At 66.9% G+C, this 57671-nt stretch carries 47 protein-coding genes (2 of these 47 running past the window's edge); 32 read left to right on the plus strand and 15 right to left on the minus strand.

The window, feature by feature from the left end:
• A protein-coding gene (locus ACNQPB_RS14245; RefSeq protein ID WP_498752724.1) for a PrsW family intramembrane metalloprotease crosses the window boundary here: on the minus strand, positions 1 to 381 show its beginning. The gene continues 873 nt to the left of window position 1, outside the view; 381 of the gene's 1254 nt are visible here — the first part of the coding sequence; it begins with the start codon at positions 379 to 381; its stop codon lies off the left edge, out of view.
• A gap of 190 nt (positions 382 to 571) precedes the next feature.
• Here ACNQPB_RS14245 and pyrR point away from each other — a divergent pair, with 190 nt between their 5' ends.
• From pyrR to ACNQPB_RS14310, 13 genes are all read left to right on the plus strand, one after another.
• The gene (gene pyrR, locus ACNQPB_RS14250) at positions 572 to 1153 is read left to right on the plus strand and encodes a bifunctional pyr operon transcriptional regulator/uracil phosphoribosyltransferase PyrR (RefSeq protein ID WP_498752726.1); all 582 of its coding nucleotides are present in this window, start codon (positions 572 to 574) and stop codon (positions 1151 to 1153) included.
• Positions 1150 to 2157, plus strand: a complete 1008-nt coding sequence (locus tag ACNQPB_RS14255; protein ID WP_498752728.1) for an aspartate carbamoyltransferase catalytic subunit — start codon at positions 1150 to 1152, stop codon at positions 2155 to 2157. The genes pyrR and ACNQPB_RS14255 overlap by 4 nt, the downstream gene beginning before the upstream one ends.
• Complete coding sequence (locus ACNQPB_RS14260; protein WP_498752729.1) at positions 2157 to 3494, plus strand: dihydroorotase; 1338 nt, start codon at positions 2157 to 2159, stop codon at positions 3492 to 3494. Before ACNQPB_RS14255 ends, ACNQPB_RS14260 begins: the two co-directional genes overlap by 1 nt.
• The gene (locus ACNQPB_RS14265) at positions 3494 to 4012 is read left to right on the plus strand and encodes a PH-like domain-containing protein (protein ID WP_498752731.1); all 519 of its coding nucleotides are present in this window, start codon (positions 3494 to 3496) and stop codon (positions 4010 to 4012) included. Before ACNQPB_RS14260 ends, ACNQPB_RS14265 begins: the two co-directional genes overlap by 1 nt.
• Before the next feature lie 4 nt (positions 4013 to 4016).
• Positions 4017 to 5273: a glutamine-hydrolyzing carbamoyl-phosphate synthase small subunit gene (gene carA, locus ACNQPB_RS14270; RefSeq protein ID WP_498752733.1), complete on the plus strand. Its 1257-nt coding sequence runs from the start codon at positions 4017 to 4019 to the stop codon at positions 5271 to 5273.
• Positions 5273 to 8581 (plus strand): carbamoyl-phosphate synthase large subunit, encoded by a 3309-nt coding sequence (carB, locus tag ACNQPB_RS14275; protein ID WP_498752735.1) that lies wholly within the window; start codon positions 5273 to 5275, stop codon positions 8579 to 8581. Before carA ends, carB begins: the two co-directional genes overlap by 1 nt.
• Entirely contained in the window at positions 8574 to 9455 is an 882-nt protein-coding gene (gene pyrF / locus ACNQPB_RS14280) for an orotidine-5'-phosphate decarboxylase (protein WP_498752737.1), read from the plus strand. Before carB ends, pyrF begins: the two co-directional genes overlap by 8 nt.
• A gap of 165 nt (positions 9456 to 9620) precedes the next feature.
• Positions 9621 to 9947 carry an integration host factor, actinobacterial type gene (gene mihF / locus ACNQPB_RS14285; RefSeq protein ID WP_498752739.1) on the plus strand — a complete coding sequence of 109 codons (327 nt, stop codon included), beginning with the start codon at positions 9621 to 9623 and terminating at the stop codon, positions 9945 to 9947.
• A gap of 21 nt (positions 9948 to 9968) precedes the next feature.
• Positions 9969 to 10541: a guanylate kinase gene (gene gmk / locus ACNQPB_RS14290; protein WP_498752741.1), complete on the plus strand. Its 573-nt coding sequence runs from the start codon at positions 9969 to 9971 to the stop codon at positions 10539 to 10541.
• 39 nt (positions 10542 to 10580) lie between these two features.
• Positions 10581 to 10841 carry a DNA-directed RNA polymerase subunit omega gene (gene rpoZ, locus ACNQPB_RS14295; RefSeq protein ID WP_395796554.1) on the plus strand — a complete coding sequence of 87 codons (261 nt, stop codon included), beginning with the start codon at positions 10581 to 10583 and terminating at the stop codon, positions 10839 to 10841.
• Between the two features lie 27 nt (positions 10842 to 10868).
• Complete coding sequence (gene coaBC / locus ACNQPB_RS14300; RefSeq protein ID WP_498752744.1) at positions 10869 to 12131, plus strand: bifunctional phosphopantothenoylcysteine decarboxylase/phosphopantothenate--cysteine ligase CoaBC; 1263 nt, start codon at positions 10869 to 10871, stop codon at positions 12129 to 12131.
• Positions 12132 to 12197: 66 nt separating this feature from the next.
• The gene (metK, locus tag ACNQPB_RS14305) at positions 12198 to 13424 is read left to right on the plus strand and encodes a methionine adenosyltransferase (protein ID WP_498752745.1); all 1227 of its coding nucleotides are present in this window, start codon (positions 12198 to 12200) and stop codon (positions 13422 to 13424) included.
• 96 nt (positions 13425 to 13520) lie between these two features.
• Entirely contained in the window at positions 13521 to 15680 is a 2160-nt protein-coding gene (locus ACNQPB_RS14310; RefSeq protein ID WP_498752747.1) for a primosomal protein N', read from the plus strand.
• A gap of 23 nt (positions 15681 to 15703) precedes the next feature.
• Here the strand turns inward: ACNQPB_RS14310 and ACNQPB_RS14315 are convergent, their stop codons facing one another.
• Genes ACNQPB_RS14315 through ACNQPB_RS14330 form a run of 4 tightly spaced genes read right to left on the minus strand, consistent with a single transcriptional unit; the run spans position 15704 to position 19654 of the window.
• Positions 15704 to 16789 carry a glycosyltransferase family 4 protein gene (locus ACNQPB_RS14315; RefSeq protein WP_498752749.1) on the minus strand — a complete coding sequence of 362 codons (1086 nt, stop codon included), beginning with the start codon at positions 16787 to 16789 and terminating at the stop codon, positions 15704 to 15706.
• A complete protein-coding gene (locus tag ACNQPB_RS14320; RefSeq protein WP_498752751.1) occupies positions 16786 to 17730 on the minus strand; it encodes an alpha/beta fold hydrolase in 945 nt (314 codons plus the stop codon). The genes ACNQPB_RS14315 and ACNQPB_RS14320 overlap by 4 nt, the downstream gene beginning before the upstream one ends.
• A 58-nt stretch (positions 17731 to 17788) precedes the next feature.
• On the minus strand, positions 17789 to 18664 hold the full coding sequence (locus ACNQPB_RS14325) for an aldo/keto reductase (RefSeq protein ID WP_498752753.1): 876 nt from the start codon (positions 18662 to 18664) through the stop codon (positions 17789 to 17791).
• A gap of 27 nt (positions 18665 to 18691) precedes the next feature.
• Positions 18692 to 19654, minus strand: coding sequence for a sugar-binding transcriptional regulator (locus ACNQPB_RS14330; RefSeq protein WP_498752755.1), 963 nt, complete (start codon positions 19652 to 19654; stop codon positions 18692 to 18694).
• A 123-nt stretch (positions 19655 to 19777) separates the two neighbouring features.
• Between ACNQPB_RS14330 and ACNQPB_RS14335 the strand changes: the two genes are divergently transcribed.
• Together ACNQPB_RS14335 and glpK are read left to right on the plus strand one after the other, a co-directional pair.
• Complete coding sequence (locus ACNQPB_RS14335) at positions 19778 to 21532, plus strand: glycerol-3-phosphate dehydrogenase/oxidase (protein ID WP_498752757.1); 1755 nt, start codon at positions 19778 to 19780, stop codon at positions 21530 to 21532.
• Positions 21533 to 21674: 142 nt separating this feature from the next.
• The gene (glpK, locus tag ACNQPB_RS14340; RefSeq protein ID WP_498752759.1) at positions 21675 to 23189 is read left to right on the plus strand and encodes a glycerol kinase GlpK; all 1515 of its coding nucleotides are present in this window, start codon (positions 21675 to 21677) and stop codon (positions 23187 to 23189) included.
• Between the two features lie 104 nt (positions 23190 to 23293).
• Here the strand turns inward: glpK and ACNQPB_RS14345 are convergent, their stop codons facing one another.
• Genes ACNQPB_RS14345 through ACNQPB_RS14360 form a run of 4 tightly spaced genes read right to left on the minus strand, consistent with a single transcriptional unit; the run spans position 23294 to position 30987 of the window.
• Positions 23294 to 24193, minus strand: a complete 900-nt coding sequence (locus ACNQPB_RS14345; RefSeq protein WP_498752760.1) for a hypothetical protein — start codon at positions 24191 to 24193, stop codon at positions 23294 to 23296.
• Between the two features lie 28 nt (positions 24194 to 24221).
• On the minus strand, positions 24222 to 27362 hold the full coding sequence (locus ACNQPB_RS14350) for an efflux RND transporter permease subunit (protein WP_498752762.1): 3141 nt from the start codon (positions 27360 to 27362) through the stop codon (positions 24222 to 24224).
• Position 27363: 1 nt separating this feature from the next.
• The gene (locus ACNQPB_RS14355) at positions 27364 to 27822 is read right to left on the minus strand and encodes a hypothetical protein (protein WP_498752764.1); all 459 of its coding nucleotides are present in this window, start codon (positions 27820 to 27822) and stop codon (positions 27364 to 27366) included.
• 15 nt (positions 27823 to 27837) lie between these two features.
• On the minus strand, positions 27838 to 30987 hold the full coding sequence (locus ACNQPB_RS14360; RefSeq protein WP_498752766.1) for an efflux RND transporter permease subunit: 3150 nt from the start codon (positions 30985 to 30987) through the stop codon (positions 27838 to 27840).
• Positions 30988 to 31456: 469 nt separating this feature from the next.
• Here ACNQPB_RS14360 and leuS point away from each other — a divergent pair, with 469 nt between their 5' ends.
• From leuS to holA, 5 genes are all read left to right on the plus strand, one after another.
• Positions 31457 to 33982: a leucine--tRNA ligase gene (gene leuS, locus ACNQPB_RS14365; protein WP_498752768.1), complete on the plus strand. Its 2526-nt coding sequence runs from the start codon at positions 31457 to 31459 to the stop codon at positions 33980 to 33982.
• A gap of 106 nt (positions 33983 to 34088) precedes the next feature.
• Complete coding sequence (locus ACNQPB_RS14370) at positions 34089 to 35084, plus strand: DegV family protein (RefSeq protein WP_498752770.1); 996 nt, start codon at positions 34089 to 34091, stop codon at positions 35082 to 35084.
• Positions 35085 to 35178: 94 nt separating this feature from the next.
• On the plus strand, positions 35179 to 36066 hold the full coding sequence (locus tag ACNQPB_RS14375; RefSeq protein WP_498752772.1) for a ComEA family DNA-binding protein: 888 nt from the start codon (positions 35179 to 35181) through the stop codon (positions 36064 to 36066).
• Complete coding sequence (locus tag ACNQPB_RS14380; RefSeq protein ID WP_498752774.1) at positions 36066 to 37961, plus strand: ComEC/Rec2 family competence protein; 1896 nt, start codon at positions 36066 to 36068, stop codon at positions 37959 to 37961. Before ACNQPB_RS14375 ends, ACNQPB_RS14380 begins: the two co-directional genes overlap by 1 nt.
• A complete protein-coding gene (gene holA, locus ACNQPB_RS14385; RefSeq protein WP_498752776.1) occupies positions 37880 to 38896 on the plus strand; it encodes a DNA polymerase III subunit delta in 1017 nt (338 codons plus the stop codon). Before ACNQPB_RS14380 ends, holA begins: the two co-directional genes overlap by 82 nt.
• A gap of 120 nt (positions 38897 to 39016) precedes the next feature.
• Here the strand turns inward: holA and rpsT are convergent, their stop codons facing one another.
• Entirely contained in the window at positions 39017 to 39277 is a 261-nt protein-coding gene (rpsT, locus tag ACNQPB_RS14390; protein WP_426297738.1) for a 30S ribosomal protein S20, read from the minus strand.
• 167 nt (positions 39278 to 39444) lie between these two features.
• Positions 39445 to 40023, minus strand: a complete 579-nt coding sequence (locus ACNQPB_RS14395; protein WP_498752778.1) for a type II toxin-antitoxin system PemK/MazF family toxin — start codon at positions 40021 to 40023, stop codon at positions 39445 to 39447.
• Positions 40024 to 40183: 160 nt separating this feature from the next.
• On the opposite strand from ACNQPB_RS14395, the gene lepA reads away from it, so the two are divergent.
• The 3 genes from lepA (at position 40184) to ACNQPB_RS14410 (ending at position 43904) form a co-directional block, all read left to right on the plus strand.
• Entirely contained in the window at positions 40184 to 42037 is a 1854-nt protein-coding gene (gene lepA, locus ACNQPB_RS14400; RefSeq protein ID WP_498752780.1) for a translation elongation factor 4, read from the plus strand.
• Positions 42037 to 43266: a radical SAM family heme chaperone HemW gene (hemW, locus tag ACNQPB_RS14405; protein ID WP_498752782.1), complete on the plus strand. Its 1230-nt coding sequence runs from the start codon at positions 42037 to 42039 to the stop codon at positions 43264 to 43266. The genes lepA and hemW overlap by 1 nt, the downstream gene beginning before the upstream one ends.
• A 119-nt stretch (positions 43267 to 43385) precedes the next feature.
• Positions 43386 to 43904: a hypothetical protein gene (locus ACNQPB_RS14410; RefSeq protein ID WP_498752784.1), complete on the plus strand. Its 519-nt coding sequence runs from the start codon at positions 43386 to 43388 to the stop codon at positions 43902 to 43904.
• A gap of 9 nt (positions 43905 to 43913) precedes the next feature.
• Here ACNQPB_RS14410 and ACNQPB_RS14415 read toward each other — a convergent pair whose 3' ends face one another.
• Positions 43914 to 44327, minus strand: coding sequence for a DUF4870 domain-containing protein (locus ACNQPB_RS14415; protein ID WP_498752785.1), 414 nt, complete (start codon positions 44325 to 44327; stop codon positions 43914 to 43916).
• 121 nt (positions 44328 to 44448) lie between these two features.
• Complete coding sequence (locus ACNQPB_RS14420) at positions 44449 to 45300, minus strand: DUF3097 domain-containing protein (protein WP_498752787.1); 852 nt, start codon at positions 45298 to 45300, stop codon at positions 44449 to 44451.
• Positions 45301 to 45529: 229 nt separating this feature from the next.
• Between ACNQPB_RS14420 and hrcA the strand changes: the two genes are divergently transcribed.
• Genes hrcA through ACNQPB_RS14435 form a run of 3 tightly spaced genes read left to right on the plus strand, consistent with a single transcriptional unit; the run spans position 45530 to position 48526 of the window.
• Positions 45530 to 46543, plus strand: a complete 1014-nt coding sequence (hrcA, locus tag ACNQPB_RS14425) for a heat-inducible transcriptional repressor HrcA (RefSeq protein WP_498752789.1) — start codon at positions 45530 to 45532, stop codon at positions 46541 to 46543.
• A gap of 57 nt (positions 46544 to 46600) precedes the next feature.
• The gene (gene dnaJ / locus ACNQPB_RS14430; RefSeq protein WP_498752791.1) at positions 46601 to 47728 is read left to right on the plus strand and encodes a molecular chaperone DnaJ; all 1128 of its coding nucleotides are present in this window, start codon (positions 46601 to 46603) and stop codon (positions 47726 to 47728) included.
• 18 nt (positions 47729 to 47746) lie between these two features.
• The gene (locus ACNQPB_RS14435; protein ID WP_498752793.1) at positions 47747 to 48526 is read left to right on the plus strand and encodes a 16S rRNA (uracil(1498)-N(3))-methyltransferase; all 780 of its coding nucleotides are present in this window, start codon (positions 47747 to 47749) and stop codon (positions 48524 to 48526) included.
• Between the two features lie 6 nt (positions 48527 to 48532).
• Here ACNQPB_RS14435 and ACNQPB_RS14440 read toward each other — a convergent pair whose 3' ends face one another.
• Positions 48533 to 49423, minus strand: coding sequence for a GerMN domain-containing protein (locus tag ACNQPB_RS14440; protein WP_498752794.1), 891 nt, complete (start codon positions 49421 to 49423; stop codon positions 48533 to 48535).
• A 402-nt stretch (positions 49424 to 49825) separates the two neighbouring features.
• Here ACNQPB_RS14440 and ACNQPB_RS14445 point away from each other — a divergent pair, with 402 nt between their 5' ends.
• From ACNQPB_RS14445 to ACNQPB_RS14465, 5 genes are read left to right on the plus strand one after another with little or no spacing between them, the layout of a single operon-like run.
• On the plus strand, positions 49826 to 50911 hold the full coding sequence (locus tag ACNQPB_RS14445; RefSeq protein WP_498752796.1) for a PhoH family protein: 1086 nt from the start codon (positions 49826 to 49828) through the stop codon (positions 50909 to 50911).
• Entirely contained in the window at positions 50908 to 51381 is a 474-nt protein-coding gene (ybeY, locus tag ACNQPB_RS14450; protein WP_498752798.1) for an rRNA maturation RNase YbeY, read from the plus strand. The genes ACNQPB_RS14445 and ybeY overlap by 4 nt, the downstream gene beginning before the upstream one ends.
• Positions 51378 to 52709 (plus strand): hemolysin family protein, encoded by a 1332-nt coding sequence (locus ACNQPB_RS14455; RefSeq protein ID WP_498752800.1) that lies wholly within the window; start codon positions 51378 to 51380, stop codon positions 52707 to 52709. The genes ybeY and ACNQPB_RS14455 overlap by 4 nt, the downstream gene beginning before the upstream one ends.
• Positions 52693 to 53655 carry a GTPase Era gene (era, locus tag ACNQPB_RS14460; protein ID WP_498752802.1) on the plus strand — a complete coding sequence of 321 codons (963 nt, stop codon included), beginning with the start codon at positions 52693 to 52695 and terminating at the stop codon, positions 53653 to 53655. Before ACNQPB_RS14455 ends, era begins: the two co-directional genes overlap by 17 nt.
• Positions 53656 to 53701: 46 nt before the next feature.
• The gene (locus tag ACNQPB_RS14465; protein WP_498752803.1) at positions 53702 to 55318 is read left to right on the plus strand and encodes an LCP family protein; all 1617 of its coding nucleotides are present in this window, start codon (positions 53702 to 53704) and stop codon (positions 55316 to 55318) included.
• Between the two features lie 104 nt (positions 55319 to 55422).
• Here the strand turns inward: ACNQPB_RS14465 and ACNQPB_RS14470 are convergent, their stop codons facing one another.
• The gene (locus tag ACNQPB_RS14470) at positions 55423 to 57375 is read right to left on the minus strand and encodes a M13 family metallopeptidase (RefSeq protein WP_498752804.1); all 1953 of its coding nucleotides are present in this window, start codon (positions 57373 to 57375) and stop codon (positions 55423 to 55425) included.
• Between the two features lie 246 nt (positions 57376 to 57621).
• Here ACNQPB_RS14470 and leuA point away from each other — a divergent pair, with 246 nt between their 5' ends.
• Positions 57622 to 57671 carry the 5' portion of a 2-isopropylmalate synthase gene (gene leuA / locus ACNQPB_RS14475; protein ID WP_498752806.1) on the plus strand. Its footprint extends 1690 nt past the window's final position, so 50 of the gene's 1740 nt are visible here — the first part of the coding sequence; it begins with the start codon at positions 57622 to 57624; its stop codon lies off the right edge, out of view.

A 57671-nucleotide genomic window follows, 5' to 3' on the forward strand; every position in this document is an offset into this window, starting at 1 on the left:
CCGCTTGGGCTCCGGTTCCCAGCGGTCGATGAAGGAGACCGTCAGCAGCACGGCCGAAAGCGGCAGCAGGGACGCGATGAAACCGATCCCGAAGCCGGCGATGCCGGTGTTTCCGAGCAGGAACGGCACGATCAGCAGGAGACTCGCGAACGCCAGGATTCCGCCGGCGATGAGCAGGGGGAGCGTACCCGCCGTCCGGCGTCGCGGGGCATACAGCGGCGGGAGCCAGGGCTGGCCGGGTACGCCGCCGGGAGTGCCCGGGGCCGGCTGGTAGTTGCGCGGGTCGACGCGGCCGAACCACGTCGGATTAACGCCTGCCTCCATGAGCACCCGGGGATCCGGCTGCGGGCGCCCGTGCTGCCCGGGGTGGTTCATCGTCATGGGAATGAGCCTATTTGCCGCGGCCGCCCGGCCAAAAGCGGGCCTCGCAGCCGCGGCCCGGCCCTGTGAGCGAAAACTCACGACGGCGGCCTTCACACCGGCGGCCGGGAGGCACTGCTGTGATACTTTTGGAAGGCAATTGTTCCTTTTTTAATTCCGTCCTGTGAGGCGGGGAAAGGGGAGACGAGCGATGACTGACGTCGCAGCACCGGTACCGTCCAGGGTTGTACTGAACCAGGCCGATATTGACCGTGCACTCACTCGTATCGCCCACGAGATCCTCGAGGCCAACAAGGGATCCCAGGACCTGGTCCTGCTGGGCATCCCACGCCGCGGTTACCCGCTGGCGGTCCGCCTCGCCAGCAAGATCGCCGCCGCGGATCCCTCCGTCGACGCCGCCGCGATCGTCGGCCAGCTTGATGTCACGATGTTCCGTGACGACCTCTCCCGCCAGCCGGCCCGCCCCCCGTACCCCACGAGGCTGCCGAAGTCGGGCATCGACAACAAGGTCGTGGTGCTGATCGACGATGTCCTGTATTCCGGACGCACCATCCGCGCCGCCCTCGACGCTATCGTGGACCTCGGCCGTCCGCGCATCGTCCGCCTCGCCGTCCTGGTGGACCGCGGCCACCGCGAACTTCCCATCCGGGCCGACCACGTGGGGAAGAACCTGCCCACCGCATCCTCCGAAAAGGTGCGCGTGCACCTTGAGGAACTGGACGCCGTCGACGGTGCCCCGGTCAACGAGGTAGTGATCGAGGCCGGCGCATGAAGCACCTCCTGTCCACCCAGGACCTCAGCGCCGCTGACGCAATCCGCATCCTGGACACCGCCGAGGAAATGGCCGCCGTCGGCGAACGCGAAGTCAAGAAGCTCCCGGCCCTGCGCGGCCGCACGGTGGTAAACCTCTTCTTCGAAGACTCCACCCGCACGCGCATCTCCTTCGAGGCCGCCGCGAAGCGGCTGTCCGCGGACGTCATTAACTTCGCCGCCAAGGGCTCCTCGGTGTCCAAGGGCGAATCCCTCAAAGACACGGCGCAGACCCTTGCCGCCATCGGCGCGGACGCCGTCGTCATCCGGCACTGGGCCTCCGGTGCACCGCACCGCCTGGCCGCCACCGACTGGATCGACGCCGCCGTCATCAACGCCGGTGACGGCACGCACGAACACCCCACCCAGGCACTGCTGGACGCGTTTACCATGCGCCGCCACTGGGCACGGCTGCACGGTACGGAATCCCAGGGCACGGACCTGAACGGCATGCGCGTGGCCATCGCCGGCGACGTGCTGCACTCCCGTGTGGCCCGCTCCAACGTCTGGCTGCTGCGCACCCTCGGCGCGGATGTCACCCTGGTGGCACCGCCCACGCTGCTGCCGATCGGCGTCGAGGAATGGCCCTGCAAGGTCAGCTACAACCTCGACGACACGCTGCAGGCCGGCGTGGACTCGATGATGATGCTCCGGGTCCAGGGCGAACGCATGAACGCCTCGTTCTTCCCGTCCACCCGGGAATACTCCCGGCGCTGGGGCTTCGACGACACCCGCCTGCGCGCCCTGGACGAACTCGGCCTCAAGGACACGATCATCATGCACCCGGGTCCGATGAACCGCGGCCTGGAAATCTCCTCGGCTGCCGCCGATTCCCCGCGCTCCACGGTCCTGGACCAGGTGCGCAACGGCGTCTCGGTCCGCATGGCCGCCCTGTACCTGCTGCTTTCCGGGGACACCCGCGAAACAGTCCCCGCATCCACCCAGTCGACCAAGGAGAGCCACTGATGGCAGAGAACACTTACCTGATCCGTGGCGCTGCCATCCTCGGGGGGGACGCTGAGGACCTGCTCATCCGCGACGGCGTCATCGCCGCACGGGGCAAGGATCTGGACGCCGGGGACGCCACCGTCATCGAGGCCGCCGGCCTCGTCGCCCTGCCCGGCATGGTGGACATCCATACCCACCTGCGCGAACCGGGCCGTGAAGACGCCGAAACCGTTGAGACCGGCACCCGCGCGGCCGCGCTGGGCGGCTACACCGCCGTCCACGCCATGGCCAACAGCAACCCGGTGGCGGACACCGCCGGCGTCGTCGAACAGGTGCATAGCCTCGGCCGCGCCTCCGGCTGGGTGGACGTCCGCCCGGTCGGCGCCGTCACGGTGGGCCTGGCCGGCGAGCGGCTCGCCGAACTCGGCGCCATGGCCGATTCGCGGGCACAGGTACGGGTCTTCTCCGATGACGGCATCTGCGTCCACGATCCGGTCCTGATGCGCCGCGCCCTGGAATACGTGAAAGCCTTCGACGGCGTCGTGGCCCAGCATGCGCAGGAACCGCGCCTCACGGACGGGGCCCAGATGAACGAAGGCGCCGTCTCCGCGGTGCTCGGACTGGGCGGCTGGCCGGCCGTGGCCGAAGAGAGCATCATCGCCCGCGACGTCCTGCTCGCCCACCACGTCGGCTCCCGGCTGCACGTCTGCCACGTCTCCACCGCCGGTTCCGTGGAGATCATCCGCTGGGCCAAGTCCCGCGGCATCGACGTCACCGCCGAGGTCACCCCGCACCACCTGCTCCTCACGGACGAACTGGTCCGCAGCTACGACCCCGTCTACAAGGTCAACCCGCCGCTGCGCACCGAAACCGACGTCCTGGCCCTGCGCGCCGCCCTCGCCGACGGCACCATCGACGTCATCGGCACCGACCACGCCCCGCACCCCAGCGAGCACAAGGAATGCGAATGGGCGCAGGCGGCCATGGGCATGACCGGGCTGGAAACGGCGCTGTCCGTGGTGCAGGAAACCATGATCGAAACCGGCCTGATGGGCTGGGCCGACTTCGCCCGCGTCACCTCCACGGTTCCGGCCCGCATCGGCCGGCTGGAAGACCAGGGCCGCCCGCTTGAAGCCGGCGAACCGGCCAACATCATCCTCGTGGACCCCGCTGCCCGCTGGACGGTGGATCCCTACAAGATGGCCACCATGGGCCGGAACTCGCCGTTCAAGGGCAGGGAACTGCCCGGCGCGGTGATCGCCACCTTCTTCAAGGGCCACCCCACGGTGCTCGAAGGCAAGCTGAACGTACCTTACCGCCACCCGGAGACCGCCGGCGCGGTCAGCGGGAACTGATGAACGAGCTCGCTTCCCTGCTGCTCGTCGTGGGCCTGTGCGCCGTGGCCTTCGTGCTCATCGCGCTCGGCTGGCGTTCCCGGCTCCGGCGGCAGGCCGACGTCGAACAGCCCCCGGCAGTTCCGGCGGAACTGGGCGCGGCCGCCGTCGTCGTCGAGGGCCAGTACGTGGCCAGCACGACGGCGGGGGACTGGCTGGACCGGATCGCGGTCCACGGCCTGGGCTTCCGCGGCAACGCCGAAGCCAGCGTGCACCCGGAAGGCGTGCTGTTCGACCGTGAAGGCTTCCCGCCGCTGTTCGTGCCCCGGGCGGCACTCCTTGCCCAGCGCCAGGACAGCGGGATGGCCGGCAAGTTCGTCGAAAAGGACGGGCTCGTGGTCATCAGCTGGACCCTGGGAAGCCGCACCCTGGACACGGGGTTCCGTACCAGGCATGCCGCCGACAAGCAGCCGTTCATCGACGCACTCCAAGAATTGATCTCCGCAAACCCCCAGGCGCAAGCCGATAGTGGAAAGTAAGACAGTGACGGACAACAACGCAGCGACACATCCGAACGACGTTGACGCCAGCACAGCGGCAAGCGCCGCTCCCGCAGTGCTGGTCCTCGAAGACGGCCGCGTGTTCCGCGGCCGCAGCTACGGTGCCCAGGGCACTGCCCTGGGTGAAGCGGTTTTCGCGACCGGCATGACCGGCTACCAGGAAACCATCACCGACCCCTCCTATGCCCGCCAGCTGGTGGTGCAGACCGCACCGCACATCGGCAACACCGGCGTGAACAGCGAGGACGCCGAATCCCGCAAGATCTGGGTCGCCGGCTACGTGGTGCGCGACGCCGCCCGCCGCCCCTCCAACTGGCGCTCTGAGCGTAGCCTCGACGCCGAGCTGGTGGAGCAGGGCATTGTGGGCATCCAGGGCGTGGACACCCGCGCCATCACCCGCCACCTGCGCGAAAACAAGACCATGCGTGCCGGCATCTTCTCCGGTGACGCCGCCAAGGCCGCCGAAAGCGAGCTGCTTGCCACCGTCAAGGCCAGCGCCCCGATGGAAGGCGCCCGCCTGGCCGAGGAAGTCAGCATCGACGAAGCCTACGTGGTGGAGCCGAAGGACCACGGCTGGGACGGCGACGCCCGCTTCAGCATCGCGGCCATCGACCTCGGCATCAAGGCCATGACCCCGGTCCGCTTCGCCGAACGCGGCGTCCGCGTCCACGTCCTCCCGGCGACCGCCACCCTTGCGGACGTCAAGGCCGTCAACCCGGACGGTTTCTTCATGTCCAACGGCCCCGGCGACCCCGCGACGGCGGACGCCCAGGTCAAGCTGCTGCGCTCCGTGCTGGACGAGAAGCTGCCGTACTTCGGCATCTGCTTCGGCAACCAGATCCTCGGCCGCGCCCTCGGTTTCGGCACCTACAAGCTCAAGTACGGCCACCGCGGCATCAACCAGCCGGTGATGGACCGCCGCACCGGCAAGGTGGAGATCACCTCGCAGAACCACGGCTTCGCCGTCGACGCTCCCATGGACGGGGCCACCACGGCGCCGGAAGAGCGCTACGGCCGCGTCGAGGTCAGCCACGTGAGCCTCAACGACAACGTCGTCGAAGGCCTGTCCTGCCTGGACATCCCGGCATTCTCGGTCCAGTACCACCCCGAGGCCGCCGCGGGCCCGCACGACGCCGCCTACCTCTTCGACCGCTTCATCGAACTGATGGACAGCACCAAGAACTCCGCCCAGAATCCGGCCCAGGCCACATCGGCTCAGACCAGCGAGGACACCAAGTAATGCCCAAGCGTACAGATCTCAAGAGCGTCCTTGTCATCGGTTCCGGCCCGATCGTCATCGGCCAGGCGGCCGAGTTCGACTACTCCGGAACCCAGGCTCTCCGCGTGCTCAAGGAGGAAGGCCTGCGGGTCATCCTCGTGAACTCCAACCCGGCCACGATCATGACCGACCCGGAGTTCGCCGACGCCACCTACGTCGAGCCGATCACCCCCGAGGTGGTCGAAAAGATCATCGCCAAGGAGCGCCCCGACGCCGTGCTGCCCACACTGGGCGGCCAGACGGCGCTGAACACCGCCATCGCCCTGGACAAGAACGGTGTGCTGGCCAAGTACAACGTGGAACTGATCGGCGCGAACATCGCAGCGATCGAACTCGGCGAAGACCGCGAGAAGTTCAAGGGCGTCGTGGAGCGCTGCGGGGCCGAATCCGCACGCAGCCACATCATCCACACCATGGAAGAGGCCTTCACCGCCGCCGAGGACCTTGGCTACCCGATGGTGGTCCGGCCGTCGTTCACCATGGGCGGCCTGGGCTCCGGCCTGGCCTACAACGAGGACGACCTGCGCCGCATCGTGGGCCAGGGCCTGCAGTACAGCCCCACCACCGAGGTGCTGCTCGAAGAGAGCATCCTCGGCTGGAAGGAATACGAGCTCGAGATGATGCGCGACAAGAACGACAACGTCGTTGTTGTCTGCTCCATCGAGAACTTCGACCCCGTGGGCGTGCACACCGGCGACTCCATCACCGTGGCCCCGGCGCTGACCCTCACCGACCGCGAGTACCAGAAGCTGCGCGACGTCGCCATCGCCGTCATCCGCGAAGTCGGCGTGGACACCGGCGGCTGCAACATCCAGTTCGCCATCCACCCGGACACGGGCCGCGTCGTCGTCATCGAAATGAACCCGCGCGTCTCCCGCTCCTCCGCCCTGGCGTCCAAGGCCACCGGCTTCGCGATCGCCAAGATCGCCACCAAGCTGTCCCTGGGCTACACCCTGGACGAGATCCCGAACGACATCACGCAGAAGACCCCGGCGTCCTTCGAACCGACCCTTGACTACGTGGTCGTGAAGGTCCCGCGCTTCGCCTTCGAGAAGTTCCCGGCGGCGGACCCGACCCTGACCACCACCATGAAGTCGGTGGGCGAGGCCATGGCCATGGGCCGTAACTTCACCGAGGCCCTGCAGAAGGCCCTGCGCTCCCTCGAGCAGAAGGGCTCGCAGCTGGACTTCAGCCACGTGCCCGAATACGAGGTCGCCGAACTCGTCGAAAAGGCCAAGCGCCCGACAACGGAACGCCTCTACCAGGTCCAGCGCGCCCTGCTGGGCGGCGCCACCGTGGAAGAGCTGTACGCCGCCACGAAGATCGACCCCTGGTTCCTGGACCAGCTGCAGCTCCTCAACGAAACCGCCCGGGAAATCCGCAAGGCCGGCGTGCTCACCGAGGACATGCTCCGCCACGCCAAGCGGCACGGCTTCTCCGACGAGCAGATCGGCGCCCTGACGCACAACCCCGAGGCCGTGGTCCGCGGCGTCCGCCAGGCCCTCGGCGTCCGCCCCGTCTACAAGACCGTGGACACCTGCGCCGCCGAGTTCGCCGCCTACACGCCGTACCACTACTCGGCCTACGACGAGGAAGACGAGGTCGGCCTGCACGCCAAGCCGTCCGTGATCATCCTCGGCTCCGGCCCGAACCGCATCGGCCAGGGCATCGAGTTCGACTACTCCTGCGTCCACGCCTCCATGGCGCTGCGCAAGGCCGGCTACGAGACCGTCATGGTCAACTGCAACCCGGAAACCGTGTCCACGGACTACGACGTGTCCACCCGCCTGTACTTCGAACCGCTGACCCTCGAGGACGTCCTCGAAGTCATCGCGGCCGAGGAGCGCACCGGCGGCGTGATGGGCGTGTTCGTCCAGCTCGGCGGCCAAACCCCGCTGAAGCTGGCCCAGCAGCTGGCCGACGCCGGCGTGCCTATCCTGGGCACCTCGCCCGAGGCCATCGACCTGGCCGAGCACCGCGGCGAGTTCTCCCGCGTGCTGGACAACGCGGGCCTGATCGCCCCGAAGAACGGCACCGCCGTCTCCTTCGAGGACGCCAAGAAGATCGCCGACGAAATCGGCTACCCGGTCCTGGTCCGCCCGTCCTACGTGCTGGGCGGCCGCGGCATGGAGATCGTCTACGACGAAGCCAACCTCTCGCGCTACATCGCCAACGCCACGGAAATCACCCCGGACCACCCGGTGCTGATCGACCGCTTCCTCGAAGACGCCGTCGAAATCGACGTCGACGCGCTCTTCGACGGCACGGACATGTACCTCGGCGGCATCATGGAGCACATCGAGGAAGCCGGCGTGCACTCCGGTGACTCCGCCTGCGTGCTGCCCCCGATCACCCTCGGCAAGAACGTGATCGACCGGGTTCGCACCGCCACCCGCGCTATCGCAGAAGGCGTGGGCGTGCGCGGCCTGATCAACATCCAGTTCGCGCTGGCCTCGGACGTGCTGTACGTCCTGGAAGCCAACCCGCGTGCCTCCCGTACCGTACCGTTCGTCTCCAAGGCCACCGGCGTCCAGATGGCCAAGGCCGCCGCGCTGATCGGCACCGGCGTCACGATCAACCAGCTCCGCAGCGCCTACAAGATGCTGCCGGAAACCGGTGACGGCTCCACCCTGCCGTTCGACGCGCCGATCGCGGTGAAGGAAGCCGTGCTGCCGTTCAGCCGCTTCCGCACGCCGGAAGGCAAAGTCGTCGACTCCCTGCTCGGCCCGGAAATGCGCTCCACGGGCGAGGTCATGGGCATCGACAAGCACTTCGACACCGCCTTCGCCAAGAGCCAGGCTGCCGGCGGCAACGCCCTTCCCACCGAGGGCAAGGTGTTCGTCTCGGTCGCGAACCGTGACAAGCGCTCGGTGATCATGGGCGTCAAGCGTCTGTCGGACCTCGGCTTCGAGATCGTCTCCACGGGCGGCACCGCCGATGTCCTGCGCCGCAACGGCATCCAGGCCACCCCGGTGCGCAAGGTGGCCGAAGGCTCCAGCGCCGAGGGCGAAGGCACCATCGCAGACCTCATCGTCGCCGGCGAGATCGACATGGTCTTCAACACGCCCTCCGGCGGCGAAGCCCGCAGCGACGGCTACGAACTGCGCGCCGCCGCAACCTCGATCGGCATTCCCTGCATCACCACGGTGGCCGAGTTCAACGCGGCCGTGCAGGCGATCGAGGCGCAGCGCACCTACGAATGGTCCGTGACCAGCCTGCAGGAGCACGCCGCCAACCTGCTCGCGGCCAAGGAATCGGTCAATGCCTGAGGCCACGGTTGACCAGCGGACGGACGCGGAGCCGGCGGGCCGCGAGGCTTTCGGTTCCCGGCTGGCCGCCGCCATGGCCGCCCGCGGTCCGCTCTGCGTCGGCATCGACCCGCATCCCGGCCTGCTGGCCGACTGGGGACTGAACGACGACGTCGCCGGCTTGGAGCGCTTCTCGCTCACCGTTGTGGAGGCCGTCGCTTCCCTCGCTGCCGCGGTCAAGCCGCAGGTGGCGCTGTATGAGCGCCACGGCTCGGCCGGCATAGCCGTGCTGGAGCGCACCCTCGCCGCCGCGTCCGACGCCGGCGTGCTGAGCATCGCCGATGCCAAGCGCGGAGACATCGGGTCCACCATGGCGGCCTACGCGGACGCCTGGCTGCGTGACGGTTCGGCCCTCGCCGCCGATTCGGTGACGCTGAGCCCTTACCTGGGCTTCGAGTCGCTGCGTCCGGCCCTTGACCTGGCCGCAGAATACGGACGCGGCGTGTTCGTCCTGGCGCTTACCTCAAACCCCGAGGGCAAGTCCGTGCAGCACGTGGGCGGCAGCGAATCCGTGGCCAAGCGCATCGTGGAAGCGGCCGCCGCCGAGAACGGACGCTATGACGGTGCCCTGGGCTCGGTGGGCCTGGTGGTCGGCGCGACCATCGGCAGCGCCCTCGCGGACCTGGGCCTGGACCTGAGCGCGGTCAACGGGCCGCTGCTGGCGCCCGGACTCGGCGCCCAGGGTGCCACCGCGGCCGACCTGCGCAGCACCTTCGGGGATGCCTACCCGGCAGTTCTCGCGACCTCGAGCCGCGGCATCCTGGCTGCCGGGCCCGCCGTCGCCGGTTTGCGTGCGGCCACCGAGGAAACCCGGGACGGGCTGTTGGCCAGCTGAGTCCTGCCACGGTGCAGGACGCCGTGCGGCCTGACTCCCACGCGGGGCCGGTACCAGCCATCGGGCAGGTACCGGCTCCGCGTTGCGTTCATTGCGCGGATGCCGGTAGCTTCGGGGTTAGTCCACTCTGCCGGGGCAAAGTGGTGCACAGAATGGGGAGAACCAGTGGCGCTGAAGGCTTTGTCTGCACAGGAACGTAGCGATGCCCTTGCGAAGGCGGCCAAAGCCAGGGCCCAACGGGCCCAGGCCAAGGAACGCCTCCGGAAAGGCGAACTCGGCATCGCCGGGTTGATCCAACTCGCGGCCGAAGACGAGGCCTTGGCGCGGATGCGGGTGATCGAGCTGCTGGAGGCCGTTCCAGGGATCGGCCCTGTCCGGGCGATGGCGATCATGGAGCACCTTCGTATCGCGGCTTCGCGCAGGCTCCGCGGCCTTGGCGTCCACCAATCCCGCGCGCTGATAGATTTTATGGAAGACAAACACGGCGTCTAGCGCCTCACCCTGAAGGATCATGTGAGCAAGAAACCGGGACTGACCGTCCTCGCAGGCCCCACCGCCGTCGGCAAGGGAACCGTATCCACCTACATCCGCGACAACTACCCGGAAGTCTGGCTGTCGGTATCCGCCACTACCCGGGCGCCGCGCCCGGGGGAGACGGAAGGGGTGCACTACTTCTTCAAGTCCGCCGCGGAGTTCGATGCGCTGGTGGCGGACGGCCAGCTCCTTGAATGGGCCGTGGTGCACGGGCACAACCGCTACGGCACCCTCCGCAGCACGGTTGACGCCGCCATTGCCGAAGGCAAGTCGGTCCTGCTGGAAATCGACCTGCAGGGCGCACGCCAGGTCAAGGCGGCAGTGCCGGACGCGAACTTCGTCTTCCTCGCGCCACCGTCGTGGGAGGAAATGGTCCGCCGCCTGGTCGGGCGCGGCACGGAAACCCCGGAAGAACAGCAGCGCCGCCTGGAAACCGCTAAACTGGAACTTGCCGCTGAACCGGAGTTCAACCACACCGTCATCAACGATGACGTCCGACGGGCAGCGGACGAGCTTGTTTCACTCATGGGGCTTACCCCGCACCAGCGCTAAGCGCCGGGAACTGTCAGCCCGCTAGAATTTGGAGAATTCGTGTCCACGAACCTTGAAGGCATCATCAACCCGCCGATCGACTCGCTGCTTAAGGCCGCCGATTCCAAGTACGGCCTGGTGATCTTCGGCGCCAAGCGTGCACGCCAGATCAATGCCTACTACGCCCAGCTGCACGAAGGCCTCTTCGAATACGTCGGCCCGCTCGTTGACACCAAGCTGAACGAGAAGTCCCTCTCCATCGCCCTGCGCGAGATCAACGAGGGCCTGCTGGTGTCCACGCCGATCGAACCGGCAGAGTAAAGCAGTCAGCCTGTAGACGGGGGCCACGTGCGCATCATCCTCGGAGTCGGGGGAGGGATCGCAGCCTACAAGGTTGCATCGCTCCTCCGGCTTTTTACTGAAGCCGGACACGACGTCACGGTCATCCCGACCGAAGCGGCAACACGCTTCGTCGGAACCGCCACCTGGGAGGCACTCTCGGGCAAGCCCGTGAGCAACAGCGTGTTCGACGACGTCGAGAAGGTCAACCATGTCCGGCTCGGCCACGAGGCGGACCTCGTTGTGGTGGCCCCCGCGACGGCGGACCTGCTCGCCAAGGCGGCCACCGGCCAGGCCGGCGACCTGCTCACGAACACGCTCCTCATGGCGCACGGTCCGGTGCTCTTCGCCCCGGCGATGCACAGCGAAATGTGGCAGCACCCGGCGACCCGGGCGAACGTGGAGACCCTGCGGAGCCGCGGCGTCACCGTGCTGGAGCCCGCCGTCGGGCGCCTGACCGGTGCCGACTCGGGCCCGGGGCGCCTTCCGGAACCCGAGGCGATCTTCGAGGCCGCGCTTGCCCTGGCAGGTGCCGCCGCGGGCACGGCTTCCTCGGACGCGCCGAAGCCCCTCGCGGGGCGCACCATCACCATCACCGCCGGCGGCACCCGTGAGGCCCTTGATCCCGTGCGCTTCCTGGGCAACCGCTCCTCCGGTAAACAGGGCGCCGCCCTGGCCCAGGCCGCCCTCGACGCCGGAGCCCGGGTGAACTTCCTGGCCGCCCACATGGATGTCGAACCGCCGGCTGGCGTGGACCTTGTCCGCGTCGAATCCGCCCTCGAACTGCGGGAGGCGGCGCTGGCCGCCACGCCGGAGTCCGACGTCGTGATCATGGCCGCAGCGGTCGCGGACTTCCGGCCCGCAGAAATTTCCGACACCAAGATCAAGAAAAAGGACGACGAGGACGCGCCGCTGGTACGGCTGGTGCGGAACCCCGACATCCTCCGCGAACTTGTCGAACAGCGCAGCCTGGCCCAGGCCGGGGGCAAACGCGGCAGCCAGTTGATCGTCGGTTTCGCGGCGGAGACCGGCGACGCGGACGGAGACGTCCTGGAGCACGCCCGCGCCAAGCTGGCCCGGAAGGGCTGCGACCTGCTGGTGGTGAACCACGTCGGCATCGGCCGGGTCTTCGGCCAGGACGAGACCTCCGTGGTGATCCTCTCCGGGCACGGCGCGGCACCGCAGTCAGCCGCGGGATCCAAAGCCGACGTGGCGGCCGCCGTCATCGACCGGATCGCTGCCGAGCTCACGCGCGTATCGCCTGCCGGCTGAGGCCGCATTCTTAGCACGGGGACACACGGCACCGGCCGTTTTCCCTCAACCAAGTAAGGTAGTCACGTGACTTTACCCCTGCACCACGCCCACGGAACCCCGTCCAAGCTCCGGCTCTTCACTTCGGAGTCGGTCACCGAAGGGCACCCGGACAAGATCTGCGACCAGATCAGCGATGCCATCCTCGACGCCCTCCTGGCCGCCGACCCGGAATCGCGCGTCGCGGTGGAAACCATGGCCACCACCGGCCTGGTGCACGTCGCCGGTGAAGTCACCACCGACGCCTACGTCGAAATCCCACAGATCGTCCGCGAGACCATCCTGGGCATCGGCTATGACTCGTCGGCCAACGGCTTCGACGGTGCACGCTGTGGAGTGTCCGTATCCATCGGCCAGCAGTCCAACGACATCGCCGGTGGGGTCTTCAATTCGCTGGAAGCCCGCGAAGGCCGCCAGGAGGACGACTACGACCTCCAGGGCGCCGGCGACCAGGGCCTCATGTTCGGCTACGCCAGCGATGAGACCCCCTCCTACATGCCCACGCCGATCTGGATCGCGCACCGCCTGTCGGAGCGGCTCACCGAGGTCCGCAAGAACGGCGAACTCTCCTACCTCCGCCCGGACGGCAAGACCCAGGCCACCATCGGGTACGACGGCGACCGGGCCGTTTCGGTGGAAACCATCGTGATCTCCAGCCAGCACGCCGACGGCTTCAGCCTCGACCAGCTGCGCGCCGACCTCGCGACGCACGTCATCGACCCCGTCCTCGCTCTCGCTGACCTGGACATTTCGCGCACCACCAACATCCTGAACCCGGCCGGTGCGTTCGTGATCGGCGGCCCGGTGGGCGACGCCGGGCTCACCGGCCGCAAGATCATCGTGGACACCTACGGCGGCATGGCCCGCCACGGTGGCGGCGCCTTCTCCGGCAAGGACCCGTCCAAGGTGGACCGCTCCGCGGCATACGCCATGCGGTGGGTTGCCAAGAACGTGGTGGCCGCAGGACTGGCCAAGCGCGCCGAGATCCAGATCGCCTACGCGATCGGCCAGGCCCGCCCGGTGGGAACCTACGTCGAGACGTTCGGGACCGAGACCGTGGACCCGGCAAAGATCAGCGATGCGATTGCGGAGATCTTCGATCTGCGCCCCCGCGCCATCATCGACGCCCTGGACCTCAAGCGTCCCATCTACGCCAAGACGGCCGCCCACGGCCACTTCGGCCGCGACGATCCGGACTTCACCTGGGAGCGCCTGGACCGCGTGGACGACCTGAAGGCGTACTTCAACGCCTGAGCCGGCGGTCACGGGTGCTGCGCTGAAAAATGTCAGTGCCCCTTGCTTTGGTGGAGTCAGCAAAGCAAGGGCCGGAGCCGGAGGAGGGTGGCCACGATGGGCGAGGACAGTTTGTTCCCCTTAGCTGCGGATCCTCTCGCCGGGGACCCTCCCGCTGGCGACCCCACGGCTTCGGCGCGCCAGCCTTCCCTGCTGCAGGGTTTCCCGGCACAGGCTCCGGCAGGCGGCCCTGAGTCTGCTGCGGTGGACCCGGTCGCTGCGGTGCTGATTGAATCGCCGCTGCCCCACTTGGACAGGCCCTTCGACTACAGCGTCCCGGCCAAGCTCGCCGAATCCGCGCTGCCCGGGGTCCGCGTCAAGGTGCGCTTCAACGGCCAGGAACTGAGCGGATACATCCTCGAACGCAAGGGATACACCCCGGGCGGCCCGGCGCTGGTGCCGCTGCTCAAAGTGGTTTCGGCCGTCCCCGTACTGGGTCGGTCCCTGCTGGCCCTGGCCTCCGCGGTCGCAGAACGGTACGCGGGAACCCTCAGCGACGTGCTGCGCACCGCGGTCCCGCCGCGCGTCGCCGGTCTGGAGAAGAGCTACCTCGCCGGGGACGACCTCCTAGGCAGCCCCCCGCAGGAGGCCGCGACCGACCGCCCGCAAACTGCGCCCAGCCAGCCGGACGCCGCAGGAAGCTGGGCCTCCTACGGCAGCGGTCCTGCCTTCCTTCAACACCTTGCGGCCGGCGGGTCTCCCCGCGCCGTCCTCACGGCAGTGCAGGGCTACGGCCGGGACAGCTGGCCGCGCCTGCTTGCGGCCGCCGTCGCCGCGGCACGGTCCTCGGGCCGGGGCGCCGTCGTCGTGGTTCCGGACCACCGGGACCTTGACCGCATGGAGGAGGCCCTCCTGGAGGTCCTGCCGGCCGCGGACATTGCACGGCTCACCGCGGAGGACGGCCAGACACCTCGCTACCGGAGCTTCCTGAGGCTGCTCCGTGGCGACGCCGGGGTTGCCGTGGGCACCCGTTCGGCGGCGTACGCGCCGGTGCAGGATCTCGGCCTGGTGGTGTGCTGGGACGACGGCGACGACCTCCACATCGACCAGCGCGCACCCTACGCCCACACCCGCGAGGTCCTGCTGCTGCGCAGTGAACAGGAGTCGGCGGCGTGCCTCATGGCAGCCCACAGCAGGAGCACGGAACTTCAACGCCTCGTGGGCACCGGCTGGGCGGTGGCGGTGGACGCCCCGCGGACCGTTGTCCGCAGCAGGACCCCCCGCGTCCTGAACACGGCTGACAGCTTCGAGCAGGAGCGGGACCCCCTGGCCCGCATCGCAAGGCTGCCGGGCGCGGCGTGGCGCGCGGCGAAGGAGGGGCTGGAACGCGGCCCGGTGCTCGTGCAGGTGGCCCGGGCCGGCTATGCCCCGTCGCTGGTGTGCGAGCACTGCCGGGAGCCGGCACGCTGCACCAACTGCCAGGGGCCCCTCGCCGTCACGGGCCCTTCCTCCCCGCCGCAATGCCGCTGGTGCTCCACTCCCGCGCCTGAATGGCAGTGCCGGCACTGCGGCGGAAGGCGGCTGCGGCGCGGTGCCGCCGGGGTGCTGCGCACAGCCGAGGAACTTGGCCGGGCCTTCCCGGGCAAGGCGGTGGTCACGTCGTCGGGCGATCAGGTCAAGGCCCGGGTCGGCACGTCGCCGGCCTTGGTGGTTGCCACGATCGGCGCCGAGCCCGTGGCTGATCAGGGCTACGCTGCTGCGCTGCTCCTGGACGGCGATTCACTGCTGCGGCGCGAGAACCTGCGGGCCGGCGAAGACACCGTGCGGCGCTGGTTCAACGCGGCCGCCCTGGTCCGGCCGGCGTCGGAGGGTGGACTGGTGGTCGTCACGGCGGACGACAGCACGGCCACGGGGGCCTTGCTGCGCTGGGACCCGGCGGGCTTTGCCGCCCGGGAACTGGCCCTGCGCCAGGAACTGAAGCTACCCCCGGCGGTTCGCGTCGCTTCCGTGACCGGTCCGCGTGCCGACGTCGTGCATTTCACTGGTGCCCTCGAACGCTCCCTGGAGCTGCGCGCCGTCGGGCCGTCACCGCTCTCGTTCTCGGCCGGCCGGCAGGGCAGCCAGGCCGGGGAAGCCGACGTCCGCACCTTGCTGTTCATTCCCTACGGGCAGGCGGCGCAGGCCACCAGGGCAATGCGCGCGGTGAAAGCCGCGAGTGCGGCGAAACGGACAGCCGGTCCCGTGCAGCTCAGGCTCGACGGCGTGGACGTGTTGTAGCCGAAGCCACTGCTGGCGGGTTGTCAGCGCCGTTTCTTGCCGCGCATGGCCACGATTTCCTCAGCCACCGCGAGCAGCTGCCGGGCGGAATCTTCCCAGCTGAAATCCGCCGCACGTTCGACGCCCCGGCGGGAGCGCTTCTGCCAAAACTGCCCGTCACGGAGTTCCTGCACCGCGGCCGTGAACGCGGTGGGTGAATCCGGGTCCACGTAGCTGGCTGCGTCCGATCCCACCTCGCGGAATATCGGGATGTCGCTGGCGATCACGGGTGTGCCGAGGGCCATGGCTTCAACGAGGGGAAGCCCGTAGCCCTCGGCACGGGAAAGGCTCACCAGGGCGGTCGCCTTGACCAGCAAGTCGCTGTACTCCTCGTCCGTGACACCGTTGTGGAAGCGGACGTCCGCGCCCGCCGGCACCAGCGCCTCCAGCTCGGCCCGGCGCTGCGGGGTGATCCGGCTGAGCAGGTGCAGGGTGAATTCGGGAAGGCCGGCCATGCCGCGGATCATGGTTTCCACGTTCTTGTACGGCATGAACGAGCCCATGTAGAGCAGGGATTTGTCGACGCCGCCTTCCGGATCCCGCGGCTGCTGTCCCGGCTGCGGTGCGTTCCCGACGATCCGCACCGGCCGCCTGGTCAGGCGGTACTTGGCCATCAGGGCCTCGGTGGTGTGGCTGATGGTGGCCACGATGTCCGCCCGGTTCAGCAGCACTCTCTGCGGCCAGAAGGCCTTGTGGTACAGGCGCCAAAGCAGCCGCACGGGCGCCGGCAGGAAACCGGGAGGCGCGGGGTGCTCGTAGTAGATGAGGTCGTGGAGGGTCAGGACCAGCCCGTACTTGCGGCCGAGCGTGCCCATCGTCTGCATGGGGCAGACCACCACGTCGGCGCCGAGCTTGTTGACCTCCCGGGCCACGAAAAGTTCCATTGGCGAGAGAGGGCTGTTGACGAGCACGTGGGGAACGTCCGGGAGCAGGGCGAGCTGGCGGGTATCGCTGATCAGCATCGTCACGTCGGCAATTTTGGCGGTGGCAGCGATGAGGCTTGAACCGTAGCGGCTGATTCCGTCGTGATGGTCGGTCCGGGTAAATCGGGCGTCGATGACGATTTTCACGCGGGATGTTCCTCCAGGAAGGTGCGGATGGCGGCTGCTGCGGGTTCCGGCGTCTCGTAGTGGATCAAATGCCCGACGCCGGGAATCACTACGAGCCGGCCGTCCGGCAGGCTTTCCAGCAGCTTGTGCTGGGCCGGGAGGGTGGCGATCTCATCCTTTTCGCCGGCGATGAGCAGGACCGGCAGCTGCAGCCGGGGCGCCGCCTCGGCCACGTGGCTGGACACCGAGGCCTTGAAGGATTCGAGGAGGCTGTTCCGGTCCGCGAAGGCGGAGAAGTACGCATCGTGCTGGCCATGGACGAATCCGCGCAGCTGCTTGTCCCGCGTCTTGGCCATGGTTTCGCTCATCACCCGCACGATCAGCCGGTTCCGCAGGAGGGCCAGGCCCAACCGCCGCGGCAGCCGGGCGGACAGCTGGTAGTAGAACACGGCGAGCCTGGTCATGAGGCCCTTGGGACCTTCCAGCGCGGGGGAGGCGATGGGATTGATCAGCACCAAGGGAGTGACTGCGCCGGGGTTGTCCGCAACGAAGCGGCTGGTGATGATGGAGCCGAAGGAATGCCCCAGCAGCACGGTGTCCGGCCCGAGGTCGAGTGCGGCCATGAAGTCGGAGATGAACTTTCCGTAGCGCTCCACGGTGTGCTCGCCCCGGACAAACGCGTCCGAGCTGCCGAAACCGGGAAGGTCCGGGACGATCACGCGCATCTCCGGCAGCATGTCCACCACGCGGAGCAGCCCGTGGTGGTCGCCGCGGAATCCGTGGATTACCAGGATGGTGCGGGTGGCCGGCGTGGCGTGGACCGGCTCGTAGGACCAGTAGGCGACCGTGCCGCCGTCGAGCTCCAGGTCCGAGGCGCGGGTCCGTCCGGCGAGGGACGGGCTGAAGAACGCCGCCTGCGGGTCCGGTGCGGGGCCGGAGCGGCCGGTGTCCAGTTGTTCCATGCGTATGGTCCTAAATCGGCTGGGTCTTAGTTGACGGCGCTCTTGATTGACAGCGCTTCTAATTGACATTGTCCGGGTGTGAACCCGTGCGGTGGTGGCGTTCCAGCGAGGCCAGTCCGTCCATGTCCTCGGCGGGAAGTTCGAAGTCGAAAACCCTGAAGTTTTCCTCGATGCGGGCACCGGAACTTGCCTTGGGGATAACGATGTTGCCCAGTTGCAGGTGCCAGCGGATCACGATCTGGGCCGGCGTCCGGCCGTGCTTCTCCGCGAGCGCCTGGATGGCCGGGTCGGCCAGCACCTGGCCGCGGCCCAGGGGGCTCCAAGCCTCGGTGCGGATGCCCAGCTGATCGTGCAGCGCCCGGAGTTTCCCTTGCTGCAGCCACGGGTGGAGTTCGATCTGGTTCACGGCCGGCACCACCTCCGCGGACGCCATGAGGGCCTCAAGGTGCGCGGTCTGGAAGTTGCACACGCCGATTGCCCGGACGCGGCCTTCGCGGTACAGGGTTTCCATGGCTTTGTAGCTTTCCTGGAACAGCCCGCGGGCAGCGCACGGCCAGTGGATCAGGTAGAGGTCCACATGGTCCAGGCCCAGCCGCGTCATTGATTCGTCGAAGGCGCGCAGCGTGCTGTCGTAGCCCTGGTCATCGTTCCACAGCTTGGTGGTGACGAAGATGTCGTTGCGGGAGAGCGCGTGGAATTCCTCCCCGGAGCCACCTGTGACGTCCTCCCCGGAAGGGGCGAGCGCACGGCCGATTCCCTTGCCCACACCGGTTTCGTTGCGGTACATCGCCGCGGTATCGAAGTGCCGGTATCCGGCGGCGATGGCCGTGGACACGAGCCCGGCTGCATCCGCCGGCGGCACCTTGTACAGGCCGAACCCCAACTGGTCGATCAGGACACCATTGTTGAGGCTGAGCCGCGGCGAGGGTTTCATAGCAAAGACTCTACCTATCCACCGGGCTCACGCGGAGTCACCGAAGCTGACCAGGCGCCGTGCCGTGGCCTCGTCGACAATCAGGTCCGTGGCGAGCCGGGCCGCGAGCGCCCCGCGCAGGCCGTCGATCTTGGAAGCGCCGGACACCACGCAGATGCGCCGACGCACCTGGCGCAGCTGTTCATGGCTGGGACCGGTACTCCTTTCGTTCAGGGTGATCCCGTCCGACGAGCCGTCCGCGCGGAAGAACACAGTGGCGACGTCGCCCACCACATCCGAACCGGCGAGCAGCTTGAGGTCCTCCTCATCCAGGTACCCGCCGGCATAGACGTGGCTGGGGTAGGAGGAATCGACGGAGCCGACGCCGAAGATCGCGATGCTCATCCGGTCCTGTAGGTTCAGCACCCGCCGCACGCTGCGTTCCTTCCACATCGCGGTCTTCGTGGACGCGTGGTCGAAGAACGCGGGCACGGGAAACTGCTCCACCCGGGCGCCGTAGGCCATGCCGAACCGACGCATGATGTCGCTCGCATAGGTGATGCCGGTGGTCTGCATGTTACCGGCCCCGTTGAGCTGGAGCACGATGCTGTCGTAGGTGATCTTGCGGGTCAGGTGGCGGCTTACGGCGCTGATCGTGGCACCCCAGGCCACGCCGATGATCGCATTCGAATCCACCAGGGGGCCGATCGTCCGGGCGGCCTGCATCGCCACCCGGTCCAGGGTCTCTGCCTCGTTCAGGGTGTCCAGCACCGGGACCACATGGGCATCCACGTCGTACTGGTCGCGGATCAACCGCTCCAGTTCCGGGGCCGAGTCCAGGGGGCTGCGGATCTGGATCTGTACCAGGCCGGAGTCACGGGCGGAGGACAGCAGCCGCGAAACGGTCGAGCGGGAGGTCCGCAGCTCCCGTGCAATTGCGTCCATGGTGAGGTCCTGCAGGTAGTACATCTGCGCGGCCCGTAGCGCTTCCGAGTGTCGTGGTCGTGGCATCCCAACTCCGTTCTGCACGTTTGTGCAAATGGCTTGATTTCATTTTCCACTATTTCAAAGAATGGGTGTGCAAGATGCGCCCGGCATGATGCAGCGCACCACCCCAAGCCCCAGGAGCCAGTTTTGGGACCCACCACGAATTTCCCCTCCGCAGCAAGCGAACGGGCCACGGCAGCAGCGTTGCGCGGGCGTCCCAAAGCTCAGGTTCTGATCATCGGCGGCGGCATCAACGGCGTCGGCACCTTCCGCGACCTGGCGCTGCAGGGCGTGGACGTCGCCCTCGTTGAACGCGGCGACTTCTGCCAGGGCGCCAGCGGCGCCTCCTCGCACATGATCCATGGAGGCATCCGCTACCTCGAAAACGGCGAGTTCCGGCTGGTGCGCGAGTCCGTCGTCGAACGCAACCGCCTCCTGAAGATCGCCCCGCACTACGTCAAGCCCCTGCAGACCACCATCCCGATCTTCAGCACCTTCTCCGGCGTCCTGTCCGCGCCCCTGCGCTTCCTGACCCACAAGCAAGGCAAGCCGAAGGAACGCGGGGCCTTTCTCATCAAGCTCGGCCTGAGCCTGTACGACTCCTTCTCCCGCGACGGCGGCAGCGTCCCGCGGCACCTGTTCCGCGGCCGGGATGCCGCACTGGCCGAGTTGCCCGCGCTGGACCCCAGGGTCAAGTACACCGCCACCTATTTCGACGCCTCGGTCCACAACCCGGAACGCCTCACCCTGGACGTGCTGCAGGACGGCGTGAAGGCAGGTGCCGGCAGCCATATCAGCGGCGGTACTGCCCGGGCCGCCAACTACATCTCGCTCGTGTCGATGGCCGACGGCGAAGCCCGGCTGCGCGACGAACTCACCGGCGAGGAGTTCACCTTCGAGGCCGACGTCATCGTCAACACCACCGGCGCGTGGGTGGACCTGACCAACAATGCGCTCGGCCGGCCCAGCAGCTTCATGGGCGGCACCAAGGGCTCGCACATCGTCCTGGACCACCCGGAACTGCTGGCTGCATGCAAAGGCCGGGAGATCTTCTTCGAGCACACGGACGGCCGGATCGTGCTCATCTACCCGATGGGCGACCGCGTCTTGATGGGCACCACCGACGTCGACGCGGACATGGCCGAGGACGCCGTCTGCACCGAACAGGAGATCGACTATTTCTTCGAACTGGTGGGGAACGTGTTCCCGGCCATCAAGGTCGACCGCGGGCAGATCGTCTACAGCTTCTCCGGCGTCCGGCCGCTGCCCCGCCACGACGACACCCAGCCGGGCTTCGTCTCCCGCGACTACCGCATCGAGCGGAGCGCACCGGGCGGGGCGGGTTCCGCCGTCGTCCTCTCCCTGGTGGGTGGCAAATGGACCACCTTCCGGGCGCTGGCCGAGCACCTCAGCAACGACGTGCTCGCTGAATTGAACATGGAACGCAAGGTCTCGACGGCGAAACTCGCCATCGGCGGCGGCGCCGGCTTCCCCGCGAACGAGGAAGGTGTGCAGGACTGGATCAAGCGGCACATGTCTCCCGGCTTCGGTGCCGAACGGGTGGCCGGGCTCCTGGCCCGCTACGGCACCCGCGCCGAAGAAGTCCTCGGCTACCTGACGGCCGGCGACGACGAACTGCTGCGCTCCACCCACGAACTGAGCGTGCGCGAACTACAGTTCATGGCCGCGCACGAGCAGATCGGCCACCTCGTGGACGTGCTGATCCGCCGCACATCCCTGGCCTTCCGCGGACTCGTCACAGGAGAACTGCTCAACGAACTGGCCGACGTCCTGGCCGGCCCGCTGGGCTGGGACGGGGGCCGCAAGGCCAATGAAATCCAGCACGCCCAGGACGTGCTCCAGCGGTTCCACCGGGTCACGGTACACAGCCTCGTGTCCTGACGCCCGCGGCGGCGTCGTGGCCAACAAGGCCTTGAATGGCACGAAGGGCAACAATGGCGGGTTTTGATGCGTCGCGGTGGATTTCGCCGCGACCAAGTAACCTCCAACACAGGCACAGCAGCAAAGAGACAAGGACGTCATCGTGAACCAGCACGTAATCGCCATCGACCAGGGCACCACCAGCTCGCGCGCCATCGTGTTCGACCACACGGGAAACATCGTCTCCACCGGCCAGTTGGAGCACGAGCAGATCTTCCCGCAGGCCGGCTGGGTGGAGCACAACCCGGTGGAAATCTGGGACAACGTGCGGGAGGTCATCGGTTCCGCGCTGTCCAAGGCGAGCCTGACCCGGCACGACATCGCCGCCGTCGGCATCACCAACCAGCGCGAGACCGCCGTCGTCTGGGACAAGAACACCGGCGAGCCGGTCTACAACGCGATCGTCTGGCAGGACACACGTACGCAGCCGATCGTGGACGAACTGTCCGCCGACGGCGGCGTGGAGCGCTTCAAACAGAAGGTGGGCCTGCCCCTGGCCACCTACTTTTCCGGCACGAAGATCAAGTGGATCCTGGACAACGTCGAAGGCGCCCGCGCCAAGGCAGAGGCGGGCGATCTCATCTTCGGCAACACCGATGCCTGGGTCCTCTGGAACCTGACCGGCGGCCCCGACGGCGGCGTGCACGCCACGGACGTCACCAACGCCTCGCGCACCATGTTCATGGATCTGGAAACGCTGCAGTGGGACCAGGAGATCCTGGACGCCTTCGGCGTTCCGGCCTCCATGATGCCCGCCATCCTTTCCTCCTCGGAGGTGTACGGGCAGGTGCACAGCTCCCAGTTGCTCCGGGAGGTGCCGGTGTCCGGCATCCTCGGCGACCAGCAGGCAGCAACCTTCGGCCAGGCCGCCTTCCAGGCCGGCGAAGCGAAGAACACCTACGGCACCGGGTGCTTCCTGATCTTCAACACCGGCGAGGAAATCGTCCACTCGAAGAACGGGCTGCTGACCACCCTCGGATACAAGCTGGGCAACGACAAGCCGCGCTACGCCCTGGAAGGTTCCATCGCCGTCACCGGTTCGCTGATCCAGTGGCTGCGCGACAACCTGGGCATGATCGGCTCAGCTCCCGAGGTGGAGACGCTGGCCTCCGGAGTCGCGGACAATGGTGGCGTTTACATCGTGCCCGCGTTCTCCGGCCTGTTCGCCCCGTACTGGCGGGCCGACGCGCGCGGCGCCATCGTGGGCCTGACCCGTTTTGCCAACAAGGGCCACATCGCCCGTGCGGCGCTGGAGGCCACCGCCTTCCAGACCCGCGAAGTGCTCGACGCCGTCAACGCCGATTCCGGTGTTCCGCTCACCGAGCTGAAGGTCGACGGCGGCATGGTCGCCAATGAGGCGCTCATGCAGTTCCAGGCGGACATCCTCGGTGTGCCGGTGGTCCGTCCGAAGGTCGTGGAAACCACGGCTCTGGGCGCCGCCTACGCGGCCGGCCTCGCCGTCGGCTTCTGGAAGGATCTCGGCGAACTGTCCGCGAACTGGGGCGAGGACAAGCGCTGGGAGCCGCAGCTTCCTGCCGAGGAGCAGGAGCGGCAGCTGCGCCTCTGGAAGAAGGCAGTCACCAAGTCGATGGACTGGGTGGACGAGGACGTCCGCTGACGCTTGGCTGCTGACATGGGGCAGCTGACTCAACGAGGCCGGGGTGGCCATGCCGCCCCGGCCTCGTTACGTTCACAGGTTCACGGACCGGTTTCCGGTCCGGTTCATGGCCCGACCGTCGCCGGTGCGGTTTTCGCGTAGACGCTCCGGCTGACTTTGTAGCCGCGCGCGTCCATGTCAAGGGCGTAGGCGTTGACCTGGCCCAGCTCGGCAGCGGTCAGCGTGCGGATACTGACAAGGTCCATGAATTCCTGGTCCGGGCCGCCGACCGCCGTCACCTTGACCAACCCGGTACCGGCGGAATAGAACTTCCGCTGGTGTCCGGCGTCGGGCGCTTCAAGCGGGCTGTATTCATCGATGACCAGGACGTCGTCGTAACAGCCGGTGGGGACGCACACGTGCTGGTCCTTCTGGAAGACACTGCCACAATCCAGGAAATCGATCTTGGGCGCATACGCCTGGACATGGTCGGCAGCGGTCAGGGACGGCCTGGCCGGCATTGCCGTGCCTGCCTCGGCCTTGGCCAGGCCGTGGATGAACGTGCTCGGGGCACCAACGAGGGCGCCGTTCTCATACTCTTCGGGATACTCGCCGAAGAGCCACACCGCGCCCTGCCGGCTTTGGGCGAAGAACGCGAGTTCGGATTCCTGCAGCTGGCCGTCCTGGTAGTCACGGTCCCACAGGACGCGCGTGGTGACGCCGCCGATCACCTTGGTCAGTCCGGTGACGGTGTGGATGACGGAGTGCGAGTGGACGCCGTCAGCGGAGGTGACCGTCCCGGTGGTGGTGGACTGCATGCCGGGCGTCAACGGGAGCCACTTGTTGCTGATCTTCGTGGGTTGCGTGAAGTCCGCGGCGTTGTAATTGATGGCTGAGCCGGGACCGCACAGCTCGGCCGGGGCCGGTGCCGCGTTGGCCGTGGCCGCCGTTGCGACGGAGAGCGTGGCCGCGACCAGCAGTAGCGCTGACGTTGCTGCGGTGGTCCGGCGACGTCGATGGAACATGGCACTTCCTTTCGATGGGTGAATCCAGTCAGGTGGCCGGAACCGGCTCGGGCTCCTGGTTGCGTTGCCTGCGCGGCCGCCGCTTGGCGAACCTGAGGTACAGCGACGGAACAATAAAAAGGTTGAGCAAGGTGGAGGTGACAAGGCCTCCCAGAATGACCACAGCCATGGGGTGTTCGATTTCATGGCCGGGGACGTTGCCCATGACAACCAAGGGCACCAGGGCAAGTCCGGTGGCGAGGCTGGTCATGAGAATTGGTGAAAGCCTTTCCGCCGCCCCGCGCAGCACGAGGGCCCGGCCGAAGGTCTCGCCCTCGTTCCTTTCCAGGTGCTGGCAGTGGTTGATGAGCAGGATGCCGTTGCGCGCCGCGATCCCCATCACGGTGAGGAAGCCAACAACCGAGCCCAGGGAAAGGATGCCGCCGGAAATGAAGGCAGCGAAGACGCCGCCCACCAGGGCTATCGGCAACGTCAGCAGCGAGAGCACAGCGAGCCGCCAACTCCGGAAGGATGTCTGGAGCAGCAGGAGGATCAGGACGAGGGCAGCGCCGGCGAAAATCATCAGGCGGTTCGTAGCCGCCTCACGTTCGGTGTATTCGCCCAGCAGCTGCACTCTGTAGCCGGCCGGCAGCTCCAGGCTGTCCAGCCGCGTCTGCAGCTCGCCGACGACTTCTCCCAGATCTGCACCCTTGGCCAGGAATGTTCCCACTTCAACGCGGCGCGATCCGTTGGTCCGGTCGATCTGGTTCGGCACTGCCTGAAGCGTCACGGCTGCGACGTCGGCGAGGCGGACGCGCTGGCCGCCGGGGGTATCAATCGGCAAGTCCTCGATGCTGGTGACGCTGGCACGGGTTGCCGGAGTGCTCCAGACCTGGACGTCGTAGGCGCGGCCGTCCCGGAAGACGTCGCCGACCTCCTCCCCGGCCACGAGAGTGGCGGCCGCCCGTCTCACATCACCCGGTTTCAGTCCGTATTTCTGCGCCTCGGCGAGATTGACCGTGACGGAAATCTGCGGGATCTCTACCTCAAGGGACACATGCGGGTCCTCGGTGCCCTTGATGTCATCCAGAATGCCCTTGACCCGTTGGGCCTGTTCCCGCAGCACTTTGAGGTCGTCCCCGTAGACGCGGACCAGGATGGGCTCGCTGGCGCCTGTCAGGACTTCTTCGATCCGCTCCTTCAGGTACGTCTGGACGTCGCGGTGCAGGCCCGGGTAGCCGTCAACAACTTCCTGGACAGCGGCAAGTGTCTCGTCATAGTTCGCGTGGCGGTCGATGCTGATCCAGTGCTCTCCGGCGTTGACGCCGACGATCTCGTCAGCAGCGAACGCCTGCCCGATATGCGTGCCGCAGTTCAGGACGCCGGGCACCCGGAGGAACTCCTCGCAGCCGCGCTGCGAGATCCGGTACTCTTCCGCCGCCGAGGTTCCCGGCTGCGAGATCCAGTGCATCAGGAAGTCCCTTTCCTTGAAAGTGGGGAACAGGGACTGGCCCAGCAGGGGAGCGACGGCCAGGCCCGCCATCGCGACGACTCCGAACCCGGCATAGCCGTACCGGGGCCGGTTCATGATCCGGGTCAGGACGGCGTGGTAGCCGCGTTTGAGCACCCGGACCAAAGGCTGGTCGCGTTCTTCCAGCTTCGCCCTGCCCAAAAACATCAGTGCCAGGGCGGGAGTGACTGTCAGTGCCACGACCATCGAGGCGAGCACTGCCAGGGTGTAGGTGACGGCCAGCGGCCGGAAGAAGACTCCGGTCAGCCCGTCCAGGAAGAAGATGGGCACGGCAGCGACGACAATGATCATGGTCGCGTACACGATGGGGCTCCGCATCTCGAGCGAGGCTTTCAGTACCACCGAGGCCGTGGATTCATGGCTGCCCCGGGCACGATGTTGCCGCAACCGGCGCATGATGTTTTCGACGTCGATGATTGCGTCGTCGACGACGACTCCCACCGCGATGACCAGCCCCGCAAGGACCATCGTGTTGATCGAACTGGCCGTGAAATAAAGGACCAAGGCGGCCGTGAGCAGGGACAGCGGGATCGCGATGAGGCTGATCAGGGCCGTCCGCCATTGGAAGAGGAAAGCGCCGAGGATCAGGACGACGAGCAGGCAGCCCAGCAGCAGGGCGAGGCTCAGGTTGGAGATCGACTCCTCGACAAAGCTCGCCGGGCGGAAGATGGTGGTGTCGAAGCTGATTCCGCTCAGGCCAGGCTGCAGCTCATGGAGGGCTTCCTCAACGCCCTTGGTCACATCCAAAGTGTTGCCCCAGGGCAGTTTCTCGACGATCAGCATAAGCCCATGCCCGTTGTTGATGACGGCATCACCAATGAGCGGCTGATGGTCCTCCACGACCTGGGCTACATCGCCGAGGTGCAGTGCCACGCCGTCCTTCTCCCGGATGGTCACCTGGGCCAGGTCAGCGGGAGTCTTGATCGGCTGAACGTGCCGGATGCCTATTCGCTGGTTAGGGCTCCCAATGAAGCCGCCGGTGCCGATGAATCGTCCGGGCGAGTACTTCAGCAGGCCGGCGTCGAGGGCGCCCGCGGTGACTTCCATGACTTCGTTGAGGGAGACATTTTGGGCCTTGAGCTTCTCAGGTTCCACCTGGACCTGCAGCATCTGGAGCCGCTCGCCCCAAATGGCCACGTTGGCCACGCCGGGGACCCGGAGGAGCCGGGCCCGGATGGTCCAGTAGGACAGCATCGACATCTCGATGAGTGAGTGCTCGGACGATGTCATCCCGATTTTCATCACCCGGCTCGTTGCGGACAGCGGCTGCAGCATGACCGGCGGGGCCGCCCAGGTCGGCAGCGCCGCGGTCACAGACGCCATTCGCTCCGAGACCAACTGGCGGGCGTTGAGCAGGTCGGTGCCCGGATGGAAGAGCAGCACGATCGAGGACAACTGCGGCACGGATTTCGACCGCAGCTCGTCCAGGCCTGGCATGCCGCTCACGGCTGCCTCGATGGGCACGCTGACCAGCTCTTCGACTTCCTGGGAGGTCAAACCGAGGCACGCGGTTTGGATTTCCACCCGAGGCGGGGCGAATTCGGGAAAGACGTCCACGGACGCGGAACCCAGCTGCAGTGAACCAAGCAGCATTACCGCACACGCGAGCGCGACGACGACGGTCCTGAATTTGAGGCTGATTCCTATGATCCACCGCATGTCACTGGGCCGTATCGAATTCGGCGCCGAACAATTCCGCGGCTCCAAGGGTGACCACAACCGTGCCAGGCGCCGGGCCGTCCGTCAGCACGGCAACGGGGCCGTTGATGCGCTCGACGCTAACGGAGTGCCGGACGTAGACCCGGGGCTCGGGATTGGTGTAGACCCATGTCTTGCCTTGGCTGTCATAGAGTAGCGCGGAGTAGGGGGCGCTTAGCTTCTTGCTATGGGGATCCGCGCTGATCGTCTCCGTTTTGAGCCCTAGCCGCTCAATGGCACGTTCAGTCAGCGTGATGCGGTGGAGGTCCGTTCCGGCAACCACTTCAATGGCTGCAGGAGCGTCAACGACGGGTGGAGCTTCCGCTTCCGCCCGGCTGCAGGCGGGGACGCATACTGCCAGGAACGCCAGGATGATGAGGGCCATCGTGTTGCGGCCCGGCCGCGAAGGTATTGCAATCATGACGCATCCTGACTCTCAGGCCGTGCTTGCCGGTTCGTTCCGGATCCCGGTGCGCGGTGCTTGTTCAGGTCCGTACCGAAGCAACACCGCGGGCACAATAAACAGAATGAACAGCGCGGAGGTCACCAGGCCGCCCCAGATGATCACGGCGAGCGGCAGGATGATTTCCGTTCCGACAACGCCGCCGAACAGGACGAGGGGCAGCAAGACCAGACCCGTCATCGCGGTCGACATCAGAGTCGGCCCGAGCCTCTCCCTCGCCGCATGGGCTACCAACGCAGGCCACGGCGCGGTACTGTCTTCAGCGCGCAGGGTCCGGACGAGTCCAGCCATCAGCAGGGTGCCGCGGGTGGCGACACCCAGCACTACGGCGAACGCGACCAGGGCGGACAGGGAGTTGACGGCTCGCGTGGCCTCGGAAACCAGCACGCCGCCTGACAGTGCGAGGATCAGGCCCAGGAAGAGCGGGGCGGCGAGCCGCCAGCTCCCGGACGCGGACTGCAACAGCACCAGGATGCCGGCCGCAGCGATGGCTGCGAGCAGCCAGAGCCACTGGAGATTGCTTTGCTGCTGCGCGTACTGGGTGAGGACTTCGGCATGGTACGAGATCGGGAACTGCATCTGCTGCAGGTTTGCGTCGATGTCACGTTGGATGTCGCCCAGTGGGCGGCCCTGGATCTCGGCCTTCACATCGATGCGGCGCGAAGTGTCATCGTGCAGGATCACCGACTCGTTCCCGACCATGCTGACCTGTGCGACATCGCCGAGGCGGGTGTGCCCGCCGCTGGGGGTGTCCAGGATCAGGTCGCGGACGCTGTCCAGGCTGTTCCGCGTGGATGCGGCACCCTTCACGATGACCGAGAAGACTTTCTGCTGTTCGTAGAGGTTGCCGACTTCGATGCCCTGTAGCAGGGCCGCAGCCGCGCGTCGAACATCGCCGGGAACGATGCCCGCCTTCTGGGCAGCGGCAAGGTCTACCTTGACCTCGGCGATCGGCTGTTCGACAGGGGCGTCAACGTGAGGGTTGACGACGCCGGCCGTGTGCTCGAGCATCTGCTGCACCTCTGCCGCCTTCTGCCGCAGGACCCCGGTGTTCGGCCCATAGACCCGGACCGCGAACCCGCTGTCGGCGGCGTCGCGGATTTGGTCGATGCGCTCCTGTGGATAGGTGGATACCTTGCTGGTCAGGCCCGGGTAGCCGGCGATGACCTGCTGGACGGCGGCCGCTGTGTCGCCGAACGACGCGGCGGATGCCACGCTGATCCAGAGTTCGCCCGAACTCACGTCGCCGATCTGGTCAGAGGTGATCGCGCGTCCGACGTGGCCTCCCACGTTGACCACACCAGGCAGACGGCGGAGCTCTTCGGCGGCCGACTCGGTGATCCGGCTCATTTCCTGGTCCGAAGTGCCGGCAATCGTATTCCAGTGCACCACGAGGGTTTTGTCCGCAAGTACGGGCACCACGGGGTGGTTGGCGGCAAGCTGGGGCACGAGGACGAGTCCTGCCAACGCCACAACCGCGGAGGCGGCGAACGCCCACGGGACCTTCCCCGTCAGGCGGACCAGGAGCCGCCCGTAACCAACTTTCAGCCGCCTCAGCGACCGGCGTTCCGGTGGCGCGGACGACGCGCCGGGAAGGACGAACGCGAGCGCGGCAGTCGCCGTCAGGGCGACGATCATCGAGACAACCAGGGCAAGCAGGTAGCTCAGGACCAAGGGTCCGAAGAAGGCTCCGTTCTCGCCCGCGATGAAGAGCGAGGGCATGCCGGCCAGCGCCATGATCAACAGCGAGTACAGTATCGGGATGCGGACTGCCCAGAGGGCTTCCGGAATCAGGACGGCGCGCAGCTGCCTGTTCTGCGGCTCGCCACCGCGCTTCCTCGCGGCGGCGTTGCCTGCCGCGACGACGCCGTTGAGGTCTTCGGCGAGGTCTCCCACGATGACGCCCAAAGCCAGGACCATGCCGGCCATGACCATGGTGTTCATCCCGATACCGCGTACGTAGAGCAGCAGGGCCGCCGCTGTCAGGGACAACGGAATCGTGATGAGGCTGATGAGGGCTGTGCGCCATGAACGGAAAAAACTGCCAAACATGGCAACGATCAGCAGCAAGGTGATCAGCAGGGCGATGCCGAGCGTACCGACCTCGTCCTCGATGAAGGACGCCTGCCGGTAGACGCTGGTATCGATCGTGACCCCGGGCAAGCCGGGCTGGAGGCTGCGCAGTGCCTCTTCAACACCCCGGGTTACATCCAAAGTGTTCGTTTCCGGGAATTTCTCAATCACCAGCAACAACTCGGCTTCCTTGCCCAGCAGGGCATCGCCGATCAGGGGTTGGTGGTCGGTCGCCACTGTGGCCACGTCCTTGAGCAGGAGCTTGCCGGCCGACCCCTCAATTGGAACCTGGCCGAGGTCCTCTGGCGTGGTGATCGGCAGGACGTGCTGGACACCAATACGCTGGTGGCCGGTCTCGAAAAAGCCGCCGGTGCCTGGCGTGGATGCCGCCAGATAGCTCAACGGCGAAACCCACACGGAGTTGCCGGTCGTCTTGATGACCTCGTCCAGCGTCACACCCTTGGCTTGGAGCTGCGCAGGATCCACAAGTACCTGAAGTTGCTGGTCGCGCTGGCCCCAGATCGCCACGTTCGCGACGCCGGGTACGGCCAGGAGCCCGGGCTTCATGGTCCATCTGGCCAGCACGGACATGTCGATGGCCGACATGTCCTTTGACGTCAGCCGGATCATCATGACCCGGCTGGTCGAGGACAGCGGCTGCATCAGGACAGGCGCCGCCGATACGTTGGGGAGCGCGCGGGCCTGGGTCAGCCGCTCGGAAACAAGCTGCCGGGCCCGAAATAGATCGGTTCCAGGTTTGAAGACCATCTGGATCGAGGACAGGCCCGGGACGGACTTGGAGCGGATCGCCTCCACCCAGGCCACCCCGTTCAGGAGGTCGGCCTCCATGGGGGAGGTGATTAGCTGCTCCACCTCGGCCGCAGAAAGGCCCAGGGCCTCGGTCTGGATCTCGACCTGCGGCGGGGCAAATTCCGGAAAGGCATCCACGGACATGCTCGGCAGGTTCGTGAACCCGAATGCCAGAATTCCTGCCGCCACTGCCAAGACCAACAGCCGGAACTGGATAACCCAGCGGAGTGCGCTCATCATGACCGGTAGCGCCTGGACTGTTCGCTGCGGAAGGGGCCGGGGACAGCTTTCCCGTCCCCGAAGGCATTGGGGAAACGAGCAGGCGAAAGGCGCATTTCAGGCTCCATACCCTGAGACCTTTTAGCAACCCCCCCAGGCCTGGTATCATATTGGACTCCTCTGCGCAAGTTGGCAATGAGGTCCGGTACTTGTTTTCCAGGGGGCGGTGTACTCGCGTGCTGTGTCCGCCTGCCCGGCCCCGGAACCGCTGCCAGGAACGCCTGCGCTCAGGCGCGTTCCGGGCCAAGGTCCGTGCATTTGGTGCGCTAGAGTTAGGGATATGTGTGCGATCCTTCTGCTTAGCTAGCCGCCCGGTACCGGAATTACCGTGCGGCCGCCCCTCCTTGTCGAGGGGCTTTTGTGTGTCCGGGCATGTGCCGGGGCTGCAGCAGGAGGCAATACCGCCAACGAGGAACAGAAGAGGGCAGCAGTGAGCGTTCACCCGGAGACCGAAACCGGAGCACAGGCAGGCACGGCGAACACCCCCGAAGAGGGCGTGTACAGCTTCGCCGCGATGGAGGCCAAGTGGCCGCAGGTGTGGGAGGACCTCAAGGTCTTCACGCCCCTGGACGATGGCTCCCGCGAGCGCCGCTACGTGCTGGACATGTTCCCGTACCCCTCCGGCGACCTGCACATGGGCCACGCAGAAGCGTTCGCAATGGGTGACGTCGTCGCGCGCTACCTGCGCCAGAAGGGCTTTGACGTCCTGCACCCGATCGGCTGGGACTCCTTCGGCCTGCCGGCCGAGAACGCCGCAATCAAGCGCAACGCCCACCCGAGCGAGTGGACCTACGCCAACATCGACACCCAGGCTGCCTCCTTCAAGCGGTACGCCATCTCCGCCGACTGGTCCCGCCGCCTGCACACCTCGGACCCGGAGTACTACCGCTGGACCCAGTGGCTGTTCAAGCGCTTCTACGAGCGCGGCCTGGCCTACCGCAAGGATTCCCCGGTCAACTGGTGCCCCAAGGACCTGACCGTGCTGGCGAACGAGCAGGTCGTCAACGGCGCCTGCGAACGCTGCGGCACCCCGGTCACCAAGAAGTCCCTGAACCAGTGGTACTTCAAGATCACCGAATACGCCGACCGCCTGCTCGATGACATGTCCGAACTGCAGGGGCACTGGCCCGAGCGCGTCCTGGCCATGCAGCGGAACTGGATCGGCCGCTCCGAGGGCGCCCACGTGCGCTTCGTCATCGAAGCCGCCGGGGGCCGTCCCGAAAAGGAAGTCACGGTCTTCACCACCCGCCCGGACACCCTGTACGGGGCAACCTTCTTTGTCGTCGCGGCCGACGCCCACCTGGCCCTGGACCTGGTCACCCCGGAGCAGCACGACGAACTCATGGCCTACCGCGAAAAGGTCAAGGCACTCTCCGAAATCGAGCGCCAGTCCACCGAACGCGAAAAGACCGGCGTCTTCACGGGCCGCTACGCCATCAACCCGCTAAACGGCGAGAAGCTGCCCGTCTGGGCCGCCGACTACGTCCTGGCCGACTACGGCACCGGCGCCATCATGGCCGTTCCCGCGCACGACCAGCGCGACCTCGATTTCGCCAAGGCCTTCGGGCTGCCGGTCCGGGCCGTCCTGGACACCGGCGGCGAGGACCCGGCGGAGAGCGGCACCGCCACGTCCGGCGAAGGCACCCTGAAGAACTCCGGCGAATTGGACGGACTGTCCAAGGCCGAGGCCATCCCGGCCGCCATCGACATCCTGGAGAAACTCGGCACGGGCGAAAAGTTCGTGAACTTCCGCCTGCGCGACTGGCTGCTGAGCCGCCAGCGCTTCTGGGGCACCCCGATCCCGATCATCCACTGCGCCGAATGCGGCGAGGTTCCGGTCCCCGATGACCAGCTGCCTGTCACGCTGCCCGAGGACCTGCGCGGCGAGGCCCTCGCCCCGAAGGGCACCTCCCCGCTGGCCGCCGCCGCGGAATGGGTCAACGTGGAATGCCCCAACTGCGGCCGCGCCGCGCAGCGCGACACGGACACCATGGACACCTTCGTGGACTCGTCCTGGTACTTCCTGCGCTTCGTCTCCCCGCACTTCACCGAAGGCCCGTTCGACCCGGCGAAGATCAACGAATGGATGCCCGTCGGCCAGTACGTGGGTGGCGTCGAGCACGCCATCCTGCACCTGCTCTACGCGCGCTTCTTCACCAAGGTCGTGCACGACATGGGCCTGCTGGACGCGGACGAACCATTCAGCGCCCTGCTCAACCAGGGCCAGGTGCTCAACGGCGGCAAGGCCATGAGCAAGTCCCTGGGCAACGGCGTGGACCTCGGCGAACAGCTGGACAAGTTCGGCGTGGACGCCGTCCGCCTGACCATGGTGTTCGCCTCCCCGCCGGAGGACGACGTCGACTGGGCCGACGTTTCGCCGGCCGGTTCGGCGAAGTTCCTGGCCCGCGCGTGGCGCCTCGGCCAGGACGTCAGCAGCGCCCCCGGTGTCGACTTCTCCGCCGGCGACCGCGCCCTGCGCTCCGTCACGCACCGCACCATCGCCGAAGCCGCGGAGCTGTTGGACAACAACAAGTTCAACGTCGTCGTCGCCAAGCTGATGGAGCTGGTCAACGCCACCCGCAAGACCATCGACTCCGGCGCCGGCGGGGCGGATCCTGCCGTCCGCGAGGCCACCGAGGCCGTCGCCGTGATCCTGAGCCTCTTCGCCCCGTACACGGCCGAGGATCTCTGGAACCAGCTGGGCCACCCGGCGTCGGTGGCGAACGCCGGCTGGCCGGTCCACGACGACTCGCTCCTGGTCCAGGAAACCGTCACCGCCGTCGTTCAGGTGCAGGGCAAGGTCCGCGACCGCCTTGAGGTCTCTCCCGGCATCGCGGAGGACGCGCTGCGCGAACTGGCGCTGGCCAGCGAAAACGTTCAGCGCGCTCTTGATGGGCGTGGCATCCGCACGGTGATCGTGCGGGCCCCCAAACTGGTGAATATCGTCCCGGCCTAGCCGGGCAGGGCCGCCGGCTTCCGGCCGGCCGCCTGTGCATCACCCAGCCCTGCCGCCAACCGCTGTGCCGCACGACCCACACAGCGACCCGTCCAGGAGGTGCCTTTTGCCGGACCGCGAACCGCCTGGCTGGCTGTGGCTGAAGCAGCGCCTGTCGCGGCTGCGGCAGTCGACGACGCCGGGACGTACCACCGGTGCGGTGCCCGCCGTCGTACGCACCGCCGTCGTGACCGATTCCGCGGGGGCTTTGCCGGCCGACTGGGTGAAGGCCTTTGTCGCCGACGGCCGGCTGGCGGTGGTTCCGATGCCGGTCATGGTGGGCGAGGATATCTTCGGCGAAGGCGAAGACGACATCACCACTACCCTGGCCCTGGCATTGGCCTCGGGGTCGGCAGTGAAGACGTCCCGGCCGTCGCCCGGCCAGTTCGAACAGGCGTACCTGGCCGCGGCGGCGCGCGGATTCGAGTCGGTGGTGTCCATCCACATCTCCGCCGAACTCTCCGGCACCGTCGACGCCGCGAAACTGGCGGCCGCCCGCGTTTCGATCCCGGTGGAAGTCCTCGATTCCCGCACGGTCGGCATGGCCCAGGGGATGGGTGTGCAAAGCGCCCTCCTGGCTGCAGCTGACGGCCGGTCCGCGGCGGAGGTGCGCGACTTTGCGGAGGAACGGCTCCGCCGCACCAAGGTCTATTTCTACGTGCCAAGCCTTGAACAGCTGCGCCGGGGCGGGCGGATCGGCGCCGCGGCTTCCCTGCTGGGCACCATGCTCGCCATCAAGCCCATCCTCGCGGTCGACGGCGGACGGATCGTGCCGCTCGAAAAGGTGCGTTCCGCAGCGAAGGCCATCGCCCGGCTCGAGGAGATCGTCGCCGCCGACGTCGCAACCCGCCCGCCCGGCGAAGCCAGGCTCGCGGTCCACCATTTCGGGAACCTCGCCGAAGCCGAAGGGCTGGCCGGACGCCTCGCAGCGTTGTGCCCGGGTACTCCCGAGGCGCAGCTCAGCGCCCTGCCGGCGGTGCTCGGTGCCCACGCGGGCTTGGGCGTCCTTGCGGTGATCGTGGGGGAGAGCAGCACGCCCGGGGCAGCCATTCCCGGGGAGTAGCTCATTTCCTCCACAGGCGACGCGGAGGCAGGGCTTTCCACATAGCACCCGCTGCCGGCGGCACGGCGGACGGGCCGAACCTAGGCTCGGACTCATGCCGCGCCGGAACCGAGACCCGCTAGCCGGCGATGCCGCGCGGGCGGCCAGGCACCGGCTGAAATCCCGGCTGGGCGTTACTGACCTTCCGGATACAGCAGGGTTTGGCGAAAAGGCCGGGCCCAGAGAGTCCGGGCTTCCTGCCGGCGCGAGGGAGGGAGCCCTCCTGCCGGAGCTGGGCCGTGGCGGGTCCGCCCTGCAGGAGTCCGACGCGGTATCCGCCGGTCTTTCCCCGCGTGTCCGGTGGCGCGTGCCTTGGCGGGTCCCCTTCATGCTGCTGGTTCCGGCGCTCTTGCTGGCCGTGTGGTTCGGCTGGCAGGCCTGGGCCGGCCGGCCTCCCGCGGAGCAGCTTGGCGCGGCCGGGGGGACGTCCGGGGATGTCTCCAGCCAGGCTCCGGTATCGGAAGGCGCGGACTCCGAAGATCCCGCAGGCGCCCGCATCGTGGTCCATGTTGCCGGTGCCGTGGAGAAGCCGGGCATCGTCAGCCTGCCCTCGGGTTCCCGGGTCTTCGAGGCGATCTCCGCGGCGGGCGGCGCGGACGCTGCAGCGTCCCTGGACGGCCTCAACCTGGCCGCAGTTGTCCAGGACGGCGCGAAGATCCAGGTTCCGCGGCAGGGGGAGGTCCCTGAGCCGCCCCAGGGCGGGGCCGGCGGGGCGGGCACCGCGCGGTCTGGCAGCGGCACTGCGGCCGGCGCCAGGATCAACATCAACACCGCCTCTGCGGCGGAGCTGGACGCGTTGCCCAAGGTCGGCCCGGTCCTCGCCGGGCGCATCGTGGCCTGGCGTGAAGAGCACGGACCATTCGCGGCCGTGGAAGAGCTTGACGCGGTGGACGGTGTGGGGCCCAAAATGCTCGAAGCGCTTCTTCCCTTGGTGACCGTCTGATGTCCGGGCAAAGGCGGGCCCGCTCCGGAGCGGAGGACGAGGTCCGGCGCCGCGATGATCCGGGGCCGCGGATGGACCTGCGGCTCGTGCCTTCCGCGGTGCTTGCGTGGACCGCAGCCCTGGCCGGCAACCACCTGCCGCCGGTATGGACCACCGGTCTCGCCGTCTTCCTGGTCACCGCCGCCGGTCTGCTGCTCGTTGCCGGCGGCCGGCGGTCCCGGCGAGTGCAGGCGGCCCGACGGCCACAGCGGCACGGTGCGGGGCGACGCAGCCTGGCTGCCGCGCTCTCGCTGGGATGCCTCCTCGGGGCCGCTGCGGCGGCGCACACTCTGACCGCCTCCACCGCGCGATCGAGCCTGCCCGTCGCAGGCGGTGGAACTGGTGACACCGCGCTCGTGAACCTGCTGGTCACCCGGGAAGCCAAGGAAGCCCGCACAGGGCCCGGGGGAGCAGAACGCTGGATCCTTGGCGCCGAACTCCTGGAGGTGGCCGAAGACGGCAAGCTCTACCGTCCGGCCACCCGGATCCTGGTGGTAGGCGGCGCCGAGTGGCGGGAACCGCGGGCCGGAGAACGCATCCGGGCCGCCGGAAAACTCGCGCAGGGCCGCCCCGGACAAGCGGAGACAGCGGTCTTCACGGCCCGCACCCGGCCCCTCCCTGCGCAGGGCAGCCTGCAGCATGCCGCAGGCACGGACGGAACGGCTTCCGGTACCGGATCAGCGACTGCGCCGGACTGGGCGGCCGCCATGCGGGAGCGGTACCGCGGCGCCGCGGGCGGGCTCGGGGGCGATCCAGCGGGGCTCCTGCCGGGAATGGTCATCGGCGACACCGATGGCATGGACGAGGGGCTCGTCGCGGCCATGCGCGACACTGGTGCAACCCATTTGACTGCGGTGTCTGGGGCGAATTGCAGCCTGATCCTGGGCCTGCTGATCGTCCTGGCCAGGGTCTTCCGCTTTGCACGGCCGGTGGCGGCTGCCCTGGCTTTGTGCGGCCTTGGCGCCTTTGTGTGGCTGGTTGGGCCCGAGCCGAGCGTTCTCCGGGCTGCGGTCATGGGCGCGATCGGCCTGCTTGGCCTCAGCAGCGGACGCCCGGGGCGAAGCCTGGGTTTCCTCTGCCTTGCCGTCGGGGTGCTCCTCGTCGGCGAACCGTCCTTGGCGGGCAGTCCCGGGTTCCTCCTGTCGGTGCTTGCCACGTTGGGGATCGTCCTGCTGGCCCGTCCGCTGATGGCCCGGGCGCCGGTCTGGCTGCCGCGTCCTGTGGCGGCCGCCTTGGCGGTGCCGTTCTCCGCGCAGTTGTTTTGTGCGCCTGTCATTGTGGGCCTGCAGCCGCAGTTCACCGTATTTTCCTTGCTGGCAAACGTTGCCATGGCGCCATTCGTCGCTCCCGTGACGGTCCTGGGAACACTCGCTGTGCCAGTCCTGGCGGTCCACGAGGGCACAGCGGCCTTCCTGATGGGAGCGGCGGCGGTGTGTACCGGGGCGATCGCCGGAATCGCCCGCTTCTTCGCGGGCCTGCCAGGAGCCGTGCAGCCATGGCCGGAGGGCGTTTGGGGGATGTTTACGATGGCGCTCTGCTCGGCGGGTAACCTGGCCTTGCTCTGGCTGCTCCTGAACCCGGACCGTTGCGTGGGCCTTGCCGTGCGCAGCCACGGCTTCCTTGTTGGCCGGATCGCGGCCTTTGAGGCATGGCTGGAATGCCGGTCCCCGCCCATCCGCCTTCCCGGCCACACCCCGGGAGCCGGCGGCTCGGGATCGGGGTGCGGTCGTGGGAGACTGGAACCCTGCAAAAACCCGTCCGGAAGGAAGCACTGTTGGCTGCCCCCCAGGCCTCGAAGGCCAAGACCTCCTCGGCGAATGCGGCCACCTGGCGCGACATCACGCCGGCCGCCGTAGTGCTGATCACCGGGCCGGAGGAGTACCTGGGCATCCGCGCCATGGACCGCATCCGCTCGCTCGTCCGTGAAGCAATGCCCGACGTTGAGATCAGCAAACTCAACGCCGGCAGCTATGAAGCAGGCGCCCTTGCCATGACTGTCACGCCGTCGCTTTTCGGTGAGGGCAAATTGCTCGAGGTCGAGGGACTCGAGGGCATGAGCGAAGCTTTCCTCAGCGATGCGCTTGCCTACGTGGCCCGTCCGGAAGACGACGTCGTGCTCGTCCTGCGCCACAGCGGGGGCACCAGGGGAAAGAAACTGCTGGACGCGGTCAAGGCAGCGGGCTGGCCGGTGGTGGACTGCCAACCGCTTAAGAAGGACGCGGAGAAGGTGGCATTCGTGGTGGCCGAGTTCAAGGCGGGAGGCCGCCGGATCGAGAACGAGGCAGTGCAGGCCCTGGTCAACGCCGTGGGGACGTCGCTGTCCGAGCTGGCCGCATCTTGCCGGCAGCTCATCGCCGATGCCAGCACGGCCGTGGATGCCGCCATGGTTGAGCGCTACTACGGCGGGCGGGTGGAGGCCACGGCATTCAAGGTCGCAGACGCGGCCATGGCCGGGAACGCTCCGCTGGCCCTCTCCAGCCTCCGCCACGCCCTGGCAACCGGAGTGGACCCCGTTCCCTTGGTCGCGGCATTGGCCGCCAAGCTGCGCACCCTGGCGCGGGTGGCCGGTGCGCAGGGCTCCTCGGCGCAGATTGCGAGGCAGCTGGGCATGCAGCCCTGGCTGGTCGAGCAGGCACAGCGGGATGTCCGCCGTTGGACCCCGGAAGGGTTGATCCGTTCGATCCAGGCCACGGCCGAAGCCGATGCCCAGGTGAAGGGTCTCTCCCGCGATCCGGTGTATGCGGTGGAGCACGCCGTGACGGTCATCGCCACTTCGGCCCGCGGCCGCTAGCCGCGGGCGGCAACCCGGCCCCCTGCAGGAACCGGCACCAAACAGGAACCGGCGCTTAAATGCGATGAGGCCGGCCCAAACGGGCCGGCCTCAATTTCAGCTCAGTCGAACTGGAAAACCTTAGAGTGCGTTGACCTTCTTGGAGATCGCCGACTTGCGGTTCGCAGCGTTGTTCTTGTGAATAACGCCCTTGCTGACAGCCTTGTCCAGCTTGCGGCCGGCAGCTACAAGAGCAGTCGTTGCAGCATCCTTGTCGGCAGACTCAACGGCGGTGTTGACGGCGCGGATGGCCGTCTTCAGCTCGGACTTGACGGCGTTGTTACGCAGACGAGCCTTTTCGTTGGTGAGGATGCGCTTCTTCTGGGACTTGATATTAGCCACGTGTGTGAACTCTCTTTTTAATGCGGAAATGGTCTAGAGGGTTGTCAGGTTGGCCATCGACTGAGTGGCGTGGGGATGCCTATGGCAGCCAACCATGCATGGCCGTCGACCTGCACGGACATACAGCCATCAATCCTAGCAGAACCACGCGCCGTTCCGCATGGCGGCTACCGCGGCCGGCGTGGCGTCTCCTGCCGCCGGGTGCGCAGGGCGTCGGCTACCCGGCTGAAAGCCCTGCCGTCCAGCACCGCGCCTTCCCTGCGGATCCGCTCCGGGTCGACCCGGATGATCCGGTCGATCCGGACCTCGCTGGGGCGCCGCTGAGGGTCCCAGGCGCCGGAACCGACGTCGACATAATCGCGGTGGCCGTCGTCGTGGTCCTTGCTTGTCAACATCAGGCCCAGCAACCAGGCCCTGTCATTTCCTATGAGCAGGACCGGCCTGTCCTTGCCCTGGCTGTGGTCCTCTTCGAAGGGCACCCAGGCCCAGACGATTTCGCCCGGATCGGGCCGGCCGTCCGGAGCGGGGGAGTAGCGCGGTGAAACAGTGCCCTTGTAGTCGCCTGGATAACGCCCGACGCCGGAGCGCGTCGGGGCGGGCGGTCTGCCCTTGGTTGCCGTGCCCGGCCTGGCGCCGCGCAAGGTCCGCGGCGGCGCCGGCCGTGCGCTTCCGGCCGCCAGTCGGCGCAAGTAGCGGAGCGGCGCGGTCATGATCCTGCGGAAGATGGAGTGTTTGTCCGATGCCATCCCACCACGGTATCCGCCGACCAGGGCAACAAGGCCCGTTCCGATGCGCGCCGGAGCCGCGGTTCATGGGAGACTATGAGTTCAGATATGCGGTGCGCGCCGGGACAGCAGGGCTGTTCGGGCAACTTTCCGCGTGAGTGTCGACAGTAAGGACCCCTGCGTGTCTCCCATGGCCCGCACCGCCCCGGTGCCTGCCGCAACAGATCCGGCCATCATCCGGAACTTCTGCATCATTGCCCACATCGACCACGGTAAGTCCACCCTGGCCGACCGCATGCTGCAGTACACCGGCGTCGTTCAATCGCGCGACATGAAGGCCCAGTACCTGGACCGCATGGACATTGAACGCGAACGCGGTATCACCATCAAGTCGCAGGCCGTCCGCATGCCCTGGGAGCTTGATGGCACCAGTTACGCCCTGAACATGATCGATACCCCGGGCCACGTCGACTTCACCTACGAAGTCTCCCGCTCATTGGCAGCCTGCGAAGGCGCAGTGCTGCTCGTGGACGCCGCGCAGGGCATCGAAGCACAGACCCTGGCCAACCTCTACCTGGCCATGGAAAACGATCTGACAATCATCCCGGTGCTGAACAAGATCGACCTCCCGGCAGCCCAGCCCGAGAAGTACGCCGAAGAACTGGCGAACCTGATCGGCGGCGACCCGGAAGACGTCCTGAAGGTCTCCGGCAAGACCGGGGTCGGCGTTGAAGCCCTCCTGGACCGGATTGTGCGTGATCTTCCGGCACCCGTCGGCGATCCTGATGCACCGGCGCGTGCCATGATTTTCGACTCCGTCTATGACACCTACCGTGGCGTGGTCACCTACGTCCGGGTGGTTGACGGCATGCTGCACCCGCGCGAGCGGATCCAGATGATGTCCACCAAGGCCAGCCACGAACTCCTCGAGATCGGCGTGAGCTCTCCGGAGCCCGTGCCGTCCAAGGGCCTGGGCGTCGGGGAGGTGGGCTACCTGATCACCGGCGTGAAGGACGTCCGCCAGTCCAAAGTCGGCGACACCGTCACCAACCTGGCCAAGCCGGCGTCGAAATCCTTGAGCGGTTACGCGGACCCCAAGCCCATGGTCTTCTCCGGGCTCTACCCGCTGGACGGCACGGACTACCCGGTGCTCCGCGACGCCCTGGACAAGCTCAAGCTGAATGACGCCGCCTTGATCTACGAACCGGAAACGTCCGCGGCCCTGGGCTTCGGTTTCCGCGTCGGCTTCCTCGGCCTGCTGCACCTGGAAATCGTTCGTGAGCGGCTGGAGCGCGAGTTCAACCTGGACCTGATCTCCACGGCACCGAACGTCGTTTACGAGGTCACCCTTGAAGACAAGAGCACCATCACGGTGACCAACCCCAGCGAGTTCCCGGCCGGCAAGATCAACGAGGTCCGCGAGCCCATGGTGGCGGCCACGATCCTTGCCCCCAACGAGTTCGTCGGCGCCATCATGGAACTCTGCCAGGGCCGCCGCGGCACGATGCGCGGCATGGACTACCTCTCCGAGGACCGCGTGGAACTGCGCTACTGGATTCCGCTCGCGGAAATCGTCTTCGACTTCTTCGACATCCTCAAGTCCAAGACGCGGGGCTACGCTTCGCTGGACTGGAAGGCCGACGGCGAACAGGTTGCCGACCTCGTCAAGGTGGACATCCTGCTCCAGGGCGAACAGGTGGACGCTTTCAGCGCCATCACGCACCGCGACAAGGCCTACGCCTACGGCGTGATGATGACGTCGAAGCTGCGCGAACTGATTCCGAGGCAGCAATTCGAGGTGCCCATCCAGGCGGCCATCGGCTCCCGGATCATTGCCCGCGAAAGCATCCGCGCCATCCGCAAGGACGTGCTGGCCAAGTGCTACGGCGGTGACATCACCCGTAAGCGCAAGCTGCTCGAAAAGCAGAAGGAAGGCAAGAAGCGCATGAAGATGGTGGGCCGTGTGGAGGTCCCCCAGGAAGCGTTCATCGCCGCCCTTACCACCGACGAGTCCAAGGACAAGGCCAAGAAGTAGTGCCAAGCGCCCTGCCTCTCGGCGATCCGGCACCTGCGGACGGACTGCTGCCCCCGCAGGTGCTGGACGGCGTCGAGCACCGGAATTTCGGGCTGTACGTCCACATCCCGTTCTGCGCCGTACGCTGCGGATACTGCGATTTCAACACCTACACGGCCAAGGAGCTGGGCGGCGGCGCCTCCCAGGACGCCTACGCGGGAACGGCGGTAGCCGAGGTCGACTTCGCGGCCCGCGTCATGGAAGCCTCCGGGCTGCCGGCCCGCAAGATCAGTACCGTCTTCTTCGGCGGCGGCACTCCCACGCTGCTCCCCGCCGAAGACCTCGCACGGATCCTGGCTGCCGCCGTCGGGCATTGGGGACTGGAGGCGGGTGCCGAAGTCACCACCGAAGCGAACCCGGATTCAGTCACGCCGGAGTCCCTGGAACTGCTGGCGAAGGCCGGCTTCACCCGAGTGTCCTTCGGCATGCAGTCCGCGGTGCCGCACGTGCTGAAGGTACTGGACCGTACCCACAGCCCCGAACGGGTGCCCCAGGCGGTGCAGTGGGCCCGCGACGCCGGCCTCGACGTCAGCCTGGACCTCATCTACGGCACACCGGGCGAATCGATGCAGGACTGGCGCACCTCGCTGGACACAGCGTTGTCCTACGGGCCGGACCACATCAGCGCCTACGCGCTGATCGTCGAGGAGGGCACCAAGCTCGCCGCCCAGATGCGCCGCGGCGAAGTCCCGGGAATCGACGACGACGATCACGCCGCCAAGTACGAGCTCGCAGACCAACTCATTTCCGCCGCCGGCCTGTCCTGGTACGAGGTCAGCAACTGGTTCAGGACGCCGGAGCACGCCTGCCGCCACAACCTGGCTTACTGGCGCGGGGACGACTGGTGGGGCATCGGCCCCGGTTCGCATTCGCACATGGGCGGGGTCCGGTGGTGGAACGTGAAGCACCCCACGGCCTACGCCAACCGGCTTGCCACAGGGGAGTCCCCGGCGGCGGGGCGCGAAACCCTCGACGCCGGCACGCGCGAAATGGAGCGCATCATGCTGGAGGCCCGGCTGGGGAGCGGGCTGGAAGTTGACGCGCTCGACGCCGTCGGCCGGCACGCCGTCGCCGGCCTGATCGCCGACGGGCTGGTGGAGCCGGCAGCCGCCTTCAAGGGACGCCTTGTCCTGACCCTGAAGGGCCGTCTCCTGGCCGATGCCGTGGTGCGCCGGCTGCTGCCCGAATAGGGGCAGGCTGCCACCTGTTCAGCCGTTCCTGCCGGGAATATCATGTGCGTGGACGCCCGGCAATCCGCTCTGGCTGGCCGGTTCCGCCCGCTGTGTGAAGACCAATGCTGGGAGGGATCATGTCTTCGATTTCAGCGCAGTCCCCGTTCGGCGTTCCCTGGCGGAGCGCACTTCTTTTCCTCGCAGTGGTGGCAGGATTCCTGCTGCTTTCCCTGATGACCTTCGACCCGAAGGTGGGAACGGCCGCCTGGGTCATAAGGATCGCAGGCACGGTTGTCTGGGTCGCTTTTGCCGCGTACCTGGGTTACCGGGACATCGTCCAGAAGCAGGGCAACGGACCGCAGGACATCGACCATGTCCCCTTCGACCGGTGGTCATGGGTCCATGCCTCGGCCGGGGCCATGCTCGGGTTCTGGTCGGTGCCCCTGGTCCTGGTTGCGGCCATCACCATCGGCTGGGAATTCTTCGAAAAGTACGTGCCCGGCTTCGGCGAGAAGGAGACTCTGGCGAACCGCGTGGTCGACGTGCTCGGCGCCTGGCTCGGCTGGGTGCTGCTCGCGCTGCTCATTGCCACGCTGGAGAATGATCCGGTGCCATTTGTGTTGCCGTCCGCGGACGCGTGGATCCGGAACCTCTAGGCCAGCCGGCTACTTGATCCAGCGCAGGTTGAAGCGGTACCTGTGCGGCTGGCCGTGGTTGACCCGGATGCCCGCTGAAACCGCGAAGCAGGTCAGCCCAACCCAGATGGCCGTGGCCAGCACCGCAAACAGGTTGCCCACGGCCGGCAGGATCACGAGGATGTTGGCGATCACGGCCGCGATGGTGGGCGGCAAAGTGAAGTTGAGTGCTTCCTTGGACTCCTGGGCGGTGAACGGTCCGCGGTCCCGGAAGATCAGGTAGATCAGCAGCGCCGGGACGCAGCCGAGGATCCCGCCGAAGTGGGCCAGGGTTGCCCACTGGCGGTCTTCGCCCGCGGTCAGGGGCAGAGCGTTGGCGGGGACGCCGTGGTACTGGGGCTGGCCCTTCGGAGCGTCCATCCCGTCGGGAGCGTTCTCTGCCACTGTGTCTTCCTTAAGGCGCTTGGGTCCGGTGGTGTTGCTGTCCCAGAATACTGGGTCGGGAGTGCATGCGGAGACCAGGTGCGCGGCATGGCGCCTTGCCGGTCCCCGGGGAGATACGGGCTCAGGGGGCAGTCAGGAAGTCGATGACCTCTTCCACGCGGCCCAGGAGGGAAGCTTCGAGGTCTGCGTAGCTGCGCACCGCGCCCAGGAGTTTCTGCCAGCCAAGGCCGACGTCTTCGGCTGTGGCATGCGGCCAAGCGAAGGCCTTCAGGATGCCCGTCTTCCAGTCGGATCCGCGGGGGATTTCCGGCCAATGATCGATACCGAGGGTCCTGGGCCGGATGGCCTGCCACACGTCCACATAGGGGTGCCCGACGATGAGGACGTTCCCTGCCGCACCCGGCAGGGCCATCGCCTCGGCGGCGATGCGGGATTCCTTGGAATCCGGCACCAGGTGGTCAACCAGGATGCCGAGCTTGCGCCCAGGGCCGGGGGAGAAGCCGGCGACGGCGGCCCTCAGGTCGTCGATGCCGTGCAGGGGCTCGACGACGATGCCCTCCACGCGGAGGTCGTCACCCCAGACTTTCTCGACGAGTTCGGCGTCGTGCTTGCCTTCCACCCAGATGCGGCTGGCCTTGGCCACTTGGGCGCGCTGTCCGGCCACCTTGACGGAACCGGACGCGGTGCGGCCCGCAGGGGCGGCGCCGGGCGCCGCACGCGATACCGGAGGAAGGAGCTTGACCGGCTGTCCGTCCAGCAGGAAGCCGAACCCGAGCCGGAAGGACTTGGTCCTGCCGTGCCGGTCTTCAAGGGCGACAATGTGCATGCCTCCGGACTTTTCGATGCGGACCACCGCGCCCACCCAGCCGGACTGCACGTCCTCGAGGACCATTCCGTGCTCGGCCGGAACCTCGGGAAGCGCCCGTTTGGCGGGAGCGGAAAGCGCTCCGGGGCCCCAGTTGTCGTAGGACACAGTGTCACACCACTTCGCTGTCGGGGATTGTTCCGGCTGCCGGAAGGCGCCGGCCGCGGGCGAAGCTTGTTCGCCGCGAGCGGTACCAATGCTAACAACGGTCCGGCACATACTAGACTTGTTAGCACTTGGGCATGTTGAGTGCTAAGACTTGCGGGATCCGCCAAGGCGGCGGCCGCGGGACAGATGTAAGAGAATCCAGGGGCGGGAAGGTCCGAGGGAGGCAGGCATGAGCGAGCCACGCAAGCTGGAAGTGCTGCGTGCCATCGTCGAAGACTACGTGCACTCGCGCGAACCCGTCGGCTCGAAGGCGTTGGTGGAACGGCACCATCTGGGCGTTTCCAGTGCCACCATCCGCAATGACATGGCCCTCCTCGAAGAAGAAGGCCTTATCGCGGCGCCGCACACCAGCGCCGGGCGCATTCCCACGGACAAGGGCTACCGGCTCTTCGTGGACCGCATTTCGGCGGTGAAGCCGCTTTCCGCGGCGGAGCGCCGGGCCATCCACTCGCTTCTGGAGGAATCCGGCGACGTCGAGGACATCCTGGAGCGCACGGTCCGGTTGCTTTCGCAGCTGACCAACCAGGTCGCCGTCGTCCAGTACCCGCATTCCAACCGGGCCAAACTGCGGCACATTGAGTTCGTGCTCCTGGCACCGCGGCAGGTGCTCGTGGTGCTGATCGCAGACAGCGGCAAGGTCGAACAAAGGGTCGTCGACGCCGGAATGGACGTGAGCGACGAAGACCTCACCCTGCTGCGCGGACGGTTCCTCGCCAGTATCGCCGGGGCGCCGCTGGCGCACCTGCCGCAGCTGCTGGCTCCCGTGGTCGCGCTCTGCCCGCCGTCACTGCAGGGTACGGCCGCCGTGCTGGCCCGCGGCCTGGACAAGCTGGCGGAAAGCAGCCGTGACGAACGGATGATGATGGCTGGCACCGCCAACCTCGCCCGGTCCAACGTCGACTTCCCGTTGAGCATCGGCCCGGTCCTGGAAGCATTGGAAGAGCAGGTGGTCATGCTCCGCCTGCTCTCCGAAATGGCCGAGGATCCGCGCGGCGTCACAGTCAGCATCGGCCGTGAAAACCCGTACGACGGATTGTCCGAAGCCTCCGTGGTCGCCACCGGGTACGGGCCGGGGTCCGCCGCGAAGATCGGGATCCTCGGGCCCACCCGTATGGACTATCCCAGCAGCATGGCCGCCGTCCGAGCGGTGGCACGTTACCTTTCGAGGATCCTCGGCAGCTGAGGCCAGCCGGATCCGTCGCAGCAAGAACAGCAGGACAACAAGGAAGAGATACAGATTTTGAGCAGCCACTACGACGTCCTGGGCGTCTCGCCGGAAGCTACCGGCGAGGAGATCAAGAAGGCTTACCGCAAGCTCGCGCGGAAACTGCACCCCGACGTCAACCCGGGGGAGGACGTCGCCGAGCAGTTCAAGGCCGTCACCCACGCCTATGAGGTCCTCTCCGACCCCCAGAAGCGCCGCGTCTATGACGCCACAGGCAACGAGAACGGTACGGACAACGGCTTCGGCGGCGGCTACGCAGGCCAGGGCTTCGCCTTCCAGGACATCTTCGACACCTTCTTCGGCGGTGGTGGCGGAATGCAGGGCCCGGCTTCACGCACCCGCCGCGGACAGGATGCGCTGATCAGCGTCCGTGTGGACCTCAAGGACGCCGTCTTCGGAGTGAACAAGAAGCTCGAGGTGGACACCGCCGTCGTCTGCCCCAGCTGCGACGGCTCCTGCTGCCAGCCGGGCACCCACCCGGAACGCTGCGACATCTGTGGCGGCAGCGGCCAGGTCCAGCGCGCAGTCCGCTCCATCCTCGGCCAGGTCATGACCGCCGCCCCCTGCGGTTCCTGCGAGGGTTTCGGCACCGTCATCAAGGACCCCTGCAACGAGTGCAACGGCCAGGGCCGCATCCGCAGCCGCCGTTCGCTGACCATCAAGGTGCCTGCCGGCGTCGGCACGGGCACCCGGATACAGCTTTCCGGCCAGGGTGAAGCCGGTCCCGCCGGCGGTCCGTCCGGCGACCTGTACGTCGAGATCCGCGTCAACGGCGATGCCACCTTCACCCGCGAGGGCGATGACCTGCACGCGACCCTCAGCGTGCCCATGACCGCGGCCGCGCTCGGCACCGAGCTCACGTTCGACACCTTCGACGGGCCGCAGGAAGTCGACGTCAAGTCCGGCACCCAGTCCGGCGAGGTCATCACCCTCCGGGGCCTCGGCGTCACCCACCTGCGGGGTTACGGCCGCGGCGACCTGAAGGTGCACCTGCACGTCGAGACTCCCGGCAAGCTCGACGCCGCCCAGGAGGACCTGCTGCGCCAGCTCGCCAAGCTGCGCGGCGAACAGTTCACCGAAGGCAAGCTGGTTGCCAGCGGCGGCATGTTCGCGAAGCTGCGGGACAAGCTCGGTAACCTGTAGCCCCGGTAACCTTTAGCAATGAGCAACCCCGTCTTCTTCGTCCCGGCCGGTGCTCTTGAGGGTTTGGTGCCCGGCGGCACCTTCGTCCTCGACGGCGCCGAAGCCCGCCACGCCGTCACGGTCAAGCGCCTCGAAACCGGGGAAGCCGTGGACATCGCCGACGGCGCCGGCACCCGGCTGGTGGGCCGGGTCCTCGAAGCGGGCCAGGGGACTTTGACGGTCGAGGCCGTGGAGCTCCGCGAAGAGGCCAGGCCTGCCGTCCGCCTCGTGCTTGTGCAGGCCCTGGCCAAGGGCGACCGGGACGAACTGGCCATCGAAACGGCCACGGAACTCGGCGTCGACGCGGTCATCCCGTGGCAGTCGGAACGGTCGATCGTGCGCTGGAAAGGCGAACGGGCGGCCAAGGCCCACGCCAAATGGCAGTCCGTGGTGGGGGCAGCCGCGAAGCAGGCCCGGCGGGCCTGGATCCCTGAGGTGCGTCCCGCCGTCGACGGTGCCGGGCTGGCCAAAGCGGTGGCCGCGGCCGATCTCGCCGTCATCCTGCACGAGGACGCCAAGCGTCCCCTGCGCGCGGCCCTCGGGGACTGGCTGGAAGGCCTGCCCGACGGCGGCGCGGACGGGGTGCGCGAGGTGCTGCTTCTGGTGGGGCCGGAAGGCGGGATCACCCCGCGCGAAGTCACCCGGCTGGCCGACGAAGGCGCCGTGACCGCGCTTCTGGGCAAGCACGTGCTGCGTTCGTCAACCGCCGGACCTGCTGCGATCGTGCTGGCCAGCGACGTCCTCGGACGCTGGCGTTGAAAGGGATCAGCCGACGTTGAAGGAACGGGTGTCGGTGGACTCGGGGTCGCCGGCCTGGGCCGGCAACGTGACCCTCAGCTCATAGCGGCCCGTGCCGAGGCTGACGGTGAAAGTGAATGTTCCGCCCTGTCCCGGCACCGCTGAAGCGGTCGTTTGACCATCAAGGTAGAGAGCCTTTTCGCCGTTGGCAGCCTCACGGAAAAGCTGCCATTTCAGCTTGGCTCCCTCGACGGTGGCCCGGCCGTTGAACTTCACCGGGCCGCTGGCCAGAGTGAGGTCTTCCTGCGGGTCGATGATCCAGACCGGCGCCACCTTGGATGCGTCCCGGACCATGGGCGCACCCAGCTTGACCTGCCCGAAGGCCATGAAGTCCTTGTGGCCGTCCACCAGGATGACCACCTGGATCTGCTGTCCGGAGTCGATCAGCCCCGAACTGGCAGCGGCTGCCGTGGCCGTGTACACGAGCTGCTGTACGGCGAGCTGTGCCATGCCAGCGTCGAGGTTTGAATTGAAGGCGTCACGGGAAACGTCCACCGTGACGACGTTCTTGCCTGAAATCGAGGTCGCGAGGCTGCTTGGTTCCTGCCACGGGGTGAAGAAGTCGTGGTCGAGGGGCTTCGCGGTCATCATGGTGCGCAGGGCCGTGGTGATGGGGTTTTCGGTGCCGGGGTTGTCGCGGAATTCGCGGTGCAGTGCGACCCCGTCGCCGTTGCGGCCGATCCAGTAGACGGGCACTTTGTTTGAGGCCTGGGTCGTCTCCAGCGGCGCGTTGCTCGATGGGGCGTTCTGGACCTGTTGCTGCCGCAGCGTCTCCGGAGCCCCGGCCTGCTGCACGGTCCCGTTATCGGCGATGCAGCCACTCAGGAGGAGGGCACCGGCCAGCGCGGAAGCGAACAAGACGGAATGGTTCCGCTTGCCTTCCCTGCGGGTGCTCGCTGCTGTATTGATGCCCGATTCCTGCTGTTGTGTCCTGCCGGTACGGCAGGACGGTGTGCTGCCCGCTGAAACGGGCAGTTGGACGGTTTGTCCCTATTCAGCTTGGCACAGCACGGCGGCCCGCGAACGTGCTTCCGGGCTCCGGGGCCGAACTGAAACGCTATTGATACGCGGCCGATACTGAGTTGATACCAAAGCGGACGGTGCACGGCAGGCCGGAACTGCTGCCACCGGGGCGGGAGGCTGCTGGCGTAGGATTGGAATCATTCCGGGAAGCGGTTGTCCTGCCGGCAGGCGCGGTACCCGGGAAGATCGACACGGATACATCCACAGCGGAGGAGTACAGGCCACACGGCCAACACCATGACTGATTTGAACGGGCGGCCACGGGCTGGCAGCGCCGAGACGGTTCCGGCCGAATTTCCGCATTCTGTTCCGGGCGTCCGGACAGAGGTGGTCGTTTTCGACAATGCGGATCAGATGGTTCAGTCGCTGGGCAGTCATGACGAGGCGCTGCGTTACATCGAGGAGCAGTTTCCCGGCATCGACTTCCACGTCCGCGGCAATGAACTCTCCTTCAGCGGCCCGCCCGCCGATGTTCCACGGATCATGCGCCTCCTCGAAGAAGTCCGGGGCCTGGTGGCAAAGGGAACGGTGGTCAACCCCGACGCCCTGAAGCAGCTTGTTTCGCTCCTGCGCAGCCAGACAGTCCAAAGCCCGGTGGACGTGCTGACCCACAACATCCTTTCCAGCCGCGGCCGTACCATCAGGCCGAAGACGCTCAACCAGAAGAACTACGTCGACGCCATTGACGACAACACGGTCATTTTCGGCATCGGACCCGCGGGCACCGGCAAGACCTACCTTGCCATGGCCAAGGCCGTGCAGGCGCTCCAGATGAAGGAAGTCACCCGCATCATCCTCACCCGCCCCGCCGTGGAGGCAGGCGAGAGGCTTGGCTTCCTGCCCGGGACCCTGAACGACAAGATCGACCCCTACCTGCGGCCGCTCTACGACGCCCTGCACGACATGATCGATCCGGAGTCGATTCCCCGCCTCATGGCCGCCGGGACAATCGAAGTGGCACCGCTGGCCTACATGCGCGGCCGGACCCTCAACGACGCGTTCATCATCCTCGACGAGGCCCAGAACACCACGCCCGAACAGATGAAGATGTTCCTGACCCGCCTGGGCTTCGGCTCAAAGATGGTGGTCACCGGCGACGTCACGCAGGTGGACCTTCCCTTCGCGGCGAGCTCCGGGCTGCGCGTGGTCCGCGAGATCCTCGACGGCATCGAAGACGTGAACTTTACGATCCTGGACGCCGGCGACGTGGTCCGCCACCGCCTCGTGGCCGATATCGTCTCCGCCTACGGCGTCTGGGACGAGAAGCACCGGCAGCCGGCAGGGACAACAGACAGCCAGAAGAAGCGGGGAACCCAGCAATGAGCATCGAAGTCAACAACGAGTCCGGCGTGCAGGTCGACGAGGCCCAGCTGGTCACTTTGTCGCGGTTCATCTTCGAACGGCTGTACATCCACCCTCAAGCCGAACTGTCCATCCTGCTGGTGGACGAGCCCGCCATGGAAAAGCTGCACATCGAGCTCATGGACGAACCTGGCGCCACGGATGTCCTCTCGGTGCCCATGGACGAGCTGACCCCGGGCACTCCGGACAAGCCCACCCCGCAGGGCATGCTGGGCGACATCGCGATCTGCCCCCAGGTGGCGGAAGTCCAGGCCCGCAACGCCGGGCACAGCACACAGGAGGAAATGCTGCTGCTGGCGACCCATGGCATCCTGCACCTCCTGGGCTACGACCACGCCGAGCCCGAGGAGAAGGAAGAGATGTTCTCGCTCCAGCGTGAACTGCTGTCCTCCTTCCTCGGCAAGGACGCCCCCATGGAGACCATGCAGTGACCTCGCTCATCCTGGTCGGGATGGCACTCGTCTTCCTCAGCTTCGTCGCCCTGCTGACTGCTGCCGAAGCCGCCTTCAACTTCCTTCCCCGCCATGAGGCAGAACTTGCCGTCAGCAACGGCAAGGGCGCTGCGTTGGGTCACATCCTGGCCAAGCCGGTGGCCCACATGCGGGCCCTGCGTTTCTGGCGCGTCTGGTTCGAAATGGCCGCCGCGGTGGCGGTCGCCGTCGTGCTGCACAGCCTGCTGGACAACGTCTGGCTCGCCGGTCTCGCGGCCACCGGCATCATGGCCGTCATCGGTTTCGTGCTGGTGGGTGTCTCGCCGCGGCAGCTGGGACGGGCACACTCCGGCGGGGTTGCCAGGTTCACGGCGCCCCTGATCCGCTTCCTGTGCTGGATCCTCGGCCCGGTGCCCGGCTGGCTTGTCTTGATCGGCAGCGCTGTGGCGCCGGGAGCTCCGGGCGGCGATGAATTCTTCTTCAGCGAAGAGGAGTTCCGCGAACTCGTGGACCGTGCCACGGAGTCGGACGTGATCGAGGACGATGAAGCCGAACTCATCCAGTCGGTCTTCGATCTCGGAGACACCTTGGTACGTGCCGTGATGGTGCCCCGGACGGACATCGTCAGCATTGAATCCGGCTCCGGGCTCGAAGATGCCATGGCGCTCTTCCTCCGCTCGGGCTACTCGCGGATCCCTGTGATCGCCGGGGACGCGGACCAGATCCGCGGCATCCTCTACCTCAAGGACGTGGCTGCCGCGCTGCATCGTCCCGACTTCCATGCTGGAGCCCACGACGTCGACTCGCTCGCCCGCGAGACACGTTTCGTCCCGGAGTCCAAGCCGGTCGACGAGCTGCTGAAGGAACTGCAGCAGGAGTCCACCCACGTGGCTGTGGTGATCGACGAATACGGCGGCACGGCCGGGCTGGTGACCCTTGAAGACCTCATCGAGGAGATCGTCGGGGAGATCGTCGACGAATACGATTCCAGCGTCGAGGACGCCACCGCCCTTGGTGACGGAAGCTACCGGGTCAGTTCGAGGATGGGGATCGACGACCTCGGGGAACTGTTCGACATCGACCTCGACGACGACGAAGTGGACACCGTGGGCGGGCTGCTGGCCAAGGCGCTCGGCCGGGTTCCCATTGTCGGCAGCACGGTCCAAGTGGCAGGGATTTCGCTGCGGGCAGATAGGCTGGAGGGCCGGCGCAACCGGGTCAGCCACATCATTGCGGCCGCCGTGCCGAAGGAAGACACTGACCTTGACGGACTTCTCGACGAGGCCGACACAAAGCAACAGGGAGTACCACGTGAGCAAGCACAGTAAGACCTTTGACAGCACCCAGGACTTCAGCGGCTTCCACGCAGGTTTCTCGGTCCTGGTGGGACGGCCGAACGCCGGCAAGTCCACGCTGACCAACGCCCTGGTGGGCCAGAAGGTGGCCATCACTTCGGCCAAGCCGCAGACCACGCGCCACACGATCCGCGGCATTGTGCACCGGGAAGACGCCCAGCTCATCCTGGTGGACACCCCCGGCCTGCACCGGCCGCGGACGCTTCTTGGAAAGCGCCTCAATGAGCTCGTCGCCGACACCCTGGCAGAAGTCGATGCAATCGGGTTCTGCCTCCCGGCCAATGAGAAGATCGGTCCGGGCGACAAGTTCATCGCCACGCAGCTCGCCGGCGTCGGCCGCAAGCCCGTGATTGCGATCGTCACCAAGACGGACCTCGTGGACAAGCAGGCCCTCACCGAACAGTTGCTTGCGGTGGCGGCCCTCGGCAAGGAAGCGCTTGGCGGCGAAGGCTGGGCGGATATCGTGCCGGTGTCGGCCGCGGACGGCTTCCAGGTCAATACCGTTGCCGACGTCCTCATCAGCCACATGCCGGTCTCACCGCCCCTGTACCCCGACGGCGAACTCACGGACGAGCCCGAGGCAGTCATGGTGGCGGAACTGATCCGGGAAGCAGCCCTCGAAGGGGTGCGCGACGAACTTCCGCATTCCCTCGCCGTCGTGGTTGAAGAAATCGTTCCACGTGAGGGCCGCACGGAAGACAACCCTCTGCTGGACGTCCGGGTGAACCTGTTCGTCGAGCGTCCGTCGCAGAAGGCCATCATCATTGGCAAGGGCGGAAGCCGCCTCCGTGAAGTGGGAACCAACGCCCGCAAGGGAATCGAAGCCTTGCTCGGCACCAGGATTTACCTCGACCTGCATGTCAAAGTCGCAAAGGATTGGCAGCGGGACCCCAAGCAGCTGGTGAAGCTGGGCTTCTAGCCGCTGGGGAAGTTCACAGATTCGGGCCCTAAAATGGCCGGAATCCATGTTCCGAGGAAAGGTTGACCGAGTAGTGCGACGTCGTGATGCGCGCGTGCAGGATAGCAGCGGGACCGGCAAGGCTGCGGCTGCACGCCATGGAGACGCGCCCGGCACCCCCCGCCACATGCGGTTCCGCAAGCACCCGCTCTGGCTCAAGATCAGCGCAGGGGTGGTGAGCGTCCTCCTCCTGGCGGGCGTGGCGTTCGCGGCATATTGGTTCATCCGCCTGCAGCTGAACATCACCAAGGCCCCGCTCAACGCAGGGGCGCAAAGGACCGAAGGAAACGCCAACGACGCCAAGGACCGCCTGCAGATCCTCATTCTTGGCTCGGACACCCGGGACGGCAAGAACTCCAAGTACGGCAGCGTCAACGACTCCACCGGTTACGGTCATTCGGACGTCATGATGCTGCTGGACATTTCGGCAGACAACCGGCGCGTCAGCGTCATCAGCTTCCCGCGCGACCTCTTGGTGGATGTCCCCGAATGCACCGACCAGACGACCAAGAAGTCCTACCCGGCGCGTTCCGGCGAAATGATCAACGCGGCCATGGCTGAAGCCGGCATCGGTTGCGCTGTGGACACCGTGAACAAGCTGACCGGCCTTGAGGTCGACCATTTCATGATGGCGGACTTCAACGCCGTCAAGGAATTGTCCAACACCGTGGGGGGAGTGTCCGTTTGCGTCAGCGACGCCGTCTTCGACCCCGACTCCGGGCTGCGGCTGCCCAAGGGCACCTCCCAGGTGAAGGGTGAGCAGGCACTGTCCTTCCTGCGCACGCGCCATGCCTTCGGCGACGGCAGCGACCTCGGCCGCATCCAGGCGCAACAGGGTTTCCTTTCCTCCCTCGCGCGCAAGGTCAAGGACGACGGGACCCTTGGAAATCCCCAAAAGCTCCTCTCCATAGCCGATGTCATCACCCAGAACCTCACCGTCGACGAGGGACTGGCTAATGTGCAGTCCCTACTGACCATTTCCTCAAGGCTTAAGGACATCGACCTTTCGAAGGTGGCGTTCGTCGCTGTGCCCAACCGGCCGGCCGCCGTCGACCCCAACCGCCTCGAACTCATGCAACCCCAGGCCTCCCAGCTTTTCGCTGCCATGCGCGCGAACCTCGACCTCACCAAGCCGGGTTCGTCCTCCACGCCCACGGCCTCGCCGTCGGCGAGCCCGACGACGGGGGCCAACCCCGCGGCAACCACCGCACCCCGTGCGACGGCAAGCAAGGCTCCGGCGGCGCCGCCCTACGACAAGGCCCTGCAGCCGGTGACGGTCGCCGACGGTTCCGGTGTTCCGGAACACGCCCAGGAGCTGGTGACGGCGCTTGTCAAGGCCGGCTTCACCCAGGGATCGCAATTCGCTGCCGATCCGACGGCCAAGACCGCCGTCTACTATTCCGCCGGCTTTGAGGATGTGGCCGCCGACGTCGCCAAGCTCTTCGGCATCCCGGCCGCCAAGGTGGAAGCATCGACGGCCGTCAACGGGGTGCAGCTCTATGCCGGATCGGATTTCACCTCCGGCCTCAAGTTCGGCACGGCGTCCGTACCGGCCAACGTCGTGAACCAGACGGCCGGCGACGTCAAGTGCCAGACGGCGAACCCCGCTCTCGTGGTCCGCTGACCGACCGCTCCAGGCGGTAACGGCTCCGGGAGGATTAGCAGCACCAACGGCGAAGGGCCGGACCTCATGGTCCGGCCCTTCTCGTGTGCCGCTGCCGGTGACGGTTACCAGATGCTGACGCGTTCCTCGGGTGCGAGCCACATGCGGTCGCCTTCCTTCAAACCGAACGCCTCGTGGAACTCGGACAAGTTGCTGGCGATGGCGTTCGTCCGGAACTCATTGGGGGAGTGGGGATCGGTGGCCACGCGGCGGATGGCTTCTTCCGGCCGGATCACCTGGCGCCAGCCCGCTGCCCAGGACATGAAGAAGCGTTGCCGGCCGGTGAGTCCGTCAAGCACGGGGGGTTCCGTGCCGTCCAGGCTCAGCAGGTAGGCCTTGTACGCGATGCCGAGGCCACCCAGGTCGCCGATGTTCTCGCCGAGGGTGAGCTTGCCGTTGACATTGTGGCCGGGTGCTTCTTCCGGTGCGAGGGCATCGAACTGGGCCACAAGCTTCGCAGTCAGCTTCTCGAAGGCCTCACGGTCCTCGGCACTCCACCAGTTCCGCAGCGCCCCGCTGCCGTCGAACTGGGATCCCTGGTCGTCGAAGCCGTGGCCGATTTCGTGGCCGATGACGGCGCCGATCCCTCCGTAGTTCACCGCATCGTCGGCCTCAGCCGTGAAGAACGGCGGCTGCAGGATCGCGGCCGGGAAGACGATCTCGTTGAGCAGCGGGTGGTAATAGGCGTTCACCGTCTGCGGGGTCATGAGCCACTTGTCCAGGTCGACAGGCTTGCCGACCTCGTCAAGGTGGCGGTCGACGTCGGCGTTGTGCCCGCGTTCGACGTTCCCCAGCAGGTCCGCGGGGTCGATCTCGACGGCCGAGTAGTCAATCCACTTGTCCGGGAAACCGATCTTCGGCCGGAATGCATCGAGCTTCTTCAATGCTTCGGCCTTGGTTTCCTCGCTCATCCAGCCCAAGCCCGTGATGCTCTGGCGGTAGGCCTCGGTCAGGCGGGACACCAGCGTCTGCATCCTGGCCTTGTAGTCTTCGGGGAAGTGCCGTTCCACATAGATCTGGCCAACCGCTTCGCCCAGTGCGGCCTCGACGACGGCGACGCCCCGCTTCCAGCGTTCCTTGTTCTGCGGGGTGCCGCTCAGGGTGGTGCCGTAGAAGGCAAAGTTGGCGTCGACGAACGCCGGCGAAAGGTACGGCGCCGCGGCGTTGATGACCCGAAGGGCCAGCCACTCGCGCCAAGCGGTGAGGGGCTCGGAGTCCAGGAGTCCGGCGGCGCCGTCGAAGAAGTCCGGGGTGCTCAGGACCAGTTCCCCGTACTTGCTGCCTTCGATGCCCGCGGAATCGAACCAGGAGGCAAGCAGGGGGAAGAGTTCGGCCGCCTCGTCGATGGTCTTCAGGTTGTAGGTCTTCTGCGGATCACGCAGGGTCACCTTGTCCCAGTGGTGGGACGCCAGCGCCGTCTCCAGTGCCACGACGCGCCCGGAGGCTGCGCCGGCGTCGGGAATTCCGGCCAGCCCGAACACCGTGGCGACGTAACCCCTGTAAGCCTCGACGATCGGTTCGAACTTTTCATCGCGGTAGTAGGACTCATCGGGCAGGCCGAGCCCACCCTGCCCCGCGTAGAGCAGCACACGGTCCGGGTTGCCGGCGTCCGGCGCAGGATAAATGGAGAACAATCCGGATACATCCGAGCGGAAAAGCCGGCCGGTCAGCGCCACCAGGGCTGCGACGTCGGGGACTGCGAAGACCTCGGCCAGGCGTTCGCGGATGGGGTCGAAACCCTTGGCTTCCGCGGCGGCTTCATCCATGAAGCTGTTGTAGAGGTCGCCGATCTTGCGCTCGATCCCCGTGGCGCTGTCGCCCTTTGCCGCGGCTTCCTCGATGATCGCCTTGACAGCCAGTTCCGCGCTGTCCCGCAGGGAAGTGAAAGTTCCTTCCAGGGGCCTGTCGTCCGGAATGCTCGTGGTGTTCAGCCAGGCCCCGTTGACGTGCCGGTAGAGGTCGTCCTGGGGGCGCACACTTTGGTCGATGTTGGACAGGGTGATCCCGGACTGTGGCACGAAAGCTCCTTCGATGACGCGCCGCCGGCAGGGCACCGTTGCCGCGTCTGCATAGTGGACGTTGCTTCAGGTATTGCACTGACATCATACGCACCGTGTTACTGTGAAATGGTGCGTGCAGGAATGCTTCTCCTTAGCTGCCGCGGCGGGGCCTCAAAAGCGACTAATCGCTAGGCCAATCCTCGCTGCGGAGTTTGCTATGCCCGGCCAATCTTCCATCGAGTTACAAAGAAAAGGCCCTTAGTCATGCGCAACGCACAAAAGCCCTCCGGTATGCCGATCCACCGCTACCTGCC

The sequence above is a fragment of the Curtobacterium sp. LFS079 genome (genome assembly GCF_047977865.1).
Taxonomy (GTDB): Bacteria; Actinomycetota; Actinomycetes; order Actinomycetales; family Micrococcaceae; genus Arthrobacter.

Excerpts from the sequence above, each read along its gene's own strand:
- pyrR (WP_498752726.1), top strand. The coding sequence starts at position 572 with ATGACTGACGTCGCAGCACCGGTACCGTCCAGGGTTGTACTGAACCAG.
- ACNQPB_RS14255 (WP_498752728.1), top strand. The coding sequence starts at position 1,150 with ATGAAGCACCTCCTGTCCACCCAGGACCTCAGCGCCGCTGACGCAATC.
- ACNQPB_RS14260 (WP_498752729.1), top strand. The coding sequence starts at position 2,157 with ATGGCAGAGAACACTTACCTGATCCGTGGCGCTGCCATCCTCGGGGGG.
- ACNQPB_RS14265 (WP_498752731.1), top strand. The coding sequence starts at position 3,494 with ATGAACGAGCTCGCTTCCCTGCTGCTCGTCGTGGGCCTGTGCGCCGTG.
- carB (WP_498752735.1), top strand. The coding sequence starts at position 5,273 with ATGCCCAAGCGTACAGATCTCAAGAGCGTCCTTGTCATCGGTTCCGGC.
- pyrF (WP_498752737.1), top strand. The coding sequence starts at position 8,574 with ATGCCTGAGGCCACGGTTGACCAGCGGACGGACGCGGAGCCGGCGGGC.
- ACNQPB_RS14310 (WP_498752747.1), top strand. The coding sequence starts at position 13,521 with ATGGGCGAGGACAGTTTGTTCCCCTTAGCTGCGGATCCTCTCGCCGGG.
- ACNQPB_RS14320 (WP_498752751.1), bottom strand. The coding sequence starts at position 17,730 with ATGGAACAACTGGACACCGGCCGCTCCGGCCCCGCACCGGACCCGCAG.
- ACNQPB_RS14325 (WP_498752753.1), bottom strand. The coding sequence starts at position 18,664 with ATGAAACCCTCGCCGCGGCTCAGCCTCAACAATGGTGTCCTGATCGAC.
- ACNQPB_RS14330 (WP_498752755.1), bottom strand. The coding sequence starts at position 19,654 with ATGCCACGACCACGACACTCGGAAGCGCTACGGGCCGCGCAGATGTAC.
- ACNQPB_RS14345 (WP_498752760.1), bottom strand. The coding sequence starts at position 24,193 with ATGTTCCATCGACGTCGCCGGACCACCGCAGCAACGTCAGCGCTACTG.
- ACNQPB_RS14350 (WP_498752762.1), bottom strand. The coding sequence starts at position 27,362 with ATGCGGTGGATCATAGGAATCAGCCTCAAATTCAGGACCGTCGTCGTC.
- ACNQPB_RS14355 (WP_498752764.1), bottom strand. The coding sequence starts at position 27,822 with ATGATTGCAATACCTTCGCGGCCGGGCCGCAACACGATGGCCCTCATC.
- ACNQPB_RS14360 (WP_498752766.1), bottom strand. The coding sequence starts at position 30,987 with ATGATGAGCGCACTCCGCTGGGTTATCCAGTTCCGGCTGTTGGTCTTG.
- ACNQPB_RS14375 (WP_498752772.1), top strand. The coding sequence starts at position 35,179 with ATGCCGCGCCGGAACCGAGACCCGCTAGCCGGCGATGCCGCGCGGGCG.
- ACNQPB_RS14380 (WP_498752774.1), top strand. The coding sequence starts at position 36,066 with ATGTCCGGGCAAAGGCGGGCCCGCTCCGGAGCGGAGGACGAGGTCCGG.
- ACNQPB_RS14395 (WP_498752778.1), bottom strand. The coding sequence starts at position 40,023 with ATGGCATCGGACAAACACTCCATCTTCCGCAGGATCATGACCGCGCCG.
- ACNQPB_RS14410 (WP_498752784.1), top strand. The coding sequence starts at position 43,386 with ATGTCTTCGATTTCAGCGCAGTCCCCGTTCGGCGTTCCCTGGCGGAGC.
- hrcA (WP_498752789.1), top strand. The coding sequence starts at position 45,530 with ATGAGCGAGCCACGCAAGCTGGAAGTGCTGCGTGCCATCGTCGAAGAC.
- ACNQPB_RS14435 (WP_498752793.1), top strand. The coding sequence starts at position 47,747 with ATGAGCAACCCCGTCTTCTTCGTCCCGGCCGGTGCTCTTGAGGGTTTG.
- ACNQPB_RS14445 (WP_498752796.1), top strand. The coding sequence starts at position 49,826 with ATGACTGATTTGAACGGGCGGCCACGGGCTGGCAGCGCCGAGACGGTT.
- ybeY (WP_498752798.1), top strand. The coding sequence starts at position 50,908 with ATGAGCATCGAAGTCAACAACGAGTCCGGCGTGCAGGTCGACGAGGCC.
- ACNQPB_RS14465 (WP_498752803.1), top strand. The coding sequence starts at position 53,702 with ATGTTCCGAGGAAAGGTTGACCGAGTAGTGCGACGTCGTGATGCGCGC.